The 57,671-nt window shown below is 63.8% G+C and carries 45 protein-coding genes; 8 read left to right on the forward strand and 37 right to left on the reverse strand.

All coding sequences use genetic code 11. The features are described 5' to 3' along the window. Positions 1-357 precede the first annotated feature (357 nt). Positions 358-2,187, reverse strand: coding sequence for a glutamine--fructose-6-phosphate transaminase (isomerizing) (glmS, locus tag I8J34_RS16260; RefSeq protein ID WP_214362685.1), 1,830 nt, complete (start codon positions 2,185-2,187; stop codon positions 358-360). 42 nt (positions 2,188-2,229) lie between these two features. Beyond that, a complete protein-coding gene (glmU, locus tag I8J34_RS16265; protein WP_214362686.1) occupies positions 2,230-3,591 on the reverse strand; it encodes a bifunctional UDP-N-acetylglucosamine diphosphorylase/glucosamine-1-phosphate N-acetyltransferase GlmU in 1,362 nt (453 codons plus the stop codon). A gap of 196 nt (positions 3,592-3,787) precedes the next feature. Between glmU and I8J34_RS16270 the strand changes: the two genes are divergently transcribed. Together I8J34_RS16270 and I8J34_RS16275 are read left to right on the forward strand one after the other, a co-directional pair. Beyond that, a complete protein-coding gene (locus I8J34_RS16270) occupies positions 3,788-5,200 on the forward strand; it encodes a bifunctional enoyl-CoA hydratase/phosphate acetyltransferase (RefSeq protein WP_214362687.1) in 1,413 nt (470 codons plus the stop codon). Beyond that, positions 5,197-6,390 carry an acetate/propionate family kinase gene (locus I8J34_RS16275; RefSeq protein ID WP_214362688.1) on the forward strand — a complete coding sequence of 398 codons (1,194 nt, stop codon included), beginning with the start codon at positions 5,197-5,199 and terminating at the stop codon, positions 6,388-6,390. The genes I8J34_RS16270 and I8J34_RS16275 overlap by 4 nt, the downstream gene beginning before the upstream one ends. A 373-nt stretch (positions 6,391-6,763) precedes the next feature. Here the strand turns inward: I8J34_RS16275 and I8J34_RS16280 are convergent, their stop codons facing one another. The 10 genes from I8J34_RS16280 to I8J34_RS16325 all read right to left on the reverse strand — a co-directional run bounded on the left by I8J34_RS16280 (position 6,764) and on the right by I8J34_RS16325 (position 20,891). After that, positions 6,764-8,230 carry a glutamate synthase subunit beta gene (locus I8J34_RS16280; RefSeq protein WP_214362689.1) on the reverse strand — a complete coding sequence of 489 codons (1,467 nt, stop codon included), beginning with the start codon at positions 8,228-8,230 and terminating at the stop codon, positions 6,764-6,766. A 1-nt stretch (position 8,231) separates the two neighbouring features. Then, positions 8,232-12,902, reverse strand: coding sequence for a glutamate synthase-related protein (locus I8J34_RS16285; protein ID WP_214362690.1), 4,671 nt, complete (start codon positions 12,900-12,902; stop codon positions 8,232-8,234). Positions 12,903-13,118: 216 nt separating this feature from the next. Beyond that, positions 13,119-14,237: a deoxyguanosinetriphosphate triphosphohydrolase gene (locus I8J34_RS16290; RefSeq protein ID WP_214362691.1), complete on the reverse strand. Its 1,119-nt coding sequence runs from the start codon at positions 14,235-14,237 to the stop codon at positions 13,119-13,121. Then, positions 14,237-15,325, reverse strand: a complete 1,089-nt coding sequence (aroB, locus tag I8J34_RS16295) for a 3-dehydroquinate synthase (RefSeq protein ID WP_214362692.1) — start codon at positions 15,323-15,325, stop codon at positions 14,237-14,239. Before aroB ends, I8J34_RS16290 begins: the two co-directional genes overlap by 1 nt. Then, positions 15,313-15,879, reverse strand: coding sequence for a shikimate kinase (locus I8J34_RS16300; RefSeq protein ID WP_214362693.1), 567 nt, complete (start codon positions 15,877-15,879; stop codon positions 15,313-15,315). The genes aroB and I8J34_RS16300 overlap by 13 nt, the downstream gene beginning before the upstream one ends. A gap of 4 nt (positions 15,880-15,883) precedes the next feature. Further along, complete coding sequence (locus tag I8J34_RS16305; RefSeq protein WP_214362694.1) at positions 15,884-18,028, reverse strand: type IV pilus secretin PilQ; 2,145 nt, start codon at positions 18,026-18,028, stop codon at positions 15,884-15,886. Next, positions 18,025-18,540 (reverse strand): pilus assembly protein PilP, encoded by a 516-nt coding sequence (locus tag I8J34_RS16310; protein ID WP_214362695.1) that lies wholly within the window; start codon positions 18,538-18,540, stop codon positions 18,025-18,027. The genes I8J34_RS16305 and I8J34_RS16310 overlap by 4 nt, the downstream gene beginning before the upstream one ends. Before the next feature lie 7 nt (positions 18,541-18,547). Beyond that, complete coding sequence (locus I8J34_RS16315; protein WP_214362696.1) at positions 18,548-19,228, reverse strand: type IV pilus inner membrane component PilO; 681 nt, start codon at positions 19,226-19,228, stop codon at positions 18,548-18,550. Further along, the gene (locus tag I8J34_RS16320) at positions 19,225-19,818 is read right to left on the reverse strand and encodes a PilN domain-containing protein (protein ID WP_214362697.1); all 594 of its coding nucleotides are present in this window, start codon (positions 19,816-19,818) and stop codon (positions 19,225-19,227) included. The genes I8J34_RS16315 and I8J34_RS16320 overlap by 4 nt, the downstream gene beginning before the upstream one ends. Next, entirely contained in the window at positions 19,818-20,891 is a 1,074-nt protein-coding gene (locus I8J34_RS16325; protein WP_214362698.1) for a pilus assembly protein PilM, read from the reverse strand. Before I8J34_RS16325 ends, I8J34_RS16320 begins: the two co-directional genes overlap by 1 nt. A 169-nt stretch (positions 20,892-21,060) precedes the next feature. On the opposite strand from I8J34_RS16325, the gene I8J34_RS16330 reads away from it, so the two are divergent. Beyond that, positions 21,061-23,523, forward strand: coding sequence for a penicillin-binding protein 1A (locus I8J34_RS16330; RefSeq protein WP_214362699.1), 2,463 nt, complete (start codon positions 21,061-21,063; stop codon positions 23,521-23,523). Positions 23,524-23,564: 41 nt separating this feature from the next. Here I8J34_RS16330 and cyaY read toward each other — a convergent pair whose 3' ends face one another. Next, complete coding sequence (cyaY, locus tag I8J34_RS16335; protein WP_214362700.1) at positions 23,565-23,891, reverse strand: iron donor protein CyaY; 327 nt, start codon at positions 23,889-23,891, stop codon at positions 23,565-23,567. Between the two features lie 46 nt (positions 23,892-23,937). On the opposite strand from cyaY, the gene lptM reads away from it, so the two are divergent. Beyond that, positions 23,938-24,084: an LPS translocon maturation chaperone LptM gene (gene lptM, locus I8J34_RS25115; protein WP_353525868.1), complete on the forward strand. Its 147-nt coding sequence runs from the start codon at positions 23,938-23,940 to the stop codon at positions 24,082-24,084. Positions 24,085-24,095: 11 nt separating this feature from the next. Beyond that, positions 24,096-25,340 carry a diaminopimelate decarboxylase gene (gene lysA / locus I8J34_RS16345; RefSeq protein ID WP_230411878.1) on the forward strand — a complete coding sequence of 415 codons (1,245 nt, stop codon included), beginning with the start codon at positions 24,096-24,098 and terminating at the stop codon, positions 25,338-25,340. A 92-nt stretch (positions 25,341-25,432) separates the two neighbouring features. Here lysA and I8J34_RS16350 read toward each other — a convergent pair whose 3' ends face one another. From I8J34_RS16350 to epsL, 22 genes are all read right to left on the reverse strand, one after another. Continuing rightward, positions 25,433-26,182 (reverse strand): PEP-CTERM sorting domain-containing protein, encoded by a 750-nt coding sequence (locus I8J34_RS16350; protein WP_214362703.1) that lies wholly within the window; start codon positions 26,180-26,182, stop codon positions 25,433-25,435. Positions 26,183-26,324: 142 nt separating this feature from the next. Continuing rightward, positions 26,325-26,681, reverse strand: coding sequence for a hypothetical protein (locus I8J34_RS16355; RefSeq protein ID WP_214362704.1), 357 nt, complete (start codon positions 26,679-26,681; stop codon positions 26,325-26,327). 63 nt (positions 26,682-26,744) lie between these two features. Beyond that, positions 26,745-27,641, reverse strand: coding sequence for a dTDP-4-dehydrorhamnose reductase (gene rfbD / locus I8J34_RS16360; protein WP_214362705.1), 897 nt, complete (start codon positions 27,639-27,641; stop codon positions 26,745-26,747). Then, positions 27,638-28,183 (reverse strand): dTDP-4-dehydrorhamnose 3,5-epimerase, encoded by a 546-nt coding sequence (rfbC, locus tag I8J34_RS16365; protein WP_214362706.1) that lies wholly within the window; start codon positions 28,181-28,183, stop codon positions 27,638-27,640. The genes rfbD and rfbC overlap by 4 nt, the downstream gene beginning before the upstream one ends. After that, positions 28,183-29,082: a glucose-1-phosphate thymidylyltransferase RfbA gene (rfbA, locus tag I8J34_RS16370; protein ID WP_214362707.1), complete on the reverse strand. Its 900-nt coding sequence runs from the start codon at positions 29,080-29,082 to the stop codon at positions 28,183-28,185. Before rfbA ends, rfbC begins: the two co-directional genes overlap by 1 nt. 10 nt (positions 29,083-29,092) lie before the next feature. Beyond that, positions 29,093-30,154, reverse strand: coding sequence for a dTDP-glucose 4,6-dehydratase (gene rfbB / locus I8J34_RS16375; protein WP_214362708.1), 1,062 nt, complete (start codon positions 30,152-30,154; stop codon positions 29,093-29,095). A gap of 254 nt (positions 30,155-30,408) precedes the next feature. Beyond that, positions 30,409-31,818 carry an MBL fold metallo-hydrolase RNA specificity domain-containing protein gene (locus tag I8J34_RS16380; protein ID WP_214362709.1) on the reverse strand — a complete coding sequence of 470 codons (1,410 nt, stop codon included), beginning with the start codon at positions 31,816-31,818 and terminating at the stop codon, positions 30,409-30,411. A gap of 149 nt (positions 31,819-31,967) precedes the next feature. Beyond that, positions 31,968-32,819, reverse strand: a complete 852-nt coding sequence (locus tag I8J34_RS16385) for a glycosyltransferase family 2 protein (RefSeq protein ID WP_214362710.1) — start codon at positions 32,817-32,819, stop codon at positions 31,968-31,970. Next, positions 32,816-33,931 carry a glycosyltransferase family 4 protein gene (locus tag I8J34_RS16390; protein WP_214362711.1) on the reverse strand — a complete coding sequence of 372 codons (1,116 nt, stop codon included), beginning with the start codon at positions 33,929-33,931 and terminating at the stop codon, positions 32,816-32,818. The genes I8J34_RS16385 and I8J34_RS16390 overlap by 4 nt, the downstream gene beginning before the upstream one ends. A 33-nt stretch (positions 33,932-33,964) precedes the next feature. Then, positions 33,965-36,739, reverse strand: coding sequence for a hypothetical protein (locus I8J34_RS16395; RefSeq protein WP_214362712.1), 2,775 nt, complete (start codon positions 36,737-36,739; stop codon positions 33,965-33,967). Continuing rightward, a complete protein-coding gene (locus I8J34_RS16400) occupies positions 36,739-37,749 on the reverse strand; it encodes a glycosyltransferase family 2 protein (RefSeq protein ID WP_313799802.1) in 1,011 nt (336 codons plus the stop codon). Before I8J34_RS16400 ends, I8J34_RS16395 begins: the two co-directional genes overlap by 1 nt. Positions 37,750-37,791: 42 nt before the next feature. Next, on the reverse strand, positions 37,792-39,369 hold the full coding sequence (locus I8J34_RS16405; RefSeq protein ID WP_214362714.1) for an O-antigen ligase family protein: 1,578 nt from the start codon (positions 39,367-39,369) through the stop codon (positions 37,792-37,794). Positions 39,370-39,391: 22 nt separating this feature from the next. After that, on the reverse strand, positions 39,392-41,632 hold the full coding sequence (locus I8J34_RS16410) for a polysaccharide pyruvyl transferase family protein (RefSeq protein WP_214362715.1): 2,241 nt from the start codon (positions 41,630-41,632) through the stop codon (positions 39,392-39,394). A 6-nt stretch (positions 41,633-41,638) separates the two neighbouring features. Then, complete coding sequence (locus I8J34_RS16415) at positions 41,639-42,925, reverse strand: oligosaccharide flippase family protein (protein ID WP_214362716.1); 1,287 nt, start codon at positions 42,923-42,925, stop codon at positions 41,639-41,641. Positions 42,926-42,956: 31 nt separating this feature from the next. Continuing rightward, positions 42,957-43,664 (reverse strand): exosortase-associated protein EpsI, B-type, encoded by a 708-nt coding sequence (epsI, locus tag I8J34_RS16420; protein WP_214362717.1) that lies wholly within the window; start codon positions 43,662-43,664, stop codon positions 42,957-42,959. Beyond that, positions 43,661-44,542: an exosortase B gene (xrtB, locus tag I8J34_RS16425; RefSeq protein ID WP_214362718.1), complete on the reverse strand. Its 882-nt coding sequence runs from the start codon at positions 44,540-44,542 to the stop codon at positions 43,661-43,663. The genes epsI and xrtB overlap by 4 nt, the downstream gene beginning before the upstream one ends. A 38-nt stretch (positions 44,543-44,580) precedes the next feature. After that, positions 44,581-45,477, reverse strand: a complete 897-nt coding sequence (epsG, locus tag I8J34_RS16430) for a chain length determinant protein tyrosine kinase EpsG (protein WP_214362719.1) — start codon at positions 45,475-45,477, stop codon at positions 44,581-44,583. A gap of 154 nt (positions 45,478-45,631) precedes the next feature. Beyond that, positions 45,632-47,005, reverse strand: a complete 1,374-nt coding sequence (epsF, locus tag I8J34_RS16435; protein ID WP_214362720.1) for a chain length determinant protein EpsF — start codon at positions 47,003-47,005, stop codon at positions 45,632-45,634. A 16-nt stretch (positions 47,006-47,021) separates the two neighbouring features. Beyond that, positions 47,022-47,828 (reverse strand): polysaccharide export protein EpsE, encoded by an 807-nt coding sequence (epsE, locus tag I8J34_RS16440; RefSeq protein WP_214362721.1) that lies wholly within the window; start codon positions 47,826-47,828, stop codon positions 47,022-47,024. A gap of 49 nt (positions 47,829-47,877) precedes the next feature. Further along, positions 47,878-48,885: an EpsD family peptidyl-prolyl cis-trans isomerase gene (locus I8J34_RS16445; protein ID WP_214362722.1), complete on the reverse strand. Its 1,008-nt coding sequence runs from the start codon at positions 48,883-48,885 to the stop codon at positions 47,878-47,880. Between the two features lie 243 nt (positions 48,886-49,128). Beyond that, entirely contained in the window at positions 49,129-49,665 is a 537-nt protein-coding gene (locus I8J34_RS16450) for an FxDxF family PEP-CTERM protein (RefSeq protein ID WP_214362723.1), read from the reverse strand. 349 nt (positions 49,666-50,014) lie between these two features. Next, positions 50,015-51,157, reverse strand: a complete 1,143-nt coding sequence (epsL, locus tag I8J34_RS16455) for an XrtB/PEP-CTERM-associated polysaccharide biosynthesis outer membrane protein EpsL (protein ID WP_214362724.1) — start codon at positions 51,155-51,157, stop codon at positions 50,015-50,017. A 305-nt stretch (positions 51,158-51,462) separates the two neighbouring features. Here epsL and I8J34_RS16460 point away from each other — a divergent pair, with 305 nt between their 5' ends. The 3 genes from I8J34_RS16460 to dacB all read left to right on the forward strand — a co-directional run bounded on the left by I8J34_RS16460 (position 51,463) and on the right by dacB (position 55,302). After that, entirely contained in the window at positions 51,463-52,857 is a 1,395-nt protein-coding gene (locus I8J34_RS16460; RefSeq protein WP_214362725.1) for an undecaprenyl-phosphate glucose phosphotransferase, read from the forward strand. Then, a complete protein-coding gene (locus I8J34_RS16465; RefSeq protein WP_230411879.1) occupies positions 52,847-53,632 on the forward strand; it encodes a lytic transglycosylase domain-containing protein in 786 nt (261 codons plus the stop codon). The genes I8J34_RS16460 and I8J34_RS16465 overlap by 11 nt, the downstream gene beginning before the upstream one ends. Before the next feature lie 152 nt (positions 53,633-53,784). Beyond that, a complete protein-coding gene (gene dacB / locus I8J34_RS16470; RefSeq protein WP_214362726.1) occupies positions 53,785-55,302 on the forward strand; it encodes a D-alanyl-D-alanine carboxypeptidase/D-alanyl-D-alanine endopeptidase in 1,518 nt (505 codons plus the stop codon). 43 nt (positions 55,303-55,345) lie between these two features. Here the strand turns inward: dacB and I8J34_RS16475 are convergent, their stop codons facing one another. Both I8J34_RS16475 and I8J34_RS16480 read right to left on the reverse strand, forming a co-directional pair. Beyond that, positions 55,346-56,653 (reverse strand): hydroxyacid-oxoacid transhydrogenase, encoded by a 1,308-nt coding sequence (locus I8J34_RS16475; RefSeq protein WP_214362727.1) that lies wholly within the window; start codon positions 56,651-56,653, stop codon positions 55,346-55,348. A gap of 534 nt (positions 56,654-57,187) precedes the next feature. Beyond that, the gene (locus I8J34_RS16480; RefSeq protein ID WP_214362728.1) at positions 57,188-57,604 is read right to left on the reverse strand and encodes a DUF4870 family protein; all 417 of its coding nucleotides are present in this window, start codon (positions 57,602-57,604) and stop codon (positions 57,188-57,190) included. Positions 57,605-57,671: the final 67 nt, after the last annotated feature.

Genomic DNA, 57,671 nt, shown 5'->3' on the forward strand with positions numbered 1-57,671 from the left:
GCTCGAACCGATCGGGTATATCCCGCCTGCAGAAGCTGAGGCAAACTACTACAGGCAACTCGCCAGCGAGGCCGCCATCCCGGCCTGACTTAAACCAAACGGCCTCCACCGAACCCGGGGCGATTCACACTGTATCCTCCCGCGCTACGAGACCCGAACGGCTGGTTCGGCCGACCAGTTACCACTCAATCAGGGTGAAAAAAGATAAAGCCCGGTGTTACCCACCGGGCTTTATCTTTCTTTATCTACTGCGAGTTTCTTGCAAGGCCCTCGTGGCGCGTCTCAGCCTACAACCAGCAGACCACTCCGACGGACTTGATTCCCTGAGAACAAAAACATCGAACAATGTAGAACGAATTACTCCACCGTTACGCTCTTGGCGAGGTTACGTGGCTTGTCTACGTCCGTTCCCTTGACCAGCGCCGCATGGTAGGACAGCAACTGCAGCGGGATGACGTGCAGCACCGGGGAGAGCATGCCGTAGTGTTCGGGCATGTGGAGGATGTGCACGCCTTCGGATTCTTCGATGGCGCTGCCGGCGTCGGCGAACACGTAGAGCTCGCCGCCGCGGGCGCGCACTTCCTGCAGGTTGGACTTGAGCTTTTCGAGCAGTTCGTCGGCCGGGGCGACGGCGATCACCGGCATGTCCTTGTCCACCAGGGCCAGCGGGCCGTGTTTGAGTTCGCCAGCGGCGTAGGACTCGGCGTGGATGTAGGAGATTTCCTTGAGTTTGAGTGCGCCTTCCATGGCGATCGGCCAGTGGCGGCCGCGGCCGAGGAAGAGGGCATGCTGTTTGCCGGCGAAGCGCTGGGCCCAGCGTTCGATCTGCGGTTCGAGTTCGAGCACTTTGCCGATGGCGACTGGCAGGTGGCGCAGGGCGGTGAGGTAGCGCTGTTCGTCGTCGCTGGTGAGCCGGTCGTTGAGCTTGGCCAGCGCGAGGGTGAGCATGGCCAGCGCAGCGAGTTGGGTAGTGAAGGCCTTGGTGGAGGCGACGCCGATCTCGGGGCCGGCGCGAGTCACGAAGCGCAGCGCGGTTTCTCGCACGATGGCCGATTCGGGCACGTTGCAGATGGCCAGCGTCTTGCTCATACCGAGGCTCTTGGCGTGCTTGAGCGCGGCGAGGGTATCGGCGGTTTCGCCGGACTGGGAAATGACGACCACCAGGGTGTCGGGGTCGGGCACCGATTCGCGGTAGCGGTATTCGCTGGCGATTTCGACCACGCAGGGGATGCCGGCGATGGATTCGAGCCAGTAGCGCGCCACCAGGCCGGCATGGAAGCTGGTGCCGCAGGCGATGATGAGCACCCGGCGGGTGGCGCCGAGCACTTCGCCGGCATGGGCGCCGAACACCTGCGGGGAGATGACGTTGCCGCCGGCGATGGTTTCGAGCGTGTTGGCGATGGCCTGGGGCTGCTCGAAGATTTCCTTCTGCATGTAGTGGCGGTAGGTGCCCAGTTCGACCGCGTCGGCCGACAGCGCGGACACATGCACCGGCCGCTCGACCGGACTGCCGTCGGGGCGCACGATGCGGTAGCCGTCGAGCTTGAGCTCGGCGACGTCGCCGTCTTCGAGATACACCACCTTGCGCGTCACCTGCAGCAGCGCGGAGGTGTCGGAGGCGGCGTACATGCCGTCCTCGCCCACCCCGAGCAGCAAGGGCGAACCGCGACGCGCGACCACGAGGCGGAAGGGGTCGGCCTCGGTGACCACCCCGATGGCGTAGGCGCCTTCGAGTTCGTTGGCGGCCAGGCGCACGGCTTCGGGCAGTTCGAGGCCGGTGCCGAGCTTGTCGGTGACCAGGTGGGCGATGGCTTCGGTGTCGGTGTCGGAGGTGAACACGTAGCCCTTGGCCGTCAGCTCGCTCTTGATGCGCTCGAAGTTTTCGATGATGCCGTTGTGCACCACGGCGAGACCGCCGGAGACATGCGGATGGGCATTGCGCTCGGTGGGCTCGCCATGCGTGGCCCAGCGGGTGTGGGCGATGCCGATGTTGGCGCTCAGATGCCGGTTGTCGGCGATCACCGCCAGTTCGGCGACACGGCCGGCCGAGCGGGCGCGGACCAACTCGCCTTCGTGCAGCACGGCCAGACCGGCCGAGTCGTAGCCCCGGTATTCGAGCTTGCGCAGCCCTTCGAGCAGCACGGGGACGACGTTCTGGGTCGAGATTGCGGTAACGATGCCACACATGGCGCTTCTCCTGAGGCCGGCGGTGGTCGCCGGCGCGGCTTTCTATTTGGGGGTTTTGACCGGGCGCTTCCAGCCCGGAATCGTCATTTGCCGGGCGCGCGAGACGGTGAGCTGCTCGGCCGGCGCATCCTTGGTGAGCGTGGTGCCGGCACCGAGCGTGGCGCCACGGCCCACGCGCACCGGCGCCACCAGCTGGGTGTCGGAGCCGATGAACACGTCGTCTTCGATGGTGGTGCGGTATTTGTTGGCGCCATCGTAATTGCAGGTGATGGTGCCGGCGCCGACATTGACCCGCTGGCCGACGTCCGCGTCGCCCACATAGGCGAGGTGATTGGCCTTGGAGTGGTCGGCGATGCGGCTGTTCTTGACCTCGACGAAGTTGCCCAGGTGCACGTCCTCACCCAGCTCGGTACCGGGCCGGGTGCGGGCGTAGGGGCCGATCACGCAGGCGGCGCCCATGGTGGTGTCTTCGATATGGGAGAAGGGCAAGATGCGGGTGCCAGCGCCGATGCGGGCGTTGCGGATCACGCAGTGGGCGCCGATGTGCACGCCTTCGCCCAGCGTCACTGTGCCTTCGAACACGCAGTTCACATCGATGCGCACGTCGCGTTCGCAGCTGAGCTCGCCGCGCACGTCGATGCGCGCCGGGTCGGTCAGGGTCACGCCGGCATCGAGCAGGCGCTCGGCGCAGGCGCGCTGGTAGCGGCGCTCCAGGTCAGCCAGCTGGCGGCGGTTGTTGACGCCGAGGGTTTCATCGACGGTGTCCGGCTGGGTGGCCACGACCGGCACGTCGGCGGCCACCGCCATGGCGATGATGTCGGTGAGGTAGTACTCGCCCTGGGCGTTGTCGTTGCCGAGCCGGCCGAGCCATTCGCGCAGCCGCGCGGTGGGCGCGGCGAGAATGCCGGTGTTGACCTCGCGCACGGCGCGCTCGGCCTCGGTGGCGTCCTTGTGCTCGACGATGCGCAGCACCTTGCCGGCAGCGTCGCGCACGATGCGGCCGTAGCCGGTCGGGTCGTCCATCTCGACGGTGAGCAGGCCGAGGCGGTCGCGGTCGGCAGCGGCCAGCAAGCGGCGCAGCGTGGCCTCGCCGATCAGCGGCACGTCGCCGTAGAGCACCAGCGTGACACGGTCGTCGTCGAGATGCGGCAGCGCCTGCTGCACTGCATGACCGGTGCCCAGTTGTGGCGTCTGCAGCGCCCAGGCCAGATCGGGCGCCGCCATGGCGTCGCGGACCACCTCGCCGCCGTGGCCGTACACCACGCAGATTTTCGCCGCGCCAAGCGTGCGCGCCGTGCCCAGCACATGGGCCAGCATCGGCCGGCCAGCCAGCGGTTGCAGCACTTTGGGCAAGGCCGAGCGCATCCGGGTACCCTGACCTGCAGCGAGAACCACGACTTGCATGACAACTCCATTTTTTCGGGATTTGCGGCGGATTCTAGCACGCAGCCGTCTACGCTTCCGTGAGCGGTGTCTCGCTCATGGCCGACAACACGGCTCGAACATTTTGCAATGCACCAAAGTATTGATCGTGGTCTACATTTTGCAATAGCGTGACGACTAGAATGAGTTTGCTGCAACGCACATAGGAATCTCAGCCATGCAACGGGCCGTCCACCAGTACATCGAGAACCGCACCTACGACGAAATCGCCATCGGCGACCAGGCGCGCCTCGTCCGCACCCTCAAACCCAACGACATCCATCTGTTCGCCGCGATGTCGGGCGACGTCAATCCCACCCATGTCGATCCGGAATTCGCCCGATCGAGCCAGTTTCGCGAGGTGGTGGGCCACAGCATGTGGGGCAGCACACTGTTCTCCACCATTCTGGGCACCGAGTTCCCCGGCCCGGGCACGGTGTACATCACCCAGTCGCTCAAGTTCTGGCGCCCGGTGGGCATTGCCGACACGCTGGAGGTGACCGTCACCTGCCGCGAAAAATACGATCACAACTCGCACATCGTGTTCGACTGCGTGGCGATCAACCAGGACGGGCTGAAGGTGATCGACGGCACCGCCGAGGTGCTGGCGCCGACCGAGAAGATCAAGCGCCCGCGCGTGAGCCTGCCGGAGGTGACCATCTCCGACAAGGAGTTGCGCTACCAGCACCTGCTGTCGCTCACCACCGGCCTGAGCGCGGTGCCGACGGCGGTGGTCCACCCCTGCGACGCCTCGTCGCTGGGCGGACCGCTGCAGGCGGCCGAAGAGGGGCTGATCATCCCGATCCTGGTCGGCCCGGAAGCGAAGATCCGTTCGGTCGCTGAAGAAGAAGGCTTCGACCTGACCGGCCTTCGCATCGTCGACGTACCCCATAGCCACGCTGCGGCCGAAGCCGCCGTGGCGATGGCGCGCAAGGGCGAGGTCGAGGTGCTGATGAAGGGCTCGCTGCATACCGACGAGCTGATGAGCGCGGTGGTCAGCCGCACCCATGGCCTGCGCACCGCGCGCCGCATCAGCCATGTGTTCATCGCCGAGGTGCCGACCTATCCGCATCCGCTGCTGATCACCGATGCGGCCATCAACATCGAGCCGACGCTCGAAGAGAAGGTGGACATCGTCCAGAACGCCATCGATCTGGCGCAGATCATGGGCATCGTCGAGCCCAAGGTGGCGATCCTGTCGGCCGTCGAAACCGTCACTTCCAAGTTGCGCTCGACCATCGACGCGGCCGCCCTGTGCAAGATGGCCGACCGCGGCCAGATCAAGGGCGGCATCCTTGACGGCCCGCTGGCCTTCGACAACGCCATCTCGCTGCTGGCCGCCAAAACCAAGGGCATCAATTCCGCCGTGGCAGGCAACGCCGATATCCTGGTGGTGCCGGACCTGGAATCGGGCAACATGGTGGCCAAACAGCTCGAATATCTGGCCGATGCGGTGCTGGCCGGCGTGGTGGTCGGCACCCGCGTACCGATCGTGCTGACCAGCCGCGCAGATACCGCCGAGGCGCGCGCCGCCTCCTGCGCCATCGCCCAACTCATGGCCCATCATCGCCGCGCGGTGGTGCCGCAATGAAGGCGCTGTGGGTGCTCAATGCCGGCTCATCGAGCCTGAAGTTCGCCCTCTATCCGGTCGAGCCGGGCCTGGCGGATACGCCGGCGCTGGCCGGGCAGATCGAAGCCATCGGCTCACAACCGCGCCTGCATGCGCGCGCGGCGGCGGGCGAGCGCTTCGAGGCCGACGTGCCCCAACCCGCCGACGATGACCAGGACGCCCACCACCAGAGCGCGCTGGATTTCCTGCTCGACTGGATGAAAACGCACACCCCGCGGCTCGACCTGATCGGCGTCGGCCACCGGGTGGTGCACGGCGGCGCCAAACACAGCGCCCCGCTGCTGCTCGACGACACGCTGGTCGATGCGCTCGCCGAGTTCGAACCACTCGCCCCGCTGCATCAGCCCCACAACCTGCGCGCCGTGCGCGCGGTGGCCCGCCTGATGCCGCAGTTGCCGCAAGTGGCCTGCTTCGACACCGCCTTCCACCGCAGCCAGCCGCCGCTCGCCCAGCGCTTCGCCCTGCCCCGCGCGCTGCATGACGAAGGGGTGCGGCGCTACGGCTTCCATGGCCTGTCGTATGAATACATCGCCCGGCAACTGCCCCAAGCGATCGGCGCCGAACGTGCCCGCGGCGCGGTAATCGTCGCTCACCTGGGCAACGGCGCCAGCATGTGCGCGCTGCGCGATGGCCAGAGCGTGGCCTCCAGCATGGGTTTCACCGCCATCGACGGCCTGATGATGGGCACCCGCAGCGGCAGTCTCGACCCCGGCGTGCTGCTGTATCTGATGGACCGCAAGCACATGGACTCGGCAGCGCTGAGCCGCCTGCTGTACAAGGAGTCGGGGCTGCTCGGCGTGTCCGGCATCAGTGCCGACATGCGCGACCTGCTCGCCTCGCCCGCGCCCGAAGCGCGCGAGGCGGTCGAGCTGTTCTGCTACCGCGCCGCCCGCGAACTGGGGTCGCTGGCCGCGGCCGCCGGCGGCTGCGATGCGCTGGTATTCACCGGCGGCATCGGCGAACACGCCGCCGCCGTGCGCGAAGGCATCGTCACCCGCTCGGCCTGGCTCGGCCTCGCCCTGGACGCCGAAGCCAACACCGCGCACGCCGAGCGCATCGACCGCGCCGGCAGCCCGGTCGCGATCGCCGTAGTGCCGACCAACGAGGAGTGGATGATCGCGCGCCACGCGCTCGACATGATCGGCGCCTGACCCGGCATCACGGACGTCCGTAGCCCGGATGCAGCGCAGCGGAATCCGGGAGCACCGGCCCGATCGGGCACGCCGGTCCGCATCGAAAAACCGTGCCAGACCGCCACGCCCACCCCGGATTCCGGCCTTCGGCCTGCATCCGGGCTACGCACCGCGACAGCTTGCCGCAAGGACGTGCGGGCAGCCCAAAAACAAAGGCGGCCGAAGCCGCCTTTGTTTTTTCCCTTGCGCGCGCAGCTTAGCGCGGCAGCTCGGACGTTCCCATCAGGAACTGGTCGACTTCGCGAGCGGCCTGGCGAGCTTCGCGCTACGCGCCCCGCAGGGCGCGTTACAACATTCCCCGCCGTGGGCGGTCCGCGAAGGTCGCGACGGTTTAGCGCGGCAGCTCGGATGCCCCCATCAGGAACTGGTCGACTTCGCGAGCGGCCTGGCGACCTTCGCGGATCGCCCACACCACCAGCGACTGACCCCGACGCACGTCACCGGCCGCGAACACCTTGGCGACGTTGGTGGCGTAGCAGCCTTCGCCGTCGGTGGTGGCCTTGGCATTGCCGCGCGGGTCTTTCTCGACACCGAAGGCCGCCAGCAGGGAGCCCACGGGGTTGGTAAAGCCCATGGCGAACAGCACCAGGTCAGCCGGATAGACTTCTTCGCTGCCCGGCACCTCGGACATCTTGCCGTCCTTCCACTCCAGGCGCACGGTCTTGAGCGACTTGACCTGGCCGTTCTCGCCAATGAACTCCTTGGTGGCGATGGCGAATTCGCGGCGGGTCTCGCCTTCCTTGTGCGAGGACGAGGTGCGCAGCTTGAGCGGCCAGTAGGGCCAGGTCAGCGACTTGTCTTCCTGCTCGGGCGGCTGCGGCATGACTTCGAACTGGGTCACCGACGCGGCGCCATGGCGGTAGCTGGTGCCGACACAGTCGGAGCCGGTGTCACCGCCGCCGATCACCACCACGTGCTTGCCCTTGGCGGAAATCGGGTTGGGCGCATCGCCGGCCACCTGCTTGTTCTGCGGGATCAGGAACTCGAGCGCGAAATGCACGCCGCCCAGTTCGCGGCCCGGGGCCGGCAGATCGCGCGGCACTTCGGAGCCGGCGGCGAGGATCACCGCGTCGAATTCGGCGGTGAGCTGCTCGGCCGAGACCATCTCGGTGCCGTCATTGGCCACGCCCGCCTCGCTCGGCACGGCGCCGACACAGACGCTGGTGCGGAACTCGACGCCTTCGGCCGCCATCTGCGCAAGACGACGGTCGATCACCGATTTTTCGAGCTTGAAGTCGGGGATGCCGTAGCGCAGCAGACCGCCGACACGATCGCTCTTCTCGAACACGACCACGTCATGGCCAACCCGCGCCAGCTGCTGGGCTGCGGCCAAGCCGGCGGGGCCGGAGCCGACCACGGCGACCTTCTTGCCGGTTTTCTGGCGCGGCGGCTGCGGCTTGACCCAGCCGTTTTCCCAGGCCTTGTCGATGATCGCCCGCTCGATGGACTTGATGCCCACCGCGTCGGTGTTGATGTTCAGCGTGCACGCGGCTTCGCAGGGCGCCGGACAGATGCGGCCGGTGAACTCGGGGAAGTTGTTGGTCGAGTGCAGGACACGGATGGCCTGCTCCCACTGCCCGCGATACACCAGGTCGTTCCAGTCGGGGATGATGTTGTTGACCGGGCAGCCGTTGTTGCAGAACGGGATGCCGCAGTCCATGCACCGCGCGCCCTGCACCGACGCTTCGTCGTCGGACAGGCGGAGCAGGAACTCCTTGTAGTTCTGGACCCGCTCCTCAGCCGGTTGGCTGGCCTCGGAGAGGCGGCGGAACTCGAGAAATCCGGTGGGCTTACCCATCTTATGCAGCCTCCAGTTGCTTCTTCTGCGCGGCCATTTCGGCCAGTGCGCGACGGTACTCGTGCGGCATCACTTTGACGAACTTGGCGCGATAGCTCGACCAGTGTTCGAGGACCCGCTTGGCGGTGACGCTGCCGGTGAATTGGGCGTGCTTCTCGATCAGGTCCTTGAGAATGGCCTCGTCGGCCTGACCGAGGTGACGCACATCCACCCGGCCGTGGGACTCGAGGTCGTCGCCGGCCTCGGAGCCCTGGCGGGCGGCGTATTCGTCTTCGACCGGTTCGAGTGCGACCTGGGCCATGTTGCAACGGCCTTCGAAGCTACCGTCTTCGTCCAGCACATAGGCGACGCCGCCCGACATGCCGGCCGCGAAGTTGCGCCCGGTCTGGCCGAGCACCACCACGGTGCCGCCGGTCATGTATTCGCAGCCGTGGTCACCCACGCCCTCGACCACCGCCGTGGCGCCGGAGTTGCGCACCGCGAAGCGCTCGCCGGCCACGCCGGAGAAGAAGGCTTCGCCCTCGATCGCGCCGTACAGCACGGTGTTGCCGATGATGATGTTTTCGGTGGTCTCGCCACGGAAGCTGGCGTCCGGACGCACGACGATACGCCCGCCCGAGATGCCCTTGCCGACGTAGTCGTTCCCCTCGCCCACCAGGTCGAGCGTCACGCCGCGCGCCAGGAAGGCGCCGAAGCTCTGGCCGGCGGTGCCCGACAGGGTGATGTGGATGGTGTCGTCCGGCAGGCCGGCATGGCCGTATTTGGCGGCCACTGCGCCCGAGAGCATGGCGCCGACGGTACGGTTGACGTTGCGCACCGGCAGCTCGATCTTCACCGCCTCGCCGCGCTCGATGGCGGGCGCAGCACGCTTGAGCAGTTCCTGGTCCAGCGCCTTGTCGAGGCCGTGATCCTGGTTCTCGGTGTGGCGACGGCCCACCGTGGCCGGCACATCCGGACGGTAGAAGATGCGGCTGTAGTCCAGGCCCCGCGCCTTCCAGTGGCTGATGCCCTTCTTCATGTCGAGCAGGTCGGAGCGGCCGATCAGGTCGTCGAACTTGCGGATGCCCAGCTGGGCCATCAGCTCGCGCACTTCTTCAGCGACGAAGAAGAAGAAGTTGACCACATGCTCGGGCTGGCCGGTGAAGCGCTTGCGCAGCTCAGGGTCTTGCGTGGCCACGCCCACCGGACAGGTGTTGAGGTGGCACTTGCGCATCATGATGCAGCCTTCGACCACCAGCGGTGCAGTCGCGAAGCCGAATTCGTCGGCGCCGAGCAGCGCACCGATCACCACGTCGCGGCCGGTCTTCATCTGGCCGTCGACTTGCACCCGCACACGCGAACGCAGGCGGTTGAGCACCAGCGTCTGCTGGGTTTCGGCCAGGCCGAGTTCCCAGGGCGAGCCGGCATGCTTGATCGACGACAGCGGCGAGGCGCCGGTGCCGCCGTCATGGCCGGCGATCACGATGTGGTCGGCCTTGGCCTTGGCCACACCAGCCGCCACCGTGCCGACGCCGATCTCGGACACCAGCTTGACGCTGATCGAGGCCTTGTGGTTGGCGTTCTTCAGGTCGTGGATCAGCTGGGCCAGATCTTCGATCGAGTAGATGTCATGGTGCGGCGGCGGCGAAATCAGGCCGACACCCGGCACCGAGTGACGCAGGAAGCCGATGTACTCGGACACCTTGTGCCCCGGCAACTGGCCGCCTTCGCCGGGCTTGGCGCCCTGGGCCATCTTGATCTGGATCTGGTCGGCGTTGGCCAGGTATTCGGTGGTCACACCGAAGCGGCCCGAGGCGACCTGCTTGATCGCCGAGCGCAGGCTGTCGCCGGGCGACAGGTCGAGATCGCGCGCGATGCGCGAGCCGCCGATCAGCTCGGAGAGTTTGGTCGGCTTGGTCACGGGCATGAAGCGCTTGGGATCCTCGCCGCCCTCGCCGGTGTTGGACTTGCCGCCGATGCGGTTCATCGCCACGGCCAGCGTGGTGTGCGCCTCGGTGGAGATGGAGCCGAGCGACATGGCGCCGGTGGCGAAGCGCTTGACGATCTCCTTGGCCGGCTCGACCTCGTCGAGCGGCACCGGGGCGCCGGCCACCTTGATCTCGAACAGGCCGCGCAGCGTCATGTGACGCTTGCCCTGCTCGTTGACCAGGCGGGCGTACTCTTTATAGGTGTCGGCCTTGCCCGAACGCGTGGCGTGCTGCAGCTTGGCGATCGAATCGGGCGTCCACATGTGCTCTTCGCCGCGGATGCGGAAGGCGTAGTCGCCGCCGGCATCGAGCAGCTCGGCCAGCACCGGGTCATCGCCGAAGGCCTTCTGGTGCAGGCGCAGCGCCTCGTCCATGACCTCGAACACGCCGACACCCTCGACCTGGCTGGTGGTGCCGGTGAAGTACTTGTCGACGAAGCTCTGCTTGAGACCGACCGCTTCGAAGATCTGGGCGCCGGTGTAGGACATGTAGGTCGAGATGCCCATCTTGGACATGACCTTGCACAGCCCCTTGCCGATCGCCTTGACGAAGTGGTAGGCGGCCTTTTCGTCCGCCTCGCCGCGATCGGCCATCTGCTGCAGCGTCTCGAGCGCGAGGTAGGGATGGACGGCTTCGGCGCCATAGCCGGCGAGCACCGCGAAGTGATGGATCTCGCGCGCCGTGCCGGTTTCGACCACCAGGCCGGTGCGGGTGCGCAGGCCCTTGCTCACCAGGTGCTGATGCACCGCGGACGTGGCCAGCAGCGCGGGGATGGCGACATTGTCGGCATCCATCTGGCGATCGGAGACCACCAGGATGTTGTAACCCTGCTCGACAGCATCTTCGGCTTCGGCGCACAGCGAGGCCAGGCGGGCCTCGACGCCTTCCTTGCCCCAGGCCACCGGGTAGCACACGTCCAGTTCCGCCGAGCGGAACTTGTTGCCGGTGTAGCGCGCGATGTTGCGGATCTTCGCCATGTCGGCGAAGTTCAGCACCGGCTGGGTCACTTCCAGGCGGTACGGGGGGTTGATCTCGTTGATCTCGAGCAGGTTGGGGCGCGGGCCGATGAAGGACACCAGCGACATCACCAGCTGCTCGCGGATCGGGTCGATCGGCGGGTTGGTCACCTGCGCGAAGAGCTGACGGAAGTAGTTGTAGAGCGGCTTTTCCTTGCTCGACAACACGGCCATCGGCGCATCGTTACCCATCGAGCCGGTGCCCTCTTCGCCGGCCTTGGCCATCGGCTCGAGGATGAACTTGATGTCTTCCTGGGTGTAGCCGAACGCCTGCTGGCGATCGAGCAGGCTGGCGCGTGCCTCGGGAAGGGCCGCATCGGCCGCTTCCTTGAGCCCGTCGAGCTTGATGTTGATGCGGCGGTTCCAGTCGCGATAGGGCTTGGCAGTGGCGAGCGACTCCTTGAGCTCTTCGTCGTCGATGATGCGGCCCTGCTCCATGTCGATCAGGAACATCTTGCCCGGCTGCAGACGCCACTTCTTGGTGATCTTGCTGTCCGGAATCGGCAGCACGCCGGATTCGGACGCCATCACCACGAGATCGTCATCGGTCACCAGGTAGCGCGCCGGACGCAGGCCGTTGCGGTCGAGGGTGGCACCGATCTGCACGCCGTCGGTGAAGGCCACCGCGGCCGGGCCGTCCCACGGCTCCATCATGGCGGCGTGGTATTCGTAGAAGGCGCGGCGCTGCTCGCCCATCAGGGTGTGCGACTCCCAGGCCTCGGGGATCATCATCATCACCGCATGGGCCATGGTATAGCCGCCCATCACCAGCAGTTCGAGCGCGTTGTCGAAGGCGGCGGAGTCGGACTGGCCCGGATAGATCAGCGGCCAGATCTTCTCCAGATCCTTGCCCAGCAGCGGCGAGGACACGCCCTTTTCGCGGGCACGCATCCAGTTGTAGTTGCCGCGCAGGGTGTTGATCTCACCGTTGTGCGCGATCATGCGGAACGGGTGGGCGAGGTTCCACTTGGGGAAGGTGTTGGTCGAAAAACGCTGGTGCACCAGCGCCAGTGCCGACACCGTGCGCGGATCGACCAGGTCGAGGTAGTACTCACCCACCTGGTTAGCCAGCAGCAGGCCCTTGTAGACGATGGTGCGCGCCGACATCGACACCATGTAGAACTCTTTGGCGTGCTCGAGCTGCAGGCGCTGGATGGCATTGGCCGCACGACGGCGGATGACGTAGAGCTTGCGCTCGAGCGCATCGGTCACCATGATGTCCGGGCCGCGCCCGACGAAGATCTGGCGGATGATCGGCTCGGTCTTGCGCACCGTAGGCGACATCGGCATGTCGGGGTTGACCGGCACGTCGCGCCAACCGAGCACCACCTGCCCTTCGGCACGGATGGCGCGCTCGATCTCTTCCTCACAGGCCATGCGCGAGGCGTGCTCTTTCGGCATGAAGACCATGCCGACCCCGTAGTCGCCCGGCGCCGGCAAAGTGATGCCCTGGGCGGCCATCTCTTCGCGATACAGCTGGTCGGGCAACTGGAGCAGCAAACCCGCGCCGTCACCTTGCAGCGCATCGGCGCCGACCGCGCCCCGATGGTCGAGGTTTTTGAGGATCTCGAGACCCTGGATCACGATGTCGTGACGCTTCTCGCCCTTGATATGGGCAATGAAACCGACACCGCAGGCATCATGTTCGTTCGCGGGATCGTAAAGACCCTGCTTGTGGGGAATGCTCATACATTTTCCTCGACACTTCGTGCCTGCCCGCACTCGGCGTCTACCGGAGCGGACGGCAACGCGATTGCGGCAGGCGTCAAAAAAGCCGGTCGCTTGCGCACCGGCTCTGCACGACGCACAAGGCGCCGTTACGAACACACTTGGCGGACTCTCGAATATACAGCCGCTTTCCCGGCCCTTCAAGTGTTTTTTGCAGTGCGCAAAAGCCCCGAATGCTCAGTGAATTTCGCCCACGGCGAACAGCCGGCGGTGCTCCTTCATGGCGTAGCGGTCGGTCATCCCGGCGATGTAGTCGGCGATCGCGCGCGGCGTGTCGGTATCGGCGCGGCGCTGGTACTGCGGGGGCAGCAGGCGCGGGTCGGAGAGGAAGGCACCGAACAGGTCGGTGATGATGCGGCGCGCCTTGTCGGTCATGCGCAGGACCTGATAGTGGTGGTAGAGATTCTCGCGCAGGAAGGCTTTCAGGCGGTTCAGGTCTGGCCGCAACTCGTCGGAATAGGCCACCAGACGGGGGGCTTGGTGCACATCGTCCAGCGTACGCACCTGCGCCGCGTCGATGTTGTGGCGCGTGCGGTCGATCAGATCCACCGCCATCAGGTTGATCATCCGACGAATGGTTTCGTGGATCAGCCGGCGCCCCTGCAGACCGGGGTAACGGGCTTCGACGTCACGGCGCTGGTTGGCGAAGATGGCGACCTCGTCGAGTTGCTCCAGGGTGATCAGGCCGGAACGCAAACCGTCGTCGATATCGTGATTGTTGTAGGCGATTTCATCAGCCAGGTTGGCCAGCTGCGCCTCGAGGCTGGGCTGCGTACCATCGAGGAAGCGCTGGCCAAGTGCCCCGAGCGCCGACGCGTTCTCGCGCGAGCAGTGCTTGAGGATGCCTTCGCGCGTTTCGTAGGCAAGGTTCAGGCCATCGAAATCGGCATAGTGCTCTTCGAGCAGATCCACCGTACGCAGCGACTGCAGGTTGTGCTCGAAGCCGCCGTAGGCCTTCATGCAGGCATTGAGGGCTGTCTGGCCGGCGTGACCGAAGGGCGTGTGGCCGAGGTCGTGCGCCAGGGCGATGGCCTCGGCCAGATCCTCATTCAGCGCCAGGGCCCGGGCGATGGTGCGGGTGATCTGCGCGACCTCGATGCTGTGTGTCAGCCGAGTACGAAACAGGTCGCCTTCATGATTGACGAAAACCTGCGTCTTGTACTCAAGGCGCCGGAAGGCGGTGGAGTGAATGATGCGGTCACGGTCGCGCTGGAACTCGCCCCGGGCGGTGGGCGGTGGCTCCGGATGGTGCCGACCGCGGGAATTCGCTTCGCTGACCGCGTAGGTCGCCAGCATCAGGACGGCTCGCAGCAGGCGTCGATCGCCGCGGCAATCTCGACAGCAGGCAGATCGGCGAAGATCTCGGCGTCGCCGATGTCACGTAGCAACACCAAGCGCAGGCGCCCAGCATCAACCTTTTTGTCGTGCGCCATCAATTCAAGGTAGCGCGCCGCGCCCAGTTTCGGCCCCCGAACCGGCAAGCCTGTGCGCCCGATCAGCGCCACCGTCCGTTCATATTGGCGCGCACTTAGCCAGCCCAACCGGTTCGACAGGCAGGCGGCCATCACCATGCCCGCCGCCACCGCCTCGCCGTGCAACCATACGCCGAAGCCCATGCCGGCTTCGATGGCATGGCCGAAGGTATGTCCGAGATTAAGCAACGCCCGAACCCCCCGCTCGGTTTCGTCTTCCGAGACGATCCGGGCCTTGTTGGCGCAGGAGCGCTCGATCGCCTCGCCCAGCGCCTGAGGCTCGCGCGCCAGCAAGCGCTCGATGTTTGTCTCGATCCAGTCGAAAAAGGCGGGATCGCGGATCAAGCCATACTTGATGACCTCCGCCAGCCCGGCCTTGAGTTCGCGGTCCGGTAGTGTAGTGAGCGTGGAGGTATCCGCCAGCACCAACCGAGGCTGATGAAAGGCGCCGATCATGTTCTTGCCGAGCGGGTGGTTGATCGCGGTCTTGCCCCCCACTGACGAATCCACCTGCGACAACAAGGTGGTCGGGATCTGGATGAAGGGGATGCCGCGCTGATAGGTGGCCGCGGCAAACCCGGCCATGTCGCCCACCACGCCGCCACCCAGCGCGATCAGCGTCGTGCTGCGGTCGAAATGCCCCGCCAGCAGGCCATCGAAAATCGTATTGAGCGTCTGCCAGTTCTTGTGGGCCTCTCCGTCCGGCAGGATCACGCTATCGCACGCAACATCCACGCTGCGCAGCGCCGCTTCGAGTCGCCCCAGATAGAGCGGCGCGACCACGTCATTGGTCACGATGGCTACCCGCGGCGTCTTGAGGGCCGCCAAAATCGCATCGGTACGATCCAGCACGCCCTCGCCGATCAGGATCGGATAGCTACGGTCTCCCAGGGCAACCGTCAGTTTTCGCATGTGTGTTCCAGTGCCTTCTCGATCTTTCGAAGCATCGATTTTGCGCTACCCCGGCCACCGGGGACAACCACGTGTGCCACGGAACGATAGAGCGGGTCGCGCTCGCGGTACAAGGCCTCTATCCGCCCTCGCGGATCTTCGACCTGCAGCAACGGACGATTCCGGTCGTGGCGAGTGCGCTCCCACAGCACGGCGGGCGGCACGTCGAGATAGATGACGGTACAGCGCTCGCGCAGCACCGTCCGGTTCTCTTCGGCCAGCACCACGCCACCGCCGGTAGCCAGAACGAGATCCGTTTGTTGGGTCAGGTCGTCGATGACTTGCGATTCACGCCGGCGAAAACCGGCCTCGCCCTCGACATCGAAGATGACAGGCACCGACACGCCTGTTCGCGCGCAGATTTCATGGTCGCTATCAACAAAACGACGGTGCAAGCGCCGAGCCAACTCGCGCCCCACCGTCGTCTTTCCTGCGCCCATCATCCCCACCAGCACAATGCACGGGGCACGACGCACGCGAGAAGTGTCGGCCTTTGCCGCGCCAGCCGACACCATGGGCTTACCGCAGCGACAACGCTTGCGTCACGATGCGCGGTGTGATGAAAACCAGCAATTCCTTGCGATTGGACACTTGCTGAGTGTTACGGAAGAGGGCGCCAACGACCGGGATTTCGCCCAAGAACGGCACGCGCTCTACCTGCTTGCTCTCTTCCTCTTCGTACACACCACCGATCACCACGGTGCCGCCGTTTTCGACCATCACTTCGGTCTTCACATGTTTGGTGTCGATCGCTACACCTCCCGGAACCGTCGCGCCCGGCTTGTCCTTGTTCACATCCACGAACAGCTGGACACGACCGTCCGGCGTGATGTTCGGACGCACTTTCAGTGACAGCACGGCCTTGCGGAACTGGACGCTGGTCGCCCCAGAACTGGTCGCCGACTGATAGGGAATCTCTGTCCCCTGCTCCATGATCGCTTCGACTTGATTGGCCGTCAGCACTCGGGGGCTGGAGACCACACGCCCCCGGTTGTCGACCTCAAGTGCGCTCAACTCGAGATTAAGGAAACGCGTGGCAGCGCTGTTGAACAGTATCAGCGACAACTGGGCCGGCGTTCCAGTCGAGGGCGATGCAGGAAGATTGACACCCAAGCTATCGTTGATGAAGTCCGGTGTATCCGCCACTTGCCCGGTATGGAATCCGGTATCGGTAATGCCGCCTCCGATAACCGCGCGGGACCCCCCAGGACCGCCGAAAGGCTTGCCCGGCATGTGAATCCCCATCCGCACTCCCAGGTCACGTGCAAAGCCTTTGTCAGCCTCCACAATCCGCGCCTCGATTAATACCTGCCGCGGCGGAATGTCGATTTCCTGGATCAAGCGGCGCAAATCGTCCAGGCGCGTCCCCACATCGGTCACGAACACCTTGTTGCTGCGCTCATCGACGATCACACTGCCGCGTTTGGATAGGACCGTCTGGTTCTTGTCCTTGAGGAAATCGAAAATCTCCTTCGCCTTGTGATAGTTGATCTGGAAACTCTCCGTTCTCAGGGGCTCCAAGTCACCGATCTGCGCAAGTGCTTCGAGCTCGAGCTTTTCGCGCGCAGCCAACTCGTCACGTGGTGCGATCCAGATCACGTTGCCATGCTTGCGCATGTCCAGGCCCTTGGACTGAAGAATGATGTCGAGCGCCTGATCCCAAGGCACGTCCTTGAGGCGGAGCGTCAGGCTGCCCTGCACCGTGTCGCTGGTGATGATATTGAAATCGGTGAAGTCAGCAATCACCTGCAATACCGAGCGCACATCGATGTTCTGGAAGTTCAGCGACAGCTTGTCACCCTGGTACTTGCCCCGCGCCCCCTGAACCAGTTGCTTCGGATCCTCGACCACACGCTTGATCTCGACCACGAACTGATTGTCACTCTGATAGGCGTTATGCTCCCACAAGCCGTTGGGTTTGATCAGCAGGCGGGTGTTTGCCCCTTGCGGCTGCGCAACGAACTCGGTGACCGGCGTCGCGAAATCGGTGACATCCGATTTGCGGCGCAGGTTCTCGGGCAAGGTCGTCTTGAGAAAATCGATAGCCAGCGCATCGCCCTGCTGGCGAATGTCGATGCCGGTATCCGGGTCGCTCAGCTCGACGATGATTCGCCCCTCTCCCTCGGTGCCGCGACGGAAGTTGATATCGCGAACAAACTTGCCATCGGCCGCGGCGGCTTTTCCACCGGTTTCCGCAAAGCTGGCGAACGGACGATCGTTCGGGCGTAGCTCGGACGGCTCGCGGCGCACCGGAGAGAGCGCGATGATCACGTTCTGGCCTTCGACCGTCGTGTCGTAGGGCGTCATCTTGATCAGGTTCAGCACCAGACGCGTACGGTCTCCGACCTGAACGATATTCGCGCTTCGCAGATCCCCTTCGTCGATGGCCTGCAGGCTCCGACCCAGTTCATTGCCGGTCCCCGGAAAATCAAACGCGATGCGGGCGGGGTTGGCCACGCTGAAACTCGCCGGCGGCTGCGCCAGCGGTGCTTTCAGGCGCAGCTTCACATAGATGCTCGCGCCTTGGCGGGACACGTCCATCGCCTCGATCGCGTTGTCCGGCATGGCAGCCTCGGTCGTCGCGGCCTGGGCCATCACCGGCGACGTAGCTTGCGCCATCCACAATCCGGCAGCCACCAGAAAGTAACCCATATTGAACTTCATTGCGTCGTCTCCTGCTGCTCTTGCAAGTACAGCGCACTCGTTCTTTCGACCCAGTCGCCGTTCAGATCTTCTACCAGCTCGGTCAGCTTGACTTCCGACTCCGAAACACTGGTCACAACGCCAAAATTCTGGCCCATGTAGTTCCCCGCGCGCACTTGATAAATGCTGCCCCCCGCGTCGATCAGCGCATGTGCCTTACCTTGTTTCATGAGCACGCCGACCATCTTCAGCGACTCGAGCGGATACGACTCGAGCGGTTCGCGCTGGCGGTTGATGTCCGGCGCCCGCCCACCCGCCACGACGACCCGCGCAGCAACGAACTTGTCCGAATCGAACGGGTTCATTTGGGAGAAGGCGTCGTAATCGACCACCGAGAAAGGCTTGATTTCCGGCAAAGGCTTGACCTGCCCCTTCATACCGGCTTCCTGCTGGGCCATCCATGCCCGCAGATCGTCCTGCTCGGCACTACAGGCCGAGAGGACCAGGGGAATCAGGAATATCCACTTTTTCATGGGGCCCTCACCTCGGCTTCTTGGCTTGCGCCGCGGCTTGTTGTTGCTGCGCCAGTTCCTCTTCGTCGAGGTAACGATAGGTCACCGCCGTCGCATCCATTTTCAATGGCTCGCCAGGTTTCGGGCGCTCGATAGACAGGTTGTTGAGCGTCACGATGCGCGGCATTTTTGCCACATCGCCGGCGAACGCGCCGAGATCGTGATACTGGCCGACAAGCCGGACCGCGATCGGCATTTCGGCATAGAACTCCTTGATCACATCGCTCCCCGGCTTGAACAGTTCGAATTGCAGGCCGCGACCGAGGCCCGCCTGGTTGATGTCGGCGAGCAGAGAGTCCATTTCGGCACGATTGGGCAATTGCCGGAGCAAGGCCCCGAACTGCCGATCGATCTCCGCCAGTTGCGCGAGGTGCTCATCCAGATTGACCGACTGGCGCTTTTTGCTGACCCAATCGGCACGCAGGGTGACCTCTTCAGCTTCACGCTGCTGCAGCGTGTCCATCTGGTCCTGCCAGAAGAACCACCAGGCGCCGGCAATTGTCGCAGCCAGAATGGCCACCAGGAACACGACCCGTGGCGCCAGCGGCCAAACGCCGGGATCATTGGGGTCGAGCCCCCGGAAATCGTCGGCAAGCCGGCTCAGATCGATCGACGGCTGGCGTCGGGATGCAGGTGTCGAAGCCTTCATTTCACCGCACCTCCTGCCGCGGCGACCTTCTCCGCGTCCTTGGGCCGTTCAAGGTTGATATCGAGCGTAAATTCGCTCACCCGGCGGTCGTCCATCTCTTTTAGCGTCGCCGCCTTGATCTCGACCAGCGTCGGCTGAGCGAGGTATTCGGAACCTTCGAGATTGCGCATCAGGGTCGACACCCGGGCATTGGACTGCGCATAGCCGCTCAGGGTCACCTTCAACCCGTTCTGTTTGATCGCGCGCAGGAAGATCCCCTCGGGCGTCTGGCGCACCAATTCGTTCAGCAGATGGACCGTTTCCGCCCGGTGCCCCTGCAAGGACTCGATCACCTGCTTGCGTGCCAGCAGCGAATCGATCTGGCTGCGCAAGCGTTTGATTTCGGCAATATCCTTGTCGAGCTTGGCGATTTCGGTCTTCAGGAAGTTGTTTTTGCTTTCCTGCGCGTCGATGAAGCCGCCGATGATGGTACTGACCAACACCCCGACAAGCGCCCCGAGCACGACCATTGCCCCCGCGAGCAGATAGAACTGCTGGCGCCGCTGACGGCGCTTTTCTTCACGGTGGGGCAGCAGGTTGATTCGAATCATCAATCAAACCTCCGCAAAGCCAAGCCGCACGCCACCAGCAGTGAAGGCGCGTCCGCCATCAGATTCTTGGGGCGAACCTTGGACGACAACTGCATCTTGGTAAAGGGATTGGCCACGACGGTATCGACCTGCGTGCGCCCACCGACCACTTCGGCCAGCCCGGAGATCACCGCACAGCCACCGGCCAGGACGATGTGATCCACCTGATTGAACTGGGTGGAGGTGAAGAAAAACTGCAACGCACGAGAGACTTCAAGCGCCAGGCTGTCCATGAACGGACGCAGCAACTCGCTGGTGTAGTTTTCCGGCAGGCTGCCCGAGCGCTTGGCGGCCTCGGCCTCCTCGGCGCTCATGCCGTAGTGCCGGGCAATATCCTGAGTGAGCTGATGACCGCCAAACGCCTGCTCGCGGGTGTAGATCTGGATGCCGTCGCGCAGCACGGTGACATTGAGCTGGCTGGCACCGATGTCGACCAGGGCGATGATCGCCCCCTTGCCCTTGTTCGGCAGCTGCTGGCAGACGAACTCGAATGCCGACTGCGCCGCGAACGACTCCACATCCATGATCACCGCTTTCAGACCGGCAGCCTCGGCGGCGGCCACCCGATCCTCGACCTTTTCCTTGCGCGAGGCGGCAATCAGCACATCGAGTTCGCCAGGCACATCGTGCGACTCGTCGAGCACCTGAAAATCCAGGTTGACCTCATCGAGCGCAAACGGAATGTACTGATTGGCTTCGCTCTCGACCTGTACTTCCATTTCCTGCTCGCGCAGGCCGTCAGGCAAGAGGATCTTCTTGGTGATGACGGCGGAGGCCGGCAAAGCCATGGCAACCTGCTTGACGCCGGCCCCCATGCGTCGCAATGCGCGCTTGATGGTCTCGGCCACGGCTTCGAGATTGGCGATATTCCCGTCCGTGACAGCATCACGAGGCAGGGACTCGACCGCATAGCGCTCTATTCGAATCCCCTCCTTGAGGCCGCCGGAAAGCTCAACGAGCTTGACCGCCGAGGAGGAAATGTCGAGCCCCACAAGTGGGCGCGCCTTCGGGTTAAAAACCGACAAGTTGATCACAAAGAAAATCCTTAAATTTCTTCATGTTAGGCGCAACATGTAAAAAACTGCTTCAATGCTAGCAACAACGATGGCATGTGTAAACAATCGCTTTCGGGGCGCATTCATTGGAGCCACTGCGCCAGCGCCCGTATAATCGCCCGACTCATCTACTGGACTCTTACGACGCATGCGCTGGGTTCTTTACCCGTTTTTTGCTCTGATCGGACTGGCGGTCATGGGCTTTGCCACGCTGGCGGCCGTCGCGGCCTTCGCCTGGCCCAAGCTGCCCTCCCTCGACATCCTCACCGACTACCGCCCCAAGATTCCGCTGCGGATCTACACGTCGGACGGCCACCTGATCGGCGAGTACGGCGAGGAACGCCGTTCGTTCGTGGGCATTGCCGACGTGCCGGACGTGCTCAAGCACGCCATCCTGGCGGCCGAAGACGAGCGCTTCTACGAGCACCCCGGCGTCGACATCCAGGGTATCGCTCGCGCGGCCGTCGCCAACGTGGTGTCGGGCGGCAAGCGCCAGGGCGCATCGACCATCACCATGCAGGTCGCGCGCAATTTCTTCCTCACGCGGGAGAAGACCCTGACGCGCAAGCTCTACGAGATCCTGCTGTCGTTCAAGATCGAACAGAATCTCAGCAAGGATCAGATCCTCGAGCTCTATGTCAATCAGATCTATCTCGGACGCCGCGCCTACGGTTTCTCGGCAGCGGCACGTACCTACTATGGCAAGAAGCTGTCGGAACTGACGGTCGGCGAAGCGGCCATGCTGGCCGGTTTGCCCAAGGCCCCGTCGGCCTACAACCCGGTGGCCAATCCGAGTCGCGCCCAGTTGCGCCAGCACTATGTGCTGCGCCGCATGCGCGAACTCGACATGATCGATGACGCCACGCTAACTGCCGCCCGGGCCGAACCGATCCGCACCGTCACCGGCGACCGCAACGAAGCGGCCTCCTTCCATGCCGACTATGTCGCGGAAATGGCCCGGCAGATTGCCGTCGAGCAATTTGAAGACAAGGCCTACGAACTGGGCATCCGCATCATCACCACGGTCTCCTACAAGGAGCAGGAAGCGGCCTATCAGGCGCTGCGCGACGGCTTGCAGGCCTACGACCTTCGCCACGGCTACCGCGGCCCGGAGCAATACATCGAACTGCCGCCGGCCGGCGATCTGCGCAACGAAGCCATGGAGACGGCGCTCGGCGACGTGCCCGACTATGGCGACATGCTCGCCGCCATCGTCACCCAGGCCAACCCGAAATCGGTGACGGTCTACCGCAACGGCAAGAGCCTCACGATCGCCGACAAGGGGCTGCGCTTCGCCGCCCCCATGCTCAGCGAAAAGGCGCCGGCCGCCAAGCGCATTCGCCCCGGCGCGATCGTCCGCATCCGCGAAGACAAAAAAGACGGCTGGCAGCTCACGCAACTGCCCGATGTCGAAGGCGCACTGATCGCCATCGACGCCTCCACCGGTGCCGTGCGGGCACTGGTGGGCGGTTTCGACTTCTTCCGCAACAAGTTCAACCATGCCACCCAGGCCCTGCGTCAGCCGGGCTCGGGCTTCAAACCGTTCATCTACTCGGCCGCCCTCGAACGCACCTACAGCCCCGGCACCTATGTCGAAGACGAACCGCTCTACTTCCCGGCCGGCATCACCGGCAGCCAGGACTGGGAGCCGGCCAACTACGATCACAAATACGAAGGACCGATGACGCTGCGTCGGGCGCTGGCCAAGTCCAAGAACATGGTCTCGATCCGGCTGCTCCAGTCGATCAGCCCGACCTATGCGCAGGACTACATCAGCCGCTTCGGCTTTCCGCCGCAGAACCACCCCGCCTATCTCACCATGGCGCTCGGTGCCGGCGCGGCCACTCCGTGGCAAATGGCCACCGGCTACGCCGTATTCGCCAACGGCGGCTATCGCGTGCAGCCCTACATCATCAAGGAAATTCTCGACGACAACGGCAAGACCCTGGCACGCGTCGACCCACCCGTCGCCGGCAGCACCGCCGCCCGAGTGATCGACGAGCGCAACGCCTTCGTCATGAACTCCATGCTGCAGGATGTCGTGCGCGCCGGCACGGCCACGCGCGCCCTCAAGCTCAAGCGCAGCGACCTGGCAGGCAAGACTGGCACCACCAACGACTATGTCGACGCCTGGTTCTGCGGCTACAACCCCGACATCGTGGCCATCTCCTGGGTTGGCTTCGACCAGCCGAAAAACCTCGGCCGCGGCGAGACCGGTGGCGCCACGGCCCTGCCGATCTGGATCGACTACATGAAGGTCGCCCTGGAAGGCCGCCCCGAAGCCAAGCTGCCGCAGCCGGGGCGGTTGAACTACATCAGCGCGCGGCCCGATATCGACCCCGACTGGGTGTATGCCGAAAACGAACCGCCGATCCCGCCCGAACGCCCCGAGATGCTGCTCGAAGACGGCACGACCGCGATGGAGGCGCCTGGCGAAGCCATTCCGGCCTTCCCCGCCGAGCTGTTCGGCAACAACACACGGAGCGCACCGGCACCGATCGCGCCCCTGCCGCGGACCCAGCCGCCAGCCCCGGTCGAAGACCTGCGCCCGACGCCGGCGCCCGGCATCGAGCGCCGGCCCAGTTCGATCAGCGCCATGCCGCAGCGCTGACCGGCACAATCTGCGGGGCGCCGCGATGGCGCCCCGCAGGCTCACTCGGCGGGTGTCACCGTCACAGCCCGCCCGCCCTGATCGCTGACCACCCGCGACAGCACGATATAAAGCGCCTCGCCACCGCGCGTATCGCGCCACTGGCCATCCTCGAGGCGAAAATGAAATCCGCCGCTGCGCGCCGCCAACCAGATCTCCCGCGCCGCCACGTGCCGGTTGATCACCAGCTTGCTGTCATCCTCGAAGCTCACCTCGAGCACGCCGCCGGGCTGAACCTCCACCTCGAGCTCTGCACCGCAGGCTTCCAGCGCGTATTCGATCCGCTCCAGCTCACGCTCGGCCACTGCCACAAACGTCGACTCATCCATGACCCATCCCCTTTCTGCTACGATTTTGCTTTTTTTCCGGCCCACCATGACGATCCGACGCGCCGTCCTGTTTCTTGCCCTGCCCTTCGTGCTGGCAGCCTGTGGCATCAAGGGGGATCTCTACCTTCCGGAACGCCCCGCGGCTACCGCTGCGGATAGTACCAAACCCCAACCGGCCCGCTCCGCACAATGACCGCCTACCCCATGCCCACCCTCGCGGGCGACACCGCCCTGCAGGTCGAATCCGTCCCGCTGACCGCCATTGCCGAACAATTCGGCACGCCCACCTACGTATACTCCCGTGCCGCGCTGACGCAAGCCTTTCAGGCCTACCAGCACGCCCTGGCCGGGCGCCGGGCCAGCATCTGCTACGCCGTCAAGGCCAACGCCAACCTCGGCATCCTCAACACCTTCGCCCGACTCGGCGCCGGCTTCGACATCGTGTCGGGCGGTGAACTGCAGCGCGTGATCGCGGCGGGCGGCGATGCGGCCAAGGTGGTCTTTTCCGGCGTCGGCAAGAACGCCGATGAGATGCGCCAGGCGCTGGAGGCCGGCATCCGTTGCTTCAATGTCGAGTCGGCCGCCGAACTCGAGCGGCTCGCCGCCGTCGCTGCCGACTGCGGCAAGGTCGCGCCCATCGCCTTCCGGGTCAATCCGGATGTCGACCCCAAGACGCACCCCTATATTTCCACGGGGCTGAAGAACAACAAGTTCGGTGTCGCCTTCGACGATGCCCTGGCCCTCTACCGCAGGGCCGCGACGCTGCCGAGCATCGCCATCAAGGGCATCGCCTCGCACATCGGCTCCCAACTGCTCGACCCGGCCCCCGCCGGCGAAGCCGCCGAGCGCGTCCTGTCGCTGGTCAAACAGCTGGCCGACGAAGGCATCACGCTGGCGCACATCGACATCGGCGGCGGCATGGGCATCCGCTATTCGGACGAAACACCGCCCTGCGCCGACGACTACCTCGCGCCGGTGCTCAAGGCCCTGGCCGGCCGCACGGAAGAGATCCTGCTCGAACCCGGCCGCTCGTTGGTCGGCAATGCCGGCCTGCTGCTGACCCGTATCGAATACCTCAAGCCGGGTCAGGAAAAGCACTTCGCCATCGTCGATGCGGCCATGAACGACCTCGCCCGACCGGCGCTCTACGACGCCTACCACCAGGTCGTACCGGTGATCGCCCGCGACCTGCCGGCGCAAACCTACGACGTGGTCGGCCCGATCTGCGAAAGCGGCGACTTCCTCGCGCGCAACCGTGCGCTCAAAGTGGCCGATGGCGATCTGCTCGCCATCCTCTCCGCCGGCGCCTACGGCATGACCATGGCGAGCAACTACAACACCCGCGCCCGCGCGGCCGAAGTGATGGTCGACGGCGACCGCTGCCATCTCATCCGCGAACGCGAAACCATTGCAGACCTGTTCGCGCTGGAGCACCGCCTACCGGACTGACCCGCGCAAGGCATGAAAAAGGGCGCCGGATCCCATCGATCCGGCGCCCTTTTTTTGATGTGCCGGCCGGGTTTTCTCCGGCCGGTATCGCGTCAGCGCTGCCCGGTGCGGCGCCGCGCGATCACCGACACCATCCCCAGACCCGCCAGCAGCATCGCGTAGCCCGACGGCTCGGGTACTGGGGCCGCCATGGCGAACCCGGTCAGGTCCGGCGCCATCGCCGACGTATCGCCTGAACTCAGCTTCGTCCACTGGCCTACATCCGCCACCGCGGCAGCATGCGCCGCAACGCTCGAGACGAGCGAGCGATCCCCGCCGAATTCGGCGAATTTGACCGTGCCGCTGAGCATCACCGCCTGCCCCTCCAAGCCCGAGCCCGCCAGTTCATCGGCAAAACCCGAGCCATAGCCGATCGCGGCCAGCGGGATGACACCACCAGCCCCATCGTCCTGGTAGAGATACACACTCTCGTTGGTCTGGCTCAACGCGAAACCGCCACTGCGACTCACCGCTCCGTGCGAGACAGCGATATTCGCCGCCGAATCGACCGCCGAAAAGCGCACCACAGTGCCGGCCGACACGGCACTGCCCAGTGTCCACGAGAGCACGCCCTCGCCGGACGTGAAAGCGCCGCCGGCGCCGAGCATGCTGCCGTTCCATTCATTGTCGGTGACGAACAGCTGCGTCCCGGCCGTGAGATCGACGAAAGACGCCAGCGCAAAGCCGTCCTCGTCGGCGTTGATCGCCACAAACGCCAGATCCCCCGCCACCGGTGCGGCAGCTGCCGGAAGCGCCACTACCGACAGCCCCACGAGCGCCGCCACAGTCCATGTCATTTTCATTTTTATTGCCTCTTGATGATGTGGAGACGAGACCGCACATCACGACAATGACATATGCAAACAGTCTTTATGTGAACGCTCCGGACTCGCCACCTCCGGGGTGGCGAGAACCACGCTCGGGCGGGGGTAGGCAGGTAAAATCTCAGTCGGCCGACGGGGCCGACGCGTCGCGGCGGGCGGCGTCGGTGAGCACGAGAAAGGCGTGGCCGAGCGCTTTCCAGGCGCTACCGCCATGCGAGTGGATGCCGATGGAGGCGCTTTCGGCCATGGTCTGCAACATCAGCACGGCCAAGGCGAACAGTTCGCCCTTGGCCTTGAGTTTGGGATCGGGGTCGCGAACCAGGGCCTCGACATGCGCCGGCGAACTGGCCAGCGCCTCGCGGGCCAGCGCCATCACCTCGGCCGTGTTGTGCCAGTCGATGCCGAGCACGATGCCGCGCACTTCGATCTCGCGCTCGAGGGCGGCCGTGTCTTCGCGGTAATTCTCAAAGCCGCTCATGCGCCATCCTGCCTGTCATCGACCGTACACCATGCGGCGGGCCCACGGGGTGCCGCCACATGCTCATGGCGCGGGGCGGTCTTCGAGGCAGCGCAGCAGCGCGTCGCGCCAGTGGGGCATGACGATGCCGGTGGCGTCGGCCAGCCGCGTGCCGTCGAGGCGCGAGTTTTGGGGGCGGGCGGCAGGGGTCGGATAGTCGTGCGTGGCGATGGCATCGATCTGGCGCACTTTCCACGGATGCTCGGGCCAGCGCTGTGCAGCGACACGGCGGATTTCTTCGGCGAAGCCATGCCAGGTCGTCTCGCCGGCCGCGCTGAGGTTGAAGGTCTGCTGCACCGGGTCGCCGGCGTCGCGCGCCTGCCGTGCCCAGCAGATCAAGCTGCTGGTCGCGTCGGCGATGTTGCGTGCCCAGGTGGGAGCGCCATGCTGGTCGCCCACCACGCGCAGGGCCTCTCGCTCGGCGAACAGGCGCAGCATGGTGGCGACGAAGTTGTGCCCGCGCGCGGCATACACCCAGGTGGTGCGCAGGATCAGGTGATCGCAGCCCGAGGTAGCGATCGCCTGCTCGCCGGCGAGCTTGGTGGCGCCGTAGACATTGAGCGGCGCGGTGCTGTCGGCTTCGGTGTAGGGGGCGTCCTTGCTGCCATCGAACACATAGTCGGTCGAGTAGTGCACTAGCAAGGCGCCGATCCCACGCGCCGTGCCAGCCAGCGCGCCGACCGCCTCGGCGTTGATGCGATGGGCCAGTTCGGGCTCGCTCTCGGCCTTGTCCACCGCGGTGTAGGCGGCGGCATTGACGATCACGTCCGGCGCGTAGCCGGCCACCACGGCGGCGGCCGCTTGGGGGTCGGCCAGATCGCAGGCGGCGCGGTCGAGTGCCACCACCTCGCCGAGCGGCATCAGGCTGCGTGCCAGCTCCCAGCCCACTTGCCCGGTCGCCCCAGTCACCAGCAGTCTCATGCGAACACCTCGGCATCCTTGAGCGGCACGCCGGCCTGATCCTTGCCCGACAGCAAGGGGTTGCCCTGCAGCGGCCAGTCGATGCCGATGGCCGGGTCGTTCCACAGGACGCAGCGCTCATGCTCAGGCGCGTAGTAGTCGGTGGTTTTGTAGAGGAAGTCGGCACTGGCCGAGAGCACCAGGAAGCCGTGCGCAAAGCCCGGCGGCACCCATAGCTGGCGATGGTTGTCTTCGGTCAGCTCGACGCCTACCCACTGGCCGAAGCGCGGGGAGCTGCGGCGCACATCGACCGCCACATCGAACACCGCGCCGCGCACCACACGCACCAGCTTTCCTTGCGGTTGCTGGATCTGGTAGTGCAGACCGCGCAACACCCCGTGCTGGCTGCGCGAGTGGTTGTCCTGCACGAAGGGCAGGTCCACGCCAGTGGCCTCTGCAAAGGCCTTGGCATTGAAACTTTCGAGGAAGAAACCCCGTGAGTCGCCGAACACTTTCGGCTCGAGGATCTTCACTTCGGGCAAATCGGTCGCACTCACCTGCATCAGAACACCCTGTCTTCGAGAAGTCGCTTGAGATACTGACCATAACCGTTCTTGGCCAGCGGTGCCGCCAGCGCCGCGAGTTGCTCGCCGCTGATCCAGCCTTTGCGCCAGGCGATCTCTTCCGGGCAACCCACCTTGAGGCCTTGCCGCTTTTCCAGCGTCTGGATGAACATGCCAGCCTCCAGCAGACTCTCGTGGGTGCCGGTGTCGAGCCAGGCATGACCACGGCCCATCACCTGCACGTCGAGCGCGCCCCAGTCGAGATACTGGCGGTTCACGTCCGTGATCTCCAGTTCGCCACGCGGGCTGGGTTTGAGCTCGCGCGCCACGTCGACCACCCGCTCGTCGTAGAAATACAGGCCGGTGACGGCATAGCGGCTCTTGGGCCTGGCGGGCTTTTCTTCAAGGCTCACCGCGCGGCCGTCGGCATCGAACTCGACCACGCCGTAGCGCTCCGGGTCGAGCACCGGGTAGGCAAACACGCTGGCGCCGGCAGCACTGGTGCTGGCCGAGGACAGCCCCTTGGCAAAGTCGTGGCCGTAGAACAGGTTGTCGCCCAGCACCAGTGCGCTCGGCCCGCCACCGATGAAATCCGCACCGATGATGAAGGCCTGCGCCAGCCCGTCGGGGCTTGCCTGCACGGCGTACTGCAGATTCAACCCCCAGCGCGCACCGTCGCCCAGCAGTTGCTCGAAGCGCGGGGTATCTTGCGGAGTCGAGATGATCAGGATGTCGCGAATGCCCGCCAGCATCAGCGTGCTCAGCGGGTAGTAGATCATCGGCTTGTCGTAGACCGGCAGCAGTTGCTTGGAGACGGCCAGCGTGGCCGGATGCAGGCGGGTGCCCGAGCCTCCCGCGAGGATGATGCCCTTGCGCGGGCGGGTTGCAGCTTGCGTCATCGTCATGTCCTTAGCTTTGTTCGGCGTAGTGTTTGCTCACCCATTCCCGGTAGGCGCCGCTTTGCACATTGGCGATCCAGGTGGGGTTGTCGAGATACCACTGCACCGTCTTGCGAATGCCGGTCTCGAAGCTCTCGGCCGGCCGCCAGCCCAGCTCGCGTTCGATCTTGCGGGCGTCGATGGCGTAGCGGCGGTCATGGCCGGGGCGGTCGGTCACGTAGGTGAGCAGGCGCTCATACGGCCCGGCTTCGGACGGGCGCAGCTCGTCGAGAATGGCGCAGATGGTCTTGACGATGGTGATGTTGGGCATCTCGTTCCAGCCGCCCACGTTGTAGGTCTCGCCCAGCCGGCCATGGGCCAGCACGGTGCGGATCGCGCTGCAGTGGTCGGTCACGTACAGCCAGTCGCGCACGTTCATGCCGTCGCCGTAGATGGGCAGCGCCTTGCCGGCCAGGGCGTTGACGATCATCAGCGGGATCAGCTTTTCGGGAAACTGGTAGGGCCCGTAGTTGTTCGAGCAGTTGGTGGTGAGCACCGGCAGGCCGTAGGTGTGGTGCCAGGCACGCACCAGGTGGTCGCTCGCCGCCTTGCTCGCCGAGTAGGGGCTGTTGGGCTCGTAGGGGTGGGTTTCGGTAAAGGCCGGCGCGTCGGGGGCCAGCGAGCCATACACCTCGTCGGTGCTCACATGCAGGAAGCGGAAGCCCGCCTTGGCCGGCTCGGCCATGTCCCCCCAATAGGCACGCACCGCCTCCAGCAGCGTGAAGGTGCCCTCCACATTGGTGCGCACGAACTCGGCGGGGCCGTGAATGGACCGGTCCACATGGCTCTCGGCCGCGAAATGCACGATCGCCCGCGGCCGGTGCTCATGCAGCAAGGCATCGACCAACCCGCGGTCGCAGATGTCGCCCTGCACGAACACATGGCGCGCATCGCCCTGCAGCGACTGCAAGGTTTCGAGATTGCCGGCATAGGTGAGCCGGTCGAGGTTCACCACCGGCTCGCCGCTCTCGGCCAGCCAGTCGAGCACAAAATTTGCGCCGATGAAGCCGGCGCCGCCTGTTACGAGAATCACATTCCATCCCTCATAAAACCTGCATGTCCTGCAGCACTGCGCGGCGTGTGACGCCGATGGCGGAAGCGCCTGCAGCCTATCCGCCCTACATTTTCAACGGGCGCCGTAGCCCGGGCGAGCGAAGCGACCCCGGGAACAACGCCTCCTGGCGCTACCGCCCCGGCGTCGGGCCTGCAGCCCTCAGCACGGGCTACCCGTGCAGCGCCTATCCGCGCTACGCCAAGGCCACGAGTGTATCGCGCCGCACCGCCCCCTCATCCATTCGACACCGCCACCGCCCCGCCCGTCTCGCGCACCAAGCGCTCGGCCAGCGAACGGCGGGCGTCATCATCGCCGTGAATCAGGCGAACCTCCGAGGGCAGATGCCGCATGCGCGTCACAAAACGCACCAGCCCATCCTGATCGGCATGCGCCGAATAGCCCGACAGCGTATGCACCCCGGCGCGGATCTCGATACGCTCGCCATCCAGGTCCACATAGCCGCCGCGCGGCCCGTAGGCCTGGATCGCCGCACTCGGCGTGCCGCGCGCCTGGTAGCCGACGAACACCACATCATGCCGCGCGTCGTGCAGCATCGCCTTGAGGTAATTGACCACCCGGCCACCCGCGCACATGCCGCTGGCCGCGATCACGATCGCCGGCTCGCCACTGCGCGCCAGGCGCCGCACATTGGCCTCGTGCGCCTTGTGATCATCGATGGCCACCAACTGCTCGAACGACAACGGCTTGCGCCCCGCCCTCACCCGGCGCTGCGCCTCGGCATCCCAGAACGGCTGCAACTCGCGATACAGCTGCGTAAAGCGCCCCGCGAGCGGCGAATCCAGGTAGATGCGCAGCTTCTCCCAGCGCTCAGCATGACGCCCCGGCCGCACGCGCTGGCGATGCAGGATGTCTTCGAACTCATACAACAGCTCTTGCGTGCGCCCGATGCTGAACGCCGGCACGATCACCGTCCCGCCATTGCCCAACGCCCGCTCCACCGCGGCCTGCAACCGTTTGCGACGGATGGCGCGCCCCTCATGATTTCGGTCGCCATAGGTGCTCTCGAGCACCACCACATCCGCCCGGTACGGCGACTTGGGCGCCGGCAGCAGCGGCGCATACGGCGCACCCAGGTCCCCCGAAAACACCACCCGCCGCACCGGCTGCCCCGGCCGGCTCAGCTCGCACTCCACATAGGCCGAGCCCAGAATATGCCCCGCCCGCTGCAACCGGATACGGCAGCGCCCCTGCGGGCCGTCGGCCACCGTCTGCCAGGTCTTCCACGGCACAGGGCGAATGCGCGACTCCACCAACTGCAAGTAACGCTCCACCACCCGCCTGTCGCGGCTCACCGACAGCGCAAACGCATCGGCCAGCACCACCGGCAACAACTTGGCCGACGGCTCGCTGCAATAGATCGGCCCCTTGAACCCCGCCGCCAGCAACCACGGAATGCGCCCCACATGGTCAATATGCACATGCGTGGCCACCAAGGCCTGCACCCCGACCAGATCGAAGCCGATCTCCAGCGCATCCGCCCCACCCCGCCCGTCCGGCGACGTCTCCGCCCCCTGAAACAAGCCGCAGTCGATCAACAGGCTGCGCGCATTGTCGATGAACAACTGGTGGCAGGAGCCGGTCACGCCATGGAAGGCACCGTGGTGGGTGATGTTCACGGACATATCATCAACAAATTATTCCAATCGCATTTTAACGTGTACAGACTCGACAGCCAACACCGAAATGGCCAGCACCCAAATCAGAATCAACTCTGGGCCGTACATGCCAAATCGTAGAACACGATTTTTTCGTACAGATGTCGGTGGCCGCCTCACGGCCGGGGCTGACCAGTGCTTTGCAATCGACTAACAGCACTCACATCAGGCGGCGTCAACAATGGAACGCGGTATTTCCGTGAAAAAAGACGGAGACTCTTTAGATGCATGCGTCCCGCCCAGCTAAACGGGCCTGCGGCACTTGAGCGCTGATGGTCGTGAACCAGTCGGGCATTAGGTACACAAACGACTCGCGACCCAGCACCCCACATACGGGCACAAAGCTCCACGTCCTCCATGTATAAAAAGTAGCCTTCGTCCATACGCCCGACACGCTCAAACAAATCCCGACGGACGACGAAACCAGTCCCCATGACCCAATCGGCGTCAAATGGGGTTTCGCTGTCCCAAGCAGTGAGCATCATATGATCTTCAATTCGGCGCTTCAAAGGCCAGTAACGGCCAATAGGCAAACGACGCCCAAGGATATCCAGAATGCTGTAAAAACGCCGCGCAGAAAACTGCCGCTTTCCGTCTGGATACACGAGATCTAGCCCCACCAGCCCAACATCCGAGCATTGGTCGAGTATCTCCAGGGCTAGACATATACTCTGATCGACAAAGTACGTATCCGGATTCAAGACCAGCAGGTACTCGCATCGCGCGGCTGCTGCACCGATGTTTACCCCCGCTGAAAAACCAGCGTTGCGGTTGGAGCAGATCACCTTCACACCTTCAAGCTCTCGACTCAATCGAGCACCCGAACCATCTGGCGATGCGTTGTCCACCACAATAATATCGGCCCTATTCGCCACGCCAAACCGAGCAATTGACTCCACACACTTGTGCGTCAGCTCTGGAGTGTTGTAATTGACGATGACGGCGCTAACTCTTCCCGTGCTACTCATTCAGCTTGCACTCCAGCCCCAAATGGGGCGCCTCCAATCAATCGACATGCCTCAAGAGCGGGTTCAACCGCCAACAAACCCTGCTCAAGCGCATTTACTGCCTGCCCCCAGGTAAAGCGCCGCAAACGATCACCTGCTACAGCCATGCGCCCAGCCACCTCCGAATCGGTCTGTATGGCCTCTAATGCCTCCGCCCAACTTGACGGGTCGCCAAGCCGCACGAAAAAAGCAGCGTCACCCAACACCTCTCGATGCACCGGTATGTCCGACGCGATCACGGGGCTCCCGCAGGCCAGGGCCTCAAGCGGTGGAATTCCGAATCCTTCCCACTTCGATGGGTAAACCAAAGCACTGCAGCCTTGATACAACCGAATCAAATCCGCTCGCGAAAGGTAGTCCGTGAACTCCACGCGACCACGGAGACCCAGCGCTGCTACCTTTTTCTCAAGGGCGGCCCTGTACTCACCACCGCAAGATGTCACCACCAAGCGGAAGCGTTTAGACCAATGGTTGGCCACGTCGAGCACCTCATCGACGTTCTTGTGTGAATATCGAGCGCCAACCATCAACAAGTACGGCTCGACCGCTCTCGCCTCTGGATCTGGAGAAAATGCGCTCGCATCCACGCCATTTGGGACCACATAAATGTTCTCTAACGGAAAACCATAAGTTGAGGCAACATCCTGTCGCGTGGTCTCCGAAACGGTAAATACGGCTCGGCATTTTTTGAGTAACCGAGGGAGACCGAAGCGGAAGAAAAGATACTGCGGCCGGTGCTGAGACGGGAAGCGAAGGCAAATCAGATCATGAATCGTAATAATCTGATCGCCCTGGGCCGGCAGGCCATGATGCGTTGGTGAATACACTAGGCGATTATCGCCAAAGTCTATTGATCGCATCCACAGTTGCCGACGTATTGCTGCGAGCTTTCCGCCACCGATCGCGACAGATGCCGGCGCTTTGAGCAACACGTCCCCTGGCGGCATGGCGCCGCCGCCAGCTATCAGACAAGTCCGGAAGCGCCTCGCGATACCGTTGGTGCAGTTCTCCGAATAGACCCCCAGCCCCGTAGGCTGCGGGCCGAGCATTGACAGGTTGAGCACCAGTTCCACTAATCGCACTCCGAAAATCTTGCTGCACAAACACTAGTCATTGGCGAGAAACTCAATCGACTCAACTGAAAAGGCATGGCGCTGCCCTCTTTGGCCGCCATAGCCCCCCCAACCCAACATCAGTTCCTTCACGTTCTCGAGATCAAGCTGGCCGTTGTCATCTCGGGCCCAAGGAGCCGGCCGCGCCAGATTAAAAAGGCCGGTCAGGGTATCCCCATTGCCGCGGCCCTTCGTTAGATCGACCAGCCATATTCCGCCACTGCGCTCGACAAGCTGCAAAAGCAGCGGCGTCGGAGGCGGGCTCATGCCGGTAACATGACTGACCGTAGTTCGCAACCCTCTCGCCGAACTCAGACGCTCGCCACGCACAGCAGTGGCCGGGAACACCCAAGTTTCACCGCTTTTACGCACACGGCTAACGATCTTCACAGGCGGGCAATCGTGCCCGCCAGAAGGCAGTCCATCGACCGCCAGATCGACATTCCGGGAGGCTCGCCCTACCCACACGGGACACTCGCCGACAGGAGAAACAGACAGATACGGCGCGCGTACCGCAGCGGCGTCAGGAATGAGCGCCACGCGGACCACATCGGACCAAGACCCCCGCACAGCCGTGGCCGAAATATAGCTTTCACCGACCTTTGAAAGCGCACTCCTGAAACGGCAGTTAAACTCCGCGCCCCCTTCTGAAATCCGATCCACCGAGATTTCAGAACGAGAATCAAGGGTCAAACCTGGGCCACTAGAACAGAGCACCTTTGCGGAATTTGTACCACCTCCGTTGTCGGAAAAAAGCCGTCCCGTAATCTCAACCACATCGCCATCCCCGACCTCCACCGCAATCCGGTTCTTCTGGCCAGGATCGGGGGCCACGCCGGCCACCAAAACCTTTGCGCTGATCCTCAACTGCGGCAGGGCTTGCCGACGCGTCATTGGCAAGGCAACAGTGCTTGCCGCGGGAGGGAGTGCAGATATCCCAGTCATGAGGATGGGCGAATCCGGATGCCGTCGCGACCACTCACCGTCAACTGGCCTTCCGAAAACATCGGTCGCCGCAATTGAACTGCCGAATCGCGCAGGGTCATCTCCACCCCACATCACCGCAACATAGTCACCAGCACCCCGTCGAAAGTAGACGATCCGACCCTTGCCCCGCGCCTCGACGCCCGCTAGCACTGCGCCGGCGAGATGCCTGCTCAGCAAACCAAGGGCGAAATAGGCCGGACGTGGAGAGAAGTCCTCACGGATCACCCCCCATGTATGCAGTTCCGCCTCTACAAGCTCGCGCCAGAAAAAAAAGAAGACCCGCTCATAACCCGCGGCGACCCCCCTGACATAGGTCTTGGCGAGGTAGTCGGCCTGCGCCAACTCCGCTGCACGCCAGCCACCCCCACCATCTCGCCGCAAGGAATAGCCAATTTCAGTCAACCACCCAGGGCGCTCCGCCACGCCACCGCCCACTTCGATCCCGCGGACATGATCAGCATAAAACCGACCGAACTCTCCCGCGTCTCCATAGAAATGCTGATTGCGCACATCGAAAAACGGGCCCACGCCGTTGCGGTATGTTTCCTCGAAGAACCGCCCCGGCTTACCCGCTGCCGCGCCGATCAGAACGCGAATTGCCGGATCCACCGACCTCACTCCGGCACTGAAAGCCTTGAGCCCGCTCGCGTACTGAAACGGATAGCCGGCAAAGAAATTGCTGTTCTGCTCGTTCCAGTACTCCACGCTCCGCGCCAACCGCCCCAAGCCGGCCGCGTAAGCACGCCCAAACTCAAAAGCAGCCGCATCATCCCGCGGAGGCAGACGATCCGCCGGGCCCGACGCCTTACCCCGAGCCCACGGCGGTGAGTCGTGAAACACCTGTACAACATCCAGCCCTGCCCCTGTTGCAACCGATGCCACCTCCGCATGAACACCCCAATCCGTCTTCCCCCGAGCCGGTTGCGTTCGGGTCCAGCTCAAACGGTCGCGCAATGAACCCACGCCAGCGAGCCGCATCATCGCCACTGATCGTTCGACCATCGCGGGGGGCCCGCCGTACCAGCTCAACGCCGCATCCATGCCAAAGCGAGGCTCGTTCGGCACATCGCCCGGCGGTAACACCGCCACGGCGCCGGAAACCGCAGCGGCCCGGCCTCCGGCAGAATCGACGTGGAGACGGGCATCGTAGTAACCCGGCGGGAGCACCCCAAAATCCAGCACCAGCGGCGACTCTGGGCGATAAGAGCCGGTCTGGACATCCACCGTCTCACCATCCACATCGAACAACTCCAACCGCACACGCCCTTCAACAGACGACGGAACAAGTTTGACCGACCACTTGGCCGAGCGCCCGTCGGTAATGACGCCATTCCCGGCCGCGCTCAGCGTCGCCACAACCCCACGCACCACCTGCAGGCCGCCAATCTCCCACCGGCCGTCAGCCTCCAACATCGTGCTTTCAGTCGCCGCCGCAACCCTTACCTGTGTCGCCCCCGCGGGAACGGGTATGGACACATCGAGCACCGCCCCAGAAAAGATCCCCAGCCACGGCCCCTGACGCGCTCGCCAAAGCCGGCGCCCACGTTGATCGTAGAACACTGCATCTACATACCCACGGGCGCGCACCAAGGAGGACGCGAGCACGCCCGACAAATGGAGCGCGCGCTCATCCTCAATGGCGCACACCTGCCAACGAGATTCCGACACGCCCTTCGGCCTGGCCTCTGTGAACAGCGCCTCAGGCGTCGCGCAGCGCAGTGCCACCACCGGCCCCGCCATCAGCAACGCACAAAAGAGAAACAGCACGCGAACAAAACTCATCAGCCCGGCGCCGACCGACGCAGTCCAATAAGAACAGAAAGCATCATCCAGGCGCGCGACCACTGCCCCTGAGCCACCCGGCGCACCACCTGCAGCAACGAAAAAAGATAGACCGTCGGCAACGCCCACCGGAAGAACTTGCGGGTGACCACCAACCTGTTTCGGAGCGCGTAATACTCGGCCAGCGCGCTACGCCTTGCGCTAGTGCCTGAACCCAGCACCGCCCCTTCCTTGTGATAGACGACGGACTCGGGTGCATACCCAAGACGAAAACCACAGCGTCGACCGCGCTCCGCCCAATCGATTTCCTCATAGTAGAGAAAATAGTCTTCACTCATCAGTCCAACACGGTCCAGAAACGAGCGCGTCACCAGCATTGACGCGCCGGACACGTACCGCATCTCCCGCTCAACCGACTCCCTATCAACCACGCGAGGCCACAGCGTCCCATTACCAATTTCGCGCACCGCCCCGGTCATCGGAACGTACACCGCGCCGCCCTGCGCCTGAACCGTTCTCCTGTCATGCGCGTAGACCAGCGTACTCCCACAAATTCCGACCATTGGATCTTGAGTCACTCGTTCAACCAAGCGAAGCAAGCTATCGGGCGCCACCTCGGTGTCGTTATTCAGAAACCAGACAAAATCGGTGTCAACATCGCTGCGGGCATGCCGATACGCAAGGTTGTTACCACCAGCAAAACCCAAGTTAGCGACAGCAGCCACAAAAGTGACTCGAATCGCTGACAATTCGCCGCGACAAACTGAATAATAATCAAAAATTCGACTTCCATCTGTCGCTGCTACACTCCTAACTCGTTCCGAGTACCTCTCTGAAAGAAAGGCTCGAAGTCTGTCGACGGAATCGTCTGGAGAGCCGTTATCACAAACAACGGCATACCAATCCTCATTAGCAAGACGTTCCAAACTTGCAAGACAAGCGCACGTATCGGCTGCCCTTTTCCAGTTCACTAGAATTATCTTGCAAACCATCCCAGTCTCACATTCCATTGCTCAAGCACAAATAGCGCTCTCATTCTTAAAATCTTAAGTTTAGGCCATCAGAGCGGGCTTGGATGTTGCCGGCGGCCGGTTAAACTCATCTCGACTGCCAGATATTCGCGCCACAGTCAAACCCATCAAAGAAAACAAAATATAGTTATTGTCATGGAGCGACAAAACCAACTTGAAAATCAGCATCGAAAGAACGGCAGCACCTACAACAAACCAGAACAGCCAATAATCAGAGCCGCCTACAAATGCCAATCGAAACGCCCCAAAAACAATCGACACGGACATGGCAAAGAAAAGCATGACTGCAAAAAATCCAGAGTCAACCATGTATGAAATATAAAGACTGTCGACTGTATAGTTCGATACTCCTGTGCCGGATGGAGTCCCCACCAGATCGGCAGCCATACCTACGCCATAGCCGAGAATGGGGGAATCCATAGTTTTCGCCACCCCCCTCTCAAGCATGATAGCTCTAGCAGAATTACTGGCGGAGTACGCCTTCTCACCGAAGGCATAGTCATACACAAGCATCGCCGTAAAGCTCAGCGCTGTACAAATAGCAATTAGAGCGAAGCACCAACCGACGCTGGCAGTTAGCGACAATCGTTTCCGGAAGATCGCGTTTGCGAGTGGCGCGACCACCAACAGCGATGCGACAACAGCGACGGCGCCGTACCCTGCCCTTGACCCGGCAAAGATCACCATAGCAATACCCATAACCCCAAACACCGCGCCCCCAAACCAACGAAAAAGGCTCTTCTTCCATTGAGAAGCTATAAAAATTGACGCTCCCGCACCAACAGAAGCGAATTCAGCAAATGTTAGCGGGTGCCCAAAAGTACTCTGCACTCGATATGACCCGCCTCTCGCCTTTTCGCTCAGCGCCCATTGAACATATGCGTTGGACGGGTCCACGAACGAAGAAAATACATTTCGCCCAATGTAAAACTCAACAATCGCAACAAAAAAACAAACCACAAATCCAACAGAAACAATCTTCATAAATAGCTTTGAGAGGCGCCAATCGCTGCCGAGGATCACCCCCAAAAGAACAGCAATGACGTGAACAACCATTTCGTTTACCAACTGATAGGCACTTGATGCAACGTTTTCTGAGCCAGCGGCAGACACTGTTCGAAACAATACAAACAGCATAAGAAAGATCCAAAATACACGGTGCGACCGCATTGACCAACCGACTTCTGCGCGAAACCAGCGCGAGGCTACCGCCCCCCAAAGAACCATGGCAACAAAAAGCACCCCTGCAATCCTTTGCACGTTGATTGACGGCAACCCGGGAAGCCAAACAGCGACGTAACGTGGCCAGACGATGCTTGATATGATATAGAGCAGGCAAGAAAGGATGGCTAGCCGTCTAAATTTCGACTCAGCCTGGTCTCTTCCAATATATGCAGCGAAGAATATGCACGCCACAAATCCGAGAGGAACAATTAGGATTTGAAAAAACCCCATGGAAATCAAAACCGCAGACACAACAGCAAGAACGACGAACGATAGGATTACAAAAAAATTCACAACCTTCCCCCCGACAAACGGGCTCCTCACTGCTTCCCAGTCACCACCGCGAACAGACGGGCGCGACATCATCGACGGCATTGGCGCTTCGACGCAGCAAGATCTACGCCGAAAACTGAACCATCACCTCTTCAAGCGGCTTCCTCGTCGACTCTGCAACAGCCAGCTCTTCCGGCAATGCACCAACCGCCAGCAGCATGATGACCGTTTCGCTCTGCGGCATTTTCAGGAAACGCTTGAGTTCCATATCTCGCCGATACTCCATGCTCCAGTTCAGGCAGCACGATCCCAGCCCGAGGGAGTGCAGCGCGTAGATCAGCGACATGGCAAACAAACCACCGTCAATCCAGGATTGATATCTCTCACCAGGGGATTGAAAGTTGCATAGATCGGAGGTAACCACGATCACCTTATTGACCTGCTCGGCAAAACCGCGCGCACCTTTTTGGATATCGAGAACCCGGGCTATGTCCTCGGAGCCCGAGACAATCCACGCGCGCCCGGATTGCCGGTTGCACACCGCCGGCGTCTTTTGCGCGCGACGCACCGCTTCTTCGATCAGAGCCATCGGCACGTCAACCGGTGCGAACTGGCGGATACTGTAGCGTTTCATAAAAAAGTCGGCACCCACGCCGGCCACCGCCGCCTCGATTTCGTGACGTGGGAGTGCCTTCACGCCACCGCCGGAGGGTAGGGGACCGAGTGCGTTGGTATAAGCCTGCTCAAACGCGGCCACGCGGCTTTCGAGCGCCGGCTTTTCAACACCCTGCTGACGATTGAAGTCGAGATAGGCGTGCAATGCGTTGAGCGGCACGCTCAGGTGTGCGGCGGGGCCATACTTGTCGAGGTAGCGCGAGAGATGATCCAGTAGCGTGTCGATGGCGGCGACGCCAAAGCCGGGCCTGGGATTGTGGAGCGACAGGCCTTTTTCGATGCTGTGGTAGTGAATCGTGATGAGTGCGCGCAGTTTTTCTTCGGAATCACCGCGAAATACTGACGACGAAAACCGCGAGTACCGCCAAAAATCGTATCCGCTATTCACCAGCAACAACGCTAGCCGTTTAACGACTTTCGCGGCTTCCGCGACGGGGTGCGGCAGCACAGCCCGCAGCAGGCGCTTGGCGCCGGACTCGTCGGTCACGGAGGAAATAGCATGTGCCCCCCCTCGTGCCCCAGGCAGGAGTGTGCTGAGTTGATCCGTGTAAGTTTCGAGTTTGGTGCGAGCTACGCGATTTCCGGCCTCGACTTCGACAAAAAGGTCGCTGCGACGCTCAAATGCTTCGATAAACATGTTCAGTGCGGCCGGGGTGTCGAGAGCGAGGCAATCAATCACATGACGATAGTCGAGCGAATTGAACAAGCCATTGAATTTTCGGCTATAGGCCATTGGCAAGACAGGAACACCGACCGAGAACGCCGCAATACACGCATGCATACGGGCGCCGGTAAAAAAATCCATGCCGGCAATGAAGCTCTTAGCTTCGCTTGGTGACTGAAAGCGCGGTGCAAGCCGGAGTGCGGGATAGCGCTGAATCAGACCTTGGCTGGCGCGAAGATCGTCCTCGGTTTCAGAGGCATCGGAAATAACGTGGGGGACAAGGTATACGTCAACACCGGGCTGAGCGAGCAGGTATTCGCAGACGCCGTCGATCAAGGCGCGATAGTCGACGGTGAGCTTGAACTCGTTGCTTCCACTATACCCGCCGTTATAGAGCAGACCGGAAACGTTGAGCCCGACGTTGACGGGCCCACCTTCGGGCCGCACAGGGCGGACGAACGGCAAAGCGAACGCGACATCAATGACTTCAGCAGATTTTCCACGGTAACGGCTATTTTGCAGAACGTCCATGGACAGGTGGTCTCGTGCGTAGATACGACTCGCGGCACGCATGGCGACCGAGCCAAGAAACTTCCCGAAAGATGACTTGAATGGACCGATGGTCTGGGGCGAAAGCACCAGGGGCTTTCGAAACAGTCGAACCAGCAACTTGGCAAACACCTGAATCGCCAGCCGTTTGTTGCCATAGATATCGGAAAAGCTGTCGCCTTCGCCAATATCAAAAACAATATCGCAGTGACGCAATAGCGAAATTGCCTCGAAATGGCCAGATTTGAACGCTCGCAAGGCAAATTCAGCCGTTCCGACAACGTCGAAACTCTCGACAGAATATGGCGTACCGCCACGCGTCCCGATCACAACAAAGCGGGTGGAGAGGCCTCGGCGGCGTGCCGCTTCGGAAATCACGGCCATCTGCCCCAAGGTTAACGCGCCAACGCCAAGGTTGTCGGACGATATCGAATGCCACAACAATCCAACAGTTAGTGTTTTTACCGGTTCAGTCATCACAACTCAGCTTTTCAACTTCAAAATAAGTGTTGCCGCCAAGATTGACGCAAAAACTGCAACACCAAGACTCGGCCGTGTACGCACCCCTTGACGTTCCACCCACACCCAAAAGCCGATTGAGAGAAACGCATAAGCAACGGAAATGGCCAGAATCATGCCAGTCAAACCAAACGCTTCTACAAAAGGAAACGCAGAGGCCACCATCAATGCCAATGCGACCAGAAAAAGCTTGGCACGTACGGTCTGCCCACCAAGGGCGGTCACAGTAATTCCCTGAGACGCCGCAATGAAACGTATCAACACAAGCAAGCCAAACCAAGGCATAAGGGCACCGACATCTTGAAGGCTGGGCTCAGGGTAGATCCACGCTTGTCCTTCGGCGCCAATGACGAACACTCCGCACACCGCAAAAGCAATAGCAAGCGTCGACCAGTAGAGATTGCGCGCGAGCAGTCCGAACTCCACAGGATCCTCAGCGGCCCGGGCCATCCGGGGTAGGAAGATGCCGGCAAAGATAGAGGGGAGCAATGAGGCGCCTTGATAAAACCTTGCACCCGCTTGGTACACGCCCACGCTTTCATAGCCGAGCAGAATAGCTAGAAGCACTGTGTCCAGATTTGCAAATGCGGTCGCCACTCCAACATCGAGACCGTATGCGCCCCCCCCCCGCATCACCGGCCACACGGCTCCAAACCTGACATCAACTTTGATGCTTCCAGGTACGTGGCGTCGGAACTCGACCACAGTGGCCAATAGGTGCACGATGCGGCCGAGAACCATCGCAGCGGCGACACCGGTTCCCTCTGCGCCAAACAAGACGGCGGCGAGAGCCAAGCCAAAATAGGCAACATTGCCTTCAAGCGTAACGCTAGCTTCTTTGCCGTAATGCCCCAGCGCGCGAAAGCAGGCCATCAGAAAATCGCTGTACGACATCAACGTCGCAGCCAGCAACAGCAACCCTAGCGTTGCGGCCCCGTCAGCCCGGAGCCCCGTCACCAAGGCGAATATGCCCGCGAAAATCCACGCAAACATTGTTAGCCACAGCTTAGTTGCAAAATAAACGCCCATTCGCTGCCGCGTAGTGTCCGGGTCGCGGCCTATTTCTCGGAGAATTTGCTGGGAAAATCCGTATTCGCAAACCTGGACAAGCAGTCCGGCGACGGCAAAGAAGTACATAAACTCGCCGAAACGCCCTGCGCCCCATTCTCGCGCAATGAGTACGAACAAGACGAATCCGGTCAACAGCCGGATCAGTGTCGACATCCCCAACACTGTGAATTGCTTGATCAAGCGCGGCCCCGTGTGCCCTTGCCGCGGTGTATCAGTCGAGCTTGGCACGATCGCCGATCAATACCGCACGGTAGCGCGGTTCAAGTGCGAGCAGGAGCGCGTTTACGAAATCGTCCTGAAGCCGATACGAGCTCTCGTTGTCCGCGTTGATTTCCGAAACACGAAACAGAATGCCGTCAGGAATCGTCCCCTGAATCCCGTAGCCAATACGCGCCAAATTCTGTTCGACAGCACCGCGCACCAACTCATCGCCCAAGCGAATCCAGTAGGTAACTGGCTCGACACGAGAGCCGAGCTGAGTCAACACTCGCATCACCGGCAGTGGCCGGGCTTCAAATACGATTTCATCTTTGCGCCGCTCCACAACAAGAAAACCTTGCGCGGGGTAGCAAACCTCGGGCTTATGTATCTGATTGTCACGAGACTGGTCTTCGCCATAGGCGAGAGACAGCATGATTCGGCGCCCTTCTGGACCGACATAGGTCCGCGCCAAGGTTTGGCTGTAGATGCGGTTGATCAGTTGGTCTTGCTGAGGGTTGACCACACTAGCGACTCGGGACGGATCAACACGCCACTCTCCAAAACGCGCGGGGATTATTTCAGCAAGATCCATCTGGCCCATTTGGTCGACCTGCCGCGTACGCGGGGTAATTGCCGCGGAAAGCGCAACCATTGCGAGCATGAGGAGTGCGGCAAGAATGGCGTTTTTGAGGCCCCGGCGAGTACGAGCGATAGTCATGCGGCGGCCCGTCCTTTGACGCCGATACGCAACACAGAATCGGCGGCGATGATGAGCAGCAAGGCACTGACAAAGAGCGCCATGCCAGAGAAACCGTGCAAGAACCCCTGCCCTGCTTCGTCGCCGAGATGGTAGGTAATGAGCGTGAGCACCATGACGCGGATGACGTTGGCGGTGAAGCTGATGGGGACGATGAGGATGGCGAGCGTGATGTTGCGCAGTACCGAGGCGTGGCGCACCACGTTGAGGTAAAGCAGGCCGAGGGCTTCGAGCGTAAACAGGGTATGCAGGCCGGCGCAGGCGTCGGCCACGAGCAGTTGGTATTGACCGATCTGCAGCATGACGCCGGTGCGGGCGATGGGATAGCCGGCGGCGTAGAGGACTTGCTCGGCCACGTAGCTAACGGCCATTTTCATGGGGGCGGTGAGCGTATCGACGACGACGCCGGGCAGCGGAATCATGAAGAGCATGAAGAACAGCGCGAACCACATGAGGCGCACCGCTGCAGGGCCACGCAGGAGCAGGAGCAGGCCGGCGATCATCCACACGAGCGAGCCGACTTCAAAGATGAGGATGCCCTGCGAGCGGCCGAGGGCGTAGAACAGGCCGGCGACGATCATCACGGGCCAGGCCAGTGCCGGCCTGGCGCCGCTGGCGGGCATGCTTGCCAGTGCCTGCCATTTGCGCGACACCAGCCACACCGACAGCCCGAGCACGATGGGACCGTGCGCCTGCTCGTCGGTCGACCAGATGGTACGGAACAGGTCGACGAAGCTGGGCACATACATGATCGCCAGCCCGAGGGCGACGATCAGCCAGGGGGCGAGGTCGGCGCGGCCAGGGGCTTGGGCGGTGGGGCTTGAGGCGGTGACAGTCATGGCGTTGGGCACATCTGGCAGTGGTGATGCTGCCGAGGCTAGCGCTCGTTCATGACAACGCCCACCACCGTGGCGCTGGCTTGCCGGAGCATGTCGGTATAGCTGCGCAGCAGGCTGAGGCGGCTGGCGTTGCGCTGGGCGACGACGAGGGCGCCACTGGCACGCACGGCGATGGTCTGGCCGTCGGCAAACAGGCTGCCGGCGGGGGTGTCGATGAGGATGACGTCGAATTCGTTGGCGAGTTGGCCGAGCAGCTGGGCGAACACCGGGCGGGCGAGCAGCTCTTGCGGGTTGGGCGGCACGGTGCCGGCGGGCAGCACGGAGAGGTCACGCAGGGCGGGCACGCGCTGGATGATGTCGGGGCCGCCGCGGCCGGAGAGGAAGGCGGAGAGGCCGGCGCGGTTGTCGACACCGAAGAGCAGATGCTGGCGCGGATGGCGCAGGTCGGCGTCGATGACGAGGGTGCGCTCGCCGAGCTGGGAGAAGACGACGCCGAGGTTGGCGGTGATCCAGGAGCGGCCTTCCTGCCGGCCGGGGCTGGTGACGGCGAGGGTTTTTTGTTCGGCGCTGGTGTCGAACCAGCGCAGCATGAGTTGGCTGCGCAGGGCGCGGAGCGCTTCGACCTGCGGCGAGAACGGCTGGTAGGCAGCCACCACCGAGGCGTGGACGGTGCTTTGCCCGGCGGTGAGGTAGGGGTAGTCGAACTGGCGCAGCAGGGCTTGTTCGATGTCGGCGTCGGTGATGAGGCCGAGCTGTTTGGCGGCATCGCCGAAGCGGAGGTTTTGCTCGCGTTGCAGGCGCAGCACGCGCTCGGCGTCTTCGGCCTTGAGTTTGCCGGCATCGATCAGCAGCGCGCCAATGGAGCGATCGGCTTCGGGGCGGATGTCTGCAATGGCGTCGGTGGCGTTGTCGACGACGCGGTGGAGTGTAGTCATGGTCAGTGGGCTCCGGCGTGCGGGGCGAATGCGGGGGTTTGGTTGCCGGCGGCACGAGCCGGGCAAGCCTTAGGCTGATGGGCCATGTGCGCATGCGGGCGGCGCGGCGGACGCGCTGCGCCTATCCGCCCTACGGGGAAGGGGCTGTGCGTACTCATGCGGCGGCGGGGCGGAACGCGCCGCTTTTTCCGGTGGCGGGGATGGTACCGAGCAGGGGCACACCGTCGAGCAGGGCGAGGTCTTCGGCGCCACGCACGCGCTGGTCCATCAGCTCGAGCAACAGGGCCGCGCCAACACCGAGCAGCAGGCCGAGGAAGACGGCGAGTGCGGTGTTGAGCAGCACTTTGGGGCTGGAGTGCTTGAGCGGGGCGATAGCGGGCGAGAGGACGACCACATTGGTCTGCTGGGTCTGGCTCTCGAGGCTGGTCTGCGCCAGGCGCTGAGTGACGAGATCGTAGGCGCGCTGGGCGTTTTCGACGTCGCGCTGGAGCACGGCGATCTGGTCGCGCTCGGCCTTGAGGTCGAGAATCTTCTGCTTCTGGGCATCGAGCGCGGCTTCGATTTCGGAGACACGTTGCACGTTGACCCGGTTGGTGGTGCCCAGCGAGCTGACCACCCGTCGGGTTTCGGTGGCAAGGCGCTCGCGCAGGCTGGCGATCTCGGCGTCGGCCCGCGCCAACTCGGGGTGGTTGGCGCCGAGGCGGCCGGCCATCTGGGTGCGGTTGGCTTCCTGACGCGAGAGATCGGACTTGAGGCTCTGGATCAGGCCGTTCTGCATCACTTCGGGCAGGCTGTCGGCGCTGGCCCCTTGCGCTTGGCGCGAGCGGCTGTCGACACGCTGCGCCTGGGCCATCGACAGCTGCGTGGAGAGCTCGGCCAGGCGGGCCGTTTCGACATCCAGCCGTTCGTCGGTGGCGATGATGCCGCGCGCTTGCTGGTAGTCGGAGAGCTTCTTCTGGGCGGTTTCGAGGTCGGCGCGCAGGCTGTTGGTCTGGCCGTCGAACCACTTGGCGTACTGGCGAGCGGGCTCGACCTTGAGTTCGAGGCTGACATCGATATAGGCCTGGGCAAAGGCGTTGGCCACGCCGGCGGCAAAGCCGGGGTCGGCGCCCTGGTAGGCAATGGTGATGACATTGCTCTCGCGAGAGGGTTTGACGTCGAGCTGCTTCTTGAGCAGCTCGGCCAGCCACACCTTGATGCTGCCTTCGCCGTCGGTCTCTTCGCGCCACTGCTCCTGCACGGCGGGTGCCTGGTCCATCTTGAGCAGGCTGACAACACGCTGCGCCACGCGGTCGGACAGGATGATGTCGACCTGGGTGGCCATGTAGCCGGGGATCATCTGTGCCGGCAGCAGGCCGCCGAGCAGCGGGTCGGCGCTCTTGGCGTCGACCACCAGCGCAGTTTCGGCGGTGTATTGCTTGGGCAGGATCAGGCTGACGGCGATCGTGGTGCCGACCACCACCAGCAAGGTGCCGAGCACGATCCAGAACCGGGCGCGGAGAATGAGCAGAAATTGCTGAAACGACATATGAACGACCCCGGGCCTAGAACAGGCTTTCCTTGACGAAAATGACATCGTTGGGCGCCAGCTCCTGGTCGAGCTGCGGTTCGATGACTTGCTGCTTGCCGTCTTCAGCCCGGCGGTGAATCTGCATGCCGCGGGTGGTGCCGCGGATGGTGACACCTCCGCCGGTGGCCAGCCCCTGCATGACAGTCATGCCGCGCTCAAGGCGGAAGGCGCCCGGGCGGTTCACTTCGCCATAGATGTAGAAGGTGGGCGCACGGTGCACATAGATGACATCCCCACCGGAGACGATCACATCCTTGGCCAGATCGCCTTTCATGAACAGCGCGGGCACGTCGATCTGGGTGCGCTCGATCTTGCCTTTGCGCACACCAATCAGTACCAGCTCGTCGGCGCCGGTGGCAGCAATGCCGCCGGCCATGGCGAGCATGTCGGACAGGCGCATGTTGAAGGTTTCGAGCGGATAGCGACCCGGCCGGTTGACCTGACCGAGCACGGCCACTTGGTTGCCGCGGATCTGCAGCGGCAGGATGCCGATCTGCGGTTGCAGCACGAAACCGCCGCTACGCAGCTGTTCGGCAATGCGCGATTCGGCCGCCGGCACGGTGAGCCCGCCGACATCGACATTGCCCACCAGCGGAAAGGTGATGGCGCCGTTTTCGGAGACCCGGGCTTCAGTGGTGAGGTCGGGGTTCTGGAAGACGGTGATGCGGATGATGTCACCGGGGCCGAGCACGTATTCTGCGTCGGCGGCTTGAGCGCTGCCGAGCGCGCCGACGAACATCAGCAGACACAGCAGCGATTTGAATAGGTGGCGAATGGGCATGGGCAAGGTGGGTCGGTTTGTCAATCGAGAGCGAATGGGTGCAGGCGGCTCACTTGAGGCCCGACACCCCTTTTTCGAGCGCCTGGGCGCTGAGGGCGTCGGTGCTTGCGGCTGTGGGCACGGCCATGGCTGGCGCCTCGGACACCGGGGCGGCGGCATTGTCCAGCAGCGCAGGAGTGTCGCCAGCGTCGGCCGAGGCGCCTGCCTCGGGGGCGGTGAACTTGCCCATGTATTCGATCTGCGCCACGTCGCGCAGGCGCTTGAGCTCGTTGCGCGCCATGTCGGCCTTGGTACGGTTGAGCAAAAAGCGCTCGATGAACGGGGTGGCAGCGGCGAGGTCGAGCGGCTGCTCGCGCGAGGCCGCCAGGTAGATCACCAGCACACCCTTGGGCGTCGTCACCAGACCGATCTGGCCGTCCTTCATGCCGGCAAAGCGCGGCAAGGTTTCGAGCGGCAGCTGTTCGGCCGCACGCACGCCGCCACCTACCTGGAACGGCAGGTTGTGCTCGCGCAACCACGCGACGACCTCATTGAGGTTGCCGGCGGCACTCACGGCATCGCGCAGAGCGCCGGCCTGCTCGGGCGACACGCTGATGTTGAGCTCTTGCAGGGTGTAGATGCGGCGCTGGGCAAACAGCGCCGGGTGTTCGTCATAGAACGCCTTGATCGCCTCGGGCGCCGGCGCTTCGGCCGTGGTGGCGAACTGCTCCATGTAGCTGCGCGAGAGGATTTCACGGCGGGCCGCCTCGATCGCCTGCATGACTTGCGGATTGCGGTCGAGCTTTTTGTCGATGGCGCGCTGGACCAGCAACTCTTGGTCGATCAGGCGCTCCAGCACGCGAGAGCTGGCCATGTCGACCTGCTCGGGCTTGAGGTTGGGGGTGCGGGCGAGGACGTTGTTGATCTGATGGACGGAGATTTCGTCCGAATTCACGCGGGCGGCAACCTGGGTGGCGGGTTTGGCATCGTCCGAGCCACCGCAACCGGCCATCGCGAGCACGCCGGCAACCAATACAACCGCGCCAACTGCGCGACTTCCGAGCTTTTGAAACGCCATGAATCCAACTCCGTTCAGGCCCACGCGCCTTGCCGGCACCCGCGCCAATCAGTGGATGGGAAGGCTCGCGAACGTCATGACATCCGCGATGTGCAGTGCATCAATATATGCCGGGATTGTTACACAAAAACACGGCGACCCATCAGACCGTAACATCTGCATAACATCTCATTTGCATTCATCGGCGCCAGAACGAGCCTCGGGCCCGGCAAGCCGGGCCCGAGGCTTTTCAACGGCGCCGGCTCAGCGACCGGCGCGACGGCGCGCGATCAGGCCGATCAGGCCAAGACCGGCCAACAGCATGCCGTATTGCTCGGGTTCGGGCACCGGCGAGACGGTGGCGGACCAGGCGTATTTGCCGCCGGTCACGCCCATGGTGGCACCACTCACCTGGAAGAAATAGCTGCCAGCGGCCAATTGGAAGCTGCCGCTCGGCTGCTCACCCGTCCCGAAGTTGCTGATCAGGCTGTCGACACCCGAATCGAAGCTGCCGACGACACCGGCATCAGACCACAGGCCGGCCATCAGGCCGCCGATGTCGAAGCCTTCGCCACCACCGGGGAAGGCGTAGGAATAGACGATGTCGGCCACCCCCAGGCCACCGGAAACAGGCTGACTCAGGGTGAAGAAGAAACGATCGACAAAGGAGGTGCCGGGCAGCGCGATATGCTCTTGCACGCCGCTGGCCGAACCGGACGACAAATCGATGACCGTATTGGCGGCCATGGCGGGCGCCGCCAGAGCGCTGCACACGGCCAGCACCAAAAATTTGATATTCATGCTTCACTCCAAAGCAATAGGAATTTCGATCGCATAAGCAAATAGGATGCCCGGCAAATTTTCACCCGAGACCATCTAGCCGAAACCCATTACAGCATCAACACGTTGCAGTCTTTTTACCGGCCGGCGACGGGGCCACCGTTGGCAGCAGTGTCAACTTCGCCGACACGCGCCGGCCGCATATACCATTCGACTAGCCGACATTCGGCGCACATGATGCACATATGTCATATGCCAAGCAAGCGCACAATTGAGCGCAGCACGCCCTGGGAAGACTTTTGCTCACTGACTGACGGCATCGGACTGATGCAATGCAACCACCCGGCCGCCCCGGCTCGCGCACCGGCGCTCAGAACTGATACTGCGCCGACAGCATGCCAACGTTGGCGGTGTATCCGCCGGTAGCGCCCTCGCTCGTGCGCCGATAACGGCTCAAGGACACGCCGAGGTGCAACGGGTCGATGGGCGAGTAGTTGAGGCCCAGGGTGTAGGTGCGGGTAATGTCGCCATCGCTTGAGGCGCTGCCGGGGAGCAGACCCGGGTCGCCGCGGAAGTCGCGCTCGCGCCATTCGGCTGTCGCTTGCACCAGCACCCGGGCGGACACGGCCCAGCTGGGCGAGATGGAGGCGGCGCGCGTGACCACGAAGTTGTCGAAGAGGTCGTCGCGCGCACCGATCTCGCGCCGCACGGTGGCCTTCAGCGCCAGCTTGCCGGTGGGGGTCCAGTCGTAGGTGAGGCGGCCGGTGGGGCCGGAAAAGTCGCGATTGGTGAGGTTGGGATGCTGGCGGCGCGTGAAACCGGCATAGCCGGAGAGCCGGCTGTGGCCGGTGAGCTGCCAGCGACCGCTCAGTTGCACGTCGGTTTGCTCGAAACCGTCGTCGGACAACACATTGGCCTGCCGGTTGGGATAGGTGCCGTCGGTAAAACGGCCGACCAACGCAATCTGGTTGCCAGAGCGCGGCCGGTAGGTGAGCCGCAGCTCGGGGCGCAGCGCTTCATAGTCGCTGGCTTGCGAGGCGGCATCGCTGTAGGTGGCGGTGAAGCGCTCGATGCCGGCGCCGACGGACCAGTCGGGATGCCACCAGAAGTCGCCGCTGAACTGCGTCGAGCGGCTGGTGACGATGCTGCTGCGGCTACCGCCGACGTCGGCCAGATCACGCGCGGTCTGCGTCTGGTCAAAGCTCAGCCGGCCGCTGAGCCGGCGGCCGAGCGCCCAGTCCCACCGCAGCTCGCCGCCCTGGGTGTCATAGTTGAGCGAGTCGAAACGCTCGAAGCCGATGCGCGCAAAGTCGGCCGAGGCGCGCAGGCGCTGGCGGCTGTACTGGCGGTCGAAGGCGGCGCGGAACGAGGTGACGCTGATGCGATCGCCGGGCGATTGGCCAAAGGGACGCACCCCCGGCGCAACCCGATAGACATTGTCATCGAACTGGAACACCTGCGAGGCCGACAGCATGAAGGTGTCGTCGGCACCGATGGCCTGAGCCGGCGGCACACCGAGTCCGGCGAGGACGAAGGCGAACGCCAGCGTGCGTCGCCAGTCGGAAGGCGTCGATCCGACGAGCGGCCGACCGGCAACAAGAGGGCGACTAGGTGGTGTCACAAAAACCCCAAAAAAGACAATGACATGTCGCGTCGTGCAGCAAGGAGCGATGCGCTCCACGGCCTGGTGCACCGCGCGGCTGGCCGCCTATTAAGCCACATGCTTCGCGTCGGAATCATTAAACAATGTACCTAAACGTCACATTTCGAGCATATGATATGCGCTTGTTGCCTTGCACAAATAACTGCACCTGACCGATGCTTGCCAGCCTTGAAAAGTCCAGCCTGCGCCATCGTAGCGGAATCTCGTTCTCCAGCACGATCGAGACTTTCCTCGATCCCGCGGTGGCCATCGCCTCCTTGTTTTTGGTTGCGCTCGCCCATGGCGAACGCATCGACGCGCCGTATGTCATTGTTGCGCTGATCGTTTTTTCGCTGATGTTCCCCGGCACGCTCTTCTTGCACGAGCGTTTCCGGCGCATGTTGCGCAAGACCGTCGTCAACTGGCTGATCGTGGCGGCCATCCTGGTGGTGTTCGGGCGGGCCAGTGGGTATATCGACGTCTTTCCGGAGTCCGTCGTCCAGATCTGGCTGGGGCTGACCCCGCTGGCGCTGGTCGCCGCACACTCGGTGGCCCGCTGGGCCGTTCCGGGCATTCTGGCGATGGAAGGTTACACCCGCACGGCGGTGATCGCCGGGTGCAACGAAACCGGCGTGCGCCTGGCGGCCAACTTCGCCGACAACCGCTACATTGGCGTGCGTTTCCTGGGCTACTTCGACGACCGCGCCCGCGACCGCCTCGACGGCATCGGCGACGCGCCACTGCTGGGCAGCCTGCAACAGCTGGCCGACTTCGTGAAGCACCACCATGTCGACCACATCTACCTGGCCCTGCCGATGGCCAGCCAGCCACGCATTCTCAAGGTGCTCGACACCATCAAGGACACCACCGCCTCGGTGTTCTTCGTGCCCGACATCTTCGTCACCGACCTCATCCAGGGGCAGGTGGACCATGTCGGCGGCATGCCCGTGGTGGCGGTGTGCGAGACTCCCTTCACCGGTTTCAGCGGGTTGGTCAAGCGCGCCTCCGACATGCTGCTGTCGATGCTGATTCTGGTGCTGATCTCGCCGGTGCTGGCGGCCGTGGCGATTGGCGTCAAGCGCTCGTCGCCCGGTCCGATCATCTTCAAACAGCGCCGCTACGGCCTCGACGGCAAGGAGATCGTGGTCTACAAGTTCCGCTCGATGAGCACATGCGACGACGGCGCGGTGGTCAAGCAGGCCTCGAAAAACGACCAGCGCATCACGCCCTTCGGCGCCTTCATCCGCCGCACCTCGCTCGACGAATTGCCGCAGTTCATCAACGTGTTGCAGGGGCGCATGAGCATCGTCGGCCCCCGCCCCCACGCCGTGGCGCACAACGAGACCTACCGCAAGCTGATCAAAGGCTACATGGTGCGCCACAAGGTCAAGCCGGGCATCACCGGCTGGGCCCAGGTCAATGGCTACCGCGGCGAGACCGACACCGTCGACAAGATGGAAAAGCGCATCGAATACGACCTGGAATACCTGCGCAACTGGTCGCTCGGCATGGATCTGTGGATCATCGTCAAGACCGTGGTGCTGGTCTTCCGTGATCGGCATGCGTACTGAGTACCCCCAGGGCAGGGCTTCGCCCAGCCCGCCCCCCGAGGGGGTCAAGGAAACTTGGGGCGGCCCGGCGTTTCCTTGGGAGTACCCCCAGGGCAGGGCTTCGCCCAGCCCGCCCCCCGAGGGGGTCAAGGAAACTTGGGGCGGCCCGGCGTTTCCTTGGGAGCGCCGCGCCCGCCAGCTGGGCGCGCTGCTCGTCCTGCTGATGGCCGGCAGTGCGCCGGCCGACAGCCCGGACGCCCGCTATCGGCTCAACACACCAACAGCGGCCTACCGCGTACAACCCCGCGACGCGTGGCATCTGCCGGCCGCCGGAACGCACAACCCGGCCATCGCCACCCGCCCCCATGCACAGCGCATCGCCGACGCCGCCCGCGCGGCCGGCATCGACCCCGAGCTGCTGCATGCCGTGGTCAAGATCGAGTCCGGCTACGATGCCGCGGCCGTCTCGCCCAAGGGCGCACGGGGGCTGGCGCAGGTGATGCCGGCCACCGCCGAGCGCTTCGGCCATGACGGGCTGGACGCCGGCGCGCGCTACCTGCGCCATCTGATCGACCGTTTCGGCGGCGACCTGCCCCTTGCCCTGGCTGCCTACAACGCCGGCCCCGGCGCGGTCGAACGCCATGGCGGCATGCCGCCCTATGCCGAAACCCAGGCCTACGTACCACGCGTGCTCGCCGAGTACGCTGCCCTACGCGCCGAGCGCCGTCGCCTGCCGACCCGCTGGCAGCAAGGTGGCGCCTGGCGCGACGGCGGGCCGGAGAAATCGGGCTCCTGATCGGCTGAGCGGCCATGGCAACTTGGCCGCAAACCCGGAATAATGACGCCATCACAAGACGACGCTGCGGCCCCCGCCCACGGCCGGCCCCCTTCGGTGCCGCCCTGACGCCCGCCAGCGGCGCACGCACTGCCACGGAGAAACGCATTTCCATGCTTCATGCTTTTGTCGCCCCCCGCTCGCTGGCCCGCCGGGCCCTGCTCGCGGTGGCGCTGATGGCGCTCGCCCTGCCGGGCGCCCAGGCCGCCGGGTTTCCCAAAGATCTGCGCTTGGCGCTGCAGGCCATCCAGGTCCCGCTCGATTCCGTCGGCATCTGGGTCGCACCGGTCGATACCGGCAAACCGACGCTCAGCCACAACCCCGACAACCCGATGAACCCCGCCTCGGTCATGAAGCTGGTGACCACCTTCGCCACGCTCGACCGCCTCGGCCCGGCCTACTACTGGACCACCCGGCTGGCCACCGACGGCGAGATCCACGGCAACACGCTCGAGGGCAACGTCTATCTGGTCGGTGGTGGCGACCCGGTATTCACCCATGCCGATCTGTGGAAGCTGTTCCGCCAGCTGCGCACGCTCGGCATCGCGCAGGTCAAGGGCAACATCGTGCTCGACGACACGGCCCTGCGTCTGCCCCGGCACGATCCGGAACGCTTCGACGGCCAGCCGCTGCGCCCCTACAACGCCGGGCCCAGCGGCTTGATGATCAGCTTCAACGCGCTGCGCCTGACCTTCGTCCCTGAGCCGGAGGTCCCGGCGCCGGTGGTGGTCCAGCAGGTCGCGTCCCTGAGCGCCGCGCCGCCCGCCCCCGCCGCACCCCGTCCGCCACGCGTGTTGCTCGATCCGCCGCTGGCCGGTTTCACCCTCGACGCCGCCTTGACCTCGACGCCCGGCCGCTGCGCGGCGCGCTGGTACAAAGCGCTCGACGCAATACCCGAGCCCGCGGCGCAGGGCGAGCGCCTGAGCCTCACCGGCCAGTGGCGCGACGACTGCGGCGTCAAGGACTGGTTCGTCTCGCCGTTTTCGCCCGAGCGCTTCGCCGAAGCCGTGGTCGACGGCCTGTGGCGCGAGATGGGCGGCAAGCTGAACGGCCGGGTGCTGCACGGCGACACCCCGCGCCAGGCCAACACCCTGTTCGTGCACACCTCCCGGCCGCTGGCCGACGTGGTGCGCGACATGAACAAGTGGTCCAACAACGTGATCGCCCGCCAACTGCTGGCCACGCTCGGCGCCAGCGACCACGACGCCCCCGACATGGTGCAGGGTGGCGCCCACCTGGCCCGCCTGCAGCTGGCCGCCGCCGGCATCGACACCACCGGCTTCGAGATCGAAAACGGCTCAGGCCTGTCGCGCACCGCCCGCATCACCCCGCGCGCCCTCGGGCAGCTGCTGCAACAGGCGTGGGAGCGTCCCTTCATGCCCGAGTTCATGGGCTCGATGGCGGTGGCCGGCATCGACGGCACGGCGCGCCGCCGCCTGCGCGACAGCGGCGCGCGCGGCACGGCCCACATCAAGACCGGCACCCTCAACAACGTGCGCGCCATGGCCGGTTACGTGATCGACCGCAAGGGGCGGCGCCACGCGGTGGCGATGATGGTCAATCATCCCAATGCAGCGGCCAGCGCCGAGGCGCAGGACGTTCTGCTCGAATGGGTGTGGGAAGGGCATTGAGCCCTGGGTCGGCGGATGCGCCTGCAGCGTAGCCGCCCCGCCCCTACCAATAGCGCATCGCCCCCCGAAACAACCCAGCCAGATCGGCCTCGCTCACCGCCTTGGGCGCATTCTTGACCAGCCGCTGCTGTGCCCACGCGCCCTCGGCCAGCGACACCACATCGTCCGCCCCATAGCCCACGCCGCCGACACCGTTGGGAATGCCGGTCGCCTGCATCAGGGCGATCAACCGCTGCGCGACGATCTCGCCGGCATCGGCCAGGCTCGCGCCGGCCACATCCGCCCCCAGCCAGCGCGCCGCGTCCAGATGGCGCTCGGGGCAGGCGTCGGCGGTAAAGCGGAACACCGCCGGCGCATTGACGATCACCGACATGCCATGCGGCACCATCGGCTCGTCCTGCGGATAGCCATGGGAGCAGAAGTCGCGCACCTGCCCGGCCACCGCGTAGGACATGCCATGCGGCAGATGCACGCCGGCGTTGCCGAAGGCGATGCCTGCCAGGGTGGCGGCGAACATCATGCCGTCGCGCGCCTCGTGGTCGTCGGCGCTTTGCACCGCGCGTTCGAGGAACCGCCCGGTCATCTGCAGCGCCTTCTCGCAGCCGATGTCGCTCCAGGGGTTGGCGCCCTGGCTCATCGGCCGCAGCGAGGGGCGATCGGCCGGGGTGCGTCGGGTGTAGGGCAGCGCGGTGAAGGATTCGAGCGCATGCGAGAGCACGTCGAAGCCCGAGGCGGCCACCACGGCGGCCGGCAGGGTGTAGGTGGTGGTCGGGTCGATCAGCGCCAGGTTCGGGCGCAGCCGCTTGGAGACGATGCCGGTCTTCACCCGCCTCTCGATGAAATCGAAGATGGCGATGCCGGTGCACTCGGAGCCGGTACCGCTGGTGGTCGGGCAGGCGATGTGTGGTTTGAGCGGGCCGGGCACGGCCTTGGCGGCGCCGATCGGCGCATTCACATAGTCGGTGAGCGGCGCCGGATAGCTGCTGTAGAGATTGGCCGCCTTGCAGGTATCGATGACCGATCCGCCGCCGACCGACACGAAGCCGTCGAATTTGCCCTCGCGGGCAAAGCGCGCCGCCTCGAGAAAGCTGCCGTCGGTGGGCTCGACCTTGACCGCGTCGTACACCACCACCTCCAGCCCCGCGGCCTGCAGCGAGCGCTTGACGATGGCCACCGGCTCGAGCGCGGCCAGGCGTTCATCGGTAAACAACGCCACCCGCCGCATGCCCAGACTCTGGGCATGATCGCCCGCCTCCACTAGGCAACCGGCGCCGTAGGTGATGGCCGACATATCGACGGCAAAGGCGGCGTCGCCCCCCGCCTGATGTCCGTAGTAGTGACAGCACGCCATGGAACATCTCCTCCGGTGGTCCCCGTCGGATGCGGGGTGATGCGCTCAAGGATGCGTCGCGGACCGGGACATGGCAAGCCTTGCGGCATCGGCGCCTCTGCCCGCCCGCGCAATCGCTGGATTCCGTTGGGGGCTTGCCTTCGGAGGAGGTCCGTTGGCCGGGTCTCGCCCCGGCAGGCGGCAACAGCAGTGCAGGTTTTTGTAGGGCGGGTTTCAACCCGCCCTACGCAGCCCCCAAGCGGGCGATGGCGAAGCCGAGCCCGAGCCCCCTCCCCCTTCTGTGCCGCCGAACGGAGAACGGGGACGGCGGGAATTGTCGTGTCGCTGTTTGAGCCCGCAGGGCGAGTTCGCGACACGACCCGCCGGCGCCGGGCGTAGAGAGGGCACCGGCGAAGCCGGCGGCACAGCGGGGCGCGTTTTCTTGGTTACTTCTTTGTCGCGTGACAAAGAAGTAACTCGCCCGCCGGGGCGAGACCCGGCCAACGGCCCTCCGCCGAAGGCAACTGACCGCGCGCCAGGCGGCGCCCCGCCACCTCAATCCACCGGCATCGGCACCCGATTGGACAGGTTGATCCAACCGCGCACCACCCGGTACAGCACCCACAGCCCGGCCACGGCGATGATGCCGAAGAAGATGGGGAGGCCGATGATGGTGACGGCCATCAGCCAGGCGATACCGAACCACAGCAGGGCGAACCAGAAGGTGCGGATCTGCCAGCGATAGTGGCTGTCCAGCCAGGTGCCGCGCACCGCGTCGCGCTTCACGTAGTTGAGGATCACGGCGACGATCGACGGCAGGCCGGAGACGAAGCTGCCGACGATGGTGGCCGAGGTGGCGACGCCCGAGAACAGGGCAATGGCGTGCAGGCCGTAGATGATGTGCGCGAGGGTGATGAGCCCTTCGCGCGGCACGTCAACAACGATGGGCGAGGACGAATCATAGCGGGCCATGGGGGCTCCTGTTATTCGAGATGTCACCCGTTGGAGGCGACGACCTGTGCATAGTTCGGGGTTTGCC

Origin of the sequence: Denitromonas iodatirespirans, assembly GCF_018524365.1 — a bacterium.
Lineage (GTDB): Bacteria > Pseudomonadota > Gammaproteobacteria > Burkholderiales > Rhodocyclaceae > Nitrogeniibacter > Nitrogeniibacter iodatirespirans.

Coding starts and splice junctions, on each gene's coding strand:
- glmS (WP_214362685.1), bottom strand. CDS start 2,187: ATGTGTGGCATCGTTACCGCAATCTCGACCCAGAACGTCGTCCCCGTG.
- glmU (WP_214362686.1), bottom strand. CDS start 3,591: ATGCAAGTCGTGGTTCTCGCTGCAGGTCAGGGTACCCGGATGCGCTCG.
- I8J34_RS16270 (WP_214362687.1), top strand. CDS start 3,788: ATGCAACGGGCCGTCCACCAGTACATCGAGAACCGCACCTACGACGAA.
- I8J34_RS16275 (WP_214362688.1), top strand. CDS start 5,197: ATGAAGGCGCTGTGGGTGCTCAATGCCGGCTCATCGAGCCTGAAGTTC.
- I8J34_RS16280 (WP_214362689.1), bottom strand. CDS start 8,230: ATGGGTAAGCCCACCGGATTTCTCGAGTTCCGCCGCCTCTCCGAGGCC.
- I8J34_RS16285 (WP_214362690.1), bottom strand. CDS start 12,902: ATGAGCATTCCCCACAAGCAGGGTCTTTACGATCCCGCGAACGAACAT.
- I8J34_RS16290 (WP_214362691.1), bottom strand. CDS start 14,237: ATGCTGGCGACCTACGCGGTCAGCGAAGCGAATTCCCGCGGTCGGCAC.
- aroB (WP_214362692.1), bottom strand. CDS start 15,325: ATGCGAAAACTGACGGTTGCCCTGGGAGACCGTAGCTATCCGATCCTG.
- I8J34_RS16300 (WP_214362693.1), bottom strand. CDS start 15,879: ATGGTGTCGGCTGGCGCGGCAAAGGCCGACACTTCTCGCGTGCGTCGT.
- I8J34_RS16305 (WP_214362694.1), bottom strand. CDS start 18,028: ATGAAGTTCAATATGGGTTACTTTCTGGTGGCTGCCGGATTGTGGATG.
- I8J34_RS16310 (WP_214362695.1), bottom strand. CDS start 18,540: ATGAAAAAGTGGATATTCCTGATTCCCCTGGTCCTCTCGGCCTGTAGT.
- I8J34_RS16315 (WP_214362696.1), bottom strand. CDS start 19,228: ATGAAGGCTTCGACACCTGCATCCCGACGCCAGCCGTCGATCGATCTG.
- I8J34_RS16320 (WP_214362697.1), bottom strand. CDS start 19,818: ATGATTCGAATCAACCTGCTGCCCCACCGTGAAGAAAAGCGCCGTCAG.
- I8J34_RS16330 (WP_214362699.1), top strand. CDS start 21,061: ATGCGCTGGGTTCTTTACCCGTTTTTTGCTCTGATCGGACTGGCGGTC.
- cyaY (WP_214362700.1), bottom strand. CDS start 23,891: ATGGATGAGTCGACGTTTGTGGCAGTGGCCGAGCGTGAGCTGGAGCGG.
- lptM (WP_353525868.1), top strand. CDS start 23,938: ATGACGATCCGACGCGCCGTCCTGTTTCTTGCCCTGCCCTTCGTGCTG.
- lysA (WP_230411878.1), top strand. CDS start 24,096: ATGCCCACCCTCGCGGGCGACACCGCCCTGCAGGTCGAATCCGTCCCG.
- I8J34_RS16350 (WP_214362703.1), bottom strand. CDS start 26,182: ATGAAAATGACATGGACTGTGGCGGCGCTCGTGGGGCTGTCGGTAGTG.
- I8J34_RS16355 (WP_214362704.1), bottom strand. CDS start 26,681: ATGAGCGGCTTTGAGAATTACCGCGAAGACACGGCCGCCCTCGAGCGC.
- rfbD (WP_214362705.1), bottom strand. CDS start 27,641: ATGAGACTGCTGGTGACTGGGGCGACCGGGCAAGTGGGCTGGGAGCTG.
- rfbC (WP_214362706.1), bottom strand. CDS start 28,183: ATGCAGGTGAGTGCGACCGATTTGCCCGAAGTGAAGATCCTCGAGCCG.
- rfbA (WP_214362707.1), bottom strand. CDS start 29,082: ATGACGCAAGCTGCAACCCGCCCGCGCAAGGGCATCATCCTCGCGGGA.
- I8J34_RS16380 (WP_214362709.1), bottom strand. CDS start 31,818: ATGTCCGTGAACATCACCCACCACGGTGCCTTCCATGGCGTGACCGGC.
- I8J34_RS16385 (WP_214362710.1), bottom strand. CDS start 32,819: ATGAGTAGCACGGGAAGAGTTAGCGCCGTCATCGTCAATTACAACACT.
- I8J34_RS16395 (WP_214362712.1), bottom strand. CDS start 36,739: ATGAGTTTTGTTCGCGTGCTGTTTCTCTTTTGTGCGTTGCTGATGGCG.
- I8J34_RS16400 (WP_313799802.1), bottom strand. CDS start 37,749: ATGGAATGTGAGACTGGGATGGTTTGCAAGATAATTCTAGTGAACTGG.
- I8J34_RS16405 (WP_214362714.1), bottom strand. CDS start 39,369: ATGCCGTCGATGATGTCGCGCCCGTCTGTTCGCGGTGGTGACTGGGAA.
- I8J34_RS16410 (WP_214362715.1), bottom strand. CDS start 41,632: ATGACTGAACCGGTAAAAACACTAACTGTTGGATTGTTGTGGCATTCG.
- epsI (WP_214362717.1), bottom strand. CDS start 43,664: ATGACTATCGCTCGTACTCGCCGGGGCCTCAAAAACGCCATTCTTGCC.
- xrtB (WP_214362718.1), bottom strand. CDS start 44,542: ATGACTGTCACCGCCTCAAGCCCCACCGCCCAAGCCCCTGGCCGCGCC.
- epsG (WP_214362719.1), bottom strand. CDS start 45,477: ATGACTACACTCCACCGCGTCGTCGACAACGCCACCGACGCCATTGCA.
- epsF (WP_214362720.1), bottom strand. CDS start 47,005: ATGTCGTTTCAGCAATTTCTGCTCATTCTCCGCGCCCGGTTCTGGATC.
- epsE (WP_214362721.1), bottom strand. CDS start 47,828: ATGCCCATTCGCCACCTATTCAAATCGCTGCTGTGTCTGCTGATGTTC.
- I8J34_RS16445 (WP_214362722.1), bottom strand. CDS start 48,885: ATGGCGTTTCAAAAGCTCGGAAGTCGCGCAGTTGGCGCGGTTGTATTG.
- I8J34_RS16450 (WP_214362723.1), bottom strand. CDS start 49,665: ATGAATATCAAATTTTTGGTGCTGGCCGTGTGCAGCGCTCTGGCGGCG.
- I8J34_RS16460 (WP_214362725.1), top strand. CDS start 51,463: ATGCTTGCCAGCCTTGAAAAGTCCAGCCTGCGCCATCGTAGCGGAATC.
- I8J34_RS16465 (WP_230411879.1), top strand. CDS start 52,847: ATGCGTACTGAGTACCCCCAGGGCAGGGCTTCGCCCAGCCCGCCCCCC.
- dacB (WP_214362726.1), top strand. CDS start 53,785: ATGCTTCATGCTTTTGTCGCCCCCCGCTCGCTGGCCCGCCGGGCCCTG.
- I8J34_RS16475 (WP_214362727.1), bottom strand. CDS start 56,653: ATGGCGTGCTGTCACTACTACGGACATCAGGCGGGGGGCGACGCCGCC.
- I8J34_RS16480 (WP_214362728.1), bottom strand. CDS start 57,604: ATGGCCCGCTATGATTCGTCCTCGCCCATCGTTGTTGACGTGCCGCGC.